Here is a 54,558-nt window from a genome sequence, read left to right on the forward strand (position 1 = left end):
TCCAGATAAACCAAGATTAAATCTAACATTTTCATTTTTGTAATTTATGCTATCCCTTATTCCAGTTTGAGAACTAATCAAATAGGGAATAAAATCATTTCTTTTTTCTTTTGAATAAATTCTTTCAGGAATTATAATCTTTGCTCCCTGCCCAAAAAAGGAAGGGATATTTTTTGAAAGCAAGGGGAAGGAGTAAAATGTAAAAGTTTCTCTTGGTCTTATTCTTAAAAGTAAAAGGTTCCATTCCTGTTTTTCTTTACTTTCAAATCTTAAAGAGGAAAAAGGAATTTTGAATTCACAAGACCAGAAAGAATCTGATATAGAGGATTTAACTTCAAAATATGTATCAAAAGACCAGTCTTCTATGTTTTGTGGAGGAGCTCCTTTTAAACCATCAAATTGAACACCTAAAGGATTTGTTCCAAAAATATAACCTTCTTTTTCTTTTCCGTAAGTATCAAGAAAAATAACAACCATATCATCCATTGCAAATTCATCCCTCTTTGTTAGAGTTTTCCTTATAGTTTTCATATCATCATAGCATTTAAAGGCAAAATATATATTCTCATTATCATAACCGATAAATACTTCAGTTTTGAAAGGAGGAATTTTACCTTCTTCTGGTTGAGTTTCAATGAATTCAGTGATTGGGGTTAAAGATGACCATTCATCCTTTGATAGAATCCCATCAATTACAATTTTCCCTTCCTCAAATTTTTGAATGGTTAAAAGATAAGAGAATAAGAAAATCAATTTAATCATTTAATTCCTCCTTTTTATTTTTATTCAATTTTTTTATTGAATGTATCTTTTTCAACATATCCTCCCCAACAGAATTTTTTACAATAAAGAAATTTAAAAGGTTTGTGTGTGGAAGGAGGACAAACATATTCATTACAATATTTTATTTTACAAGGTATCTGTTTTTTTAAATTTTGAAATTCTTCACCTTTATTTATTACCTTCATTTTGTTCCTCCTTTTTAATTTTTATAATTATATCGAAAAATTGATTAAGAGTTTCAAATTGCGAGGGCGATGTAATTATAAATGTCTTATCTTTAAACTTTCCCATGGTCTCTAAAAACTTTTCCTTTCCATTTTCGTCAACATTAGTAAAGGGTTCATCAAAAAGATATATATCACTTTTTTTAAGAAAACATCTTATTATATCAATTTTCTTTCTTTCCCCTGCTGAAAGCAAATTTACATTTTTTGTTTTTAAATGATTCAAATTAAAAATATCAAGATAATAGTCTATTTCCTCTTTTTTACATCCCGAAATAATTTCTAAATTCTCATATATATTCCCGTCTATTAAAAGTGGAGGGGCAAAGGAAATTGAAATATTTTTTGAAAATAAACTTATTTCACCATTAAAAGGATAAAGACCACAAAGGGTATAAAGTAGTGTTGTTTTTCCACTCCCATTTTCTCCTAAAATTAAAACCCTTTTACCTTCAGGAATTTCAAAATCTGGATATTTAATTTTTTTATCAAGAAGACTAACTTCAACATTTTTAAATACAATCTTTTTATTATTTGAAAAATTAAATGAAACTTTATAAGGGGATGGAGAAAGCTCTTCCATTCTTTCTATTTCTCCAGTGCATTCCCTGATGTTTATTATTGAATTATACAGGTTTTCAACAGCAGAAATCAACTGCCATAATATTGTGCTAAAACCTAAATAACCACCTATTGTTAACCTACCATTTAAAATTTCATAACCTGCAAAAATCAGTAACCCAATCTGCATAATCATCTGGAGAAATGCTTGAATATTGTTTATAGAAGCTGTAAAGAATGTTACTTTTGTTAAAAATTGAAGAAATTCTTTTAATTTCAATTTAAATTTTTTCTCTGCATGGTTAATTATTTCAAAAATTTTTATCAACTTATAATTTTCAATTAAATTATTTAAAAAACCCTGAAGTAAAGCACTTTTTTCATCCCTTTCTTTAATAAAAATTTTATATTTTCCTCCGAAAAAGTAATTTAAAAAAGTATTTATTAAAAAAAATGGGATAATGAAAATGCATAACTGGGGAGCAATTAAGAAACCAATAGAAAAACCAAGTATACTCCAGAAAAGATTTAAAACAATACCAGAGGTTGTTGTTAATAAACTTGTTATTATTGAATCGGGCTCATCATGAATTCTTGATAAAAAATACCCTGAAGGACGTTTTGAAATAAATTCATAATCGAGGGAATAGAAATTTTTAAGTAAATTTACCCTTAGTTTTATTTCGACCCTGTTTCTTAAATATCTTAAAGTTATAGTTGAAAAGAAACCCAAAAGTATTGATATCATCCAGGAAAAAAGTGTCAAAAAACCAAAACGAAAAAGAAAGTTAAAATCTTTATTTATTACACCCTTATCCACAATTTCTTTCACTAAAAACGAAGTAATTGTAGCGAAAAATACACTTAAAAGGGTAAATAAAACAAAAACTGAAAATCTAAAGCTGTTGTTTTTCCATACTAAATTTTTGAAAGTTGAGAAAAATTTTTTAATTTCTCTCATTTAAATTTAAATTCGTAGATTTTCTTTAAATAATCTTTAAGTGAATACTTCCAGAATGAGCATTTAATAATTCCCTTTAACCTTCTCAAAGGACAGGAACCATTACATAGTGGTAAAAACTTACAATAAACACAAAAATCTGGTAATTTAAATTTAAGATTACTCAATTTTTTATTAATTTTTTTATCAAAAATATTACCACAGCTTTCCTTTTCTCCAACAAGTTCAAGGCATTCTTTTAATCTTCCATCAGCATCAATTATAAAACTGTTTTCTGATACAAAACCACATCCACCTGCATGAGGTTGTGGATAAAGTTCAAAATTATTAAAACCTATCTCAAAAATTAAAGGAATTATATTTTCTGTAAGTATTTTCCCAAATTCTTTTTCATCAAAGTAAATATTTCTTTTATCAAGATTTTCTTCAAATTCACCCAGGATGGGAGAGAAATAGAAACTAATATTTTTGTCTTCATCAAATTTTTTCAAATCATTTAAAAGATTCTTAATACTAAAAATGTTTTCCTTATCAACCTGAATTCTTATTGAAATTTTTAAATCTTTAAATTCTTTGATTTTTTCTAAATTATTCATTAAAATTTCATAACTGTTATTTCTTCTTTTATTATGAAAATTTCTATCACCATCAAAGGTTATTTGGACAAATTTTAAATTGCAAATTTCGCAGAGTGCTTTTGCAGTGTCATAATTTAAATAATAACCATTTGTAATGATTGAAGAAGAGAAATTTAATTTTTTTTCTTTGGATATATTTTTTATGACTTCTCCAAACTTTAATACCATGTCAAGTTTTACCAATGGTTCCCCTCCAAAGAATAACACACTTATATTTTCTAGCTCATTTTTGCTATCTATAATTTCCTTTATAAATTCAATAGATTTTTTAAAAATTGATTCCTCCATATCATATTTTTTACTTCTTTCAAAACAGTAAGAACAATTGAAGTTACAGAGCTGGGTTGGAACAAAAGTGATGCCTAAATATTTTTTATTTACATTTTCAATTTCATCGAAATTCTTTAAAAAAATTTCCCTATCATTTCCTTTAACAATAAATCCATTTGAAGTAAACTCTTCTAACATTTTTTCGTTTTTATCCCATAAATTTTCATTTTTATAAAATTCAATATATTCCTTTTCATCAAGAAGAACAAAACCTTTTGACAGAATATTGTAAAGTAGAATTCCTTTATCAACTTCTATTTCTATATTATAATAGCTTTTTTTCCACTCAAACTCACTCTTTTTATTCATCTTTTTTATTATTTTTTTTTATTATGGATTAATATGAAAGGGGGGGAGTACCCCCCTTGTCTTATTTGGGTTTTTCACGCATCACCCCTATAACCCCAGAAACAGAACTTTCCACAATACAAAATGGGACACTCATTTTGGAGTGGGACACTTGTTTTTCCTTGGTTTACTATTTTCATGTTTCCCTCCTTTTTATTTTTAATCCCTGAGTCGGGCTTTAACCAATTTCTCAGGGTCTTATTATATATATAACAATTTAAAAAGCCTTTTCGGTTTTTTTTTTTTTTTTTGCAGTTTTGGAATTATCTTTCAATTATCAGGGCAAACTTGTTTTTATGAAGTTCTTTTATCTTTATTGATAAAGGATTTTCATATAAATAAATTCTCTTTTTCTTTAAATTTGTAATCGGATCTTTTAAAGAAGTTAACCTTGAAAAAACTATTACCTTCCCCTTTTTAATCTCTTTGTCTGTTAATACAATCTTTAAATTACACATAGAATTGCATTTCATTAAAATACCTTCTTTTTTATTCTTAAACTCAATATTTACATCTTCACAGGGACATAAAAATCTTAAAAATTTACTTAAAATCTTGCAAAAATCCTTATTTTTAATAAGCCTGTAAAACTTATAATAACCTTTATTTTTTAACCTCCAATTTTTATAATAGTCTATATTTTTCTTTCTCCAATTAATAAAATAATCAGGATTTTCCTTTCTCCATTTACTTTGAAGCTCTTTCACCCTTTCTTCATTCTCAATCAACCATTTCCTTCTTAATTCTTTCCTGCTCCTTTTATCAGGATTAATTTTACTCTTTATCTCAGAAAAAATATCCTTAACCTTTTCGTAAGAAATATTTAATTTTTTTGAAATTTCTTTTAAATTAAACCCTTGCCTTATTAAACTTATAATCCATAATTCTTCATCCTTTAATCTATATAAAATCCTTTTAAAGTATTCTAAAAATTCTTCACTTTTTACCTCATTTAGCACCTCAAATTCCTCATCCTCTCTTAAAATTAATTTTGTTTCCTTTTTTAAATAATTTAAAAAATGATTTTCTAAGGACTTAAAAAATAATTTTCAAACTCTCTTTCATCCCCTTTAAATTTTTCCTTACATTTTTTAAAACATATAAATGCTTCAGATAAAAGATCCTCCTTATGATGGAAAAAATTATATTTTTTACAAAAATTTAAAATTTTAATATTGATTTCTTTTAAATATTCTTCAAAATTCATATTACCTCCAAAAAATAAACATAGATTTTCCCCTAACTTTTTCAAGTTTTAAAAGCGCATCACACTTTTCCTTTCCTGATTTTTCATTCAAAACTTTCGGAACATTCATTATTTTCATACTGAAATTATATTAATATATATCAAATGAACCAATAATTGCATTTATTCCAAATTAGTCCCATTGTTATGATTAAAACTTTCTTAGGGTCTTTTCGTTATAATCAAAATTTCTTATTTTTTGACCCTCAATAAATCTTTATTTTAAAATTAAAATATGACAACAGAAACAGTAAATATCCTTGCGCTTATTTTAGGAGTCCTTGCTTTGATTCAACCCCTCATCCTCTCCTATTTTACAAATAAACTCATACAAAAGGAAGATGAAAGAGCAAAGAAGATGATTGAAGCAACGCAAAGAATGATTGAAGCAACACAAAAAATGATTGAAGAAAGTAAAAAAGATACAGAAAAAATACTTGAAAGAACACAAAAGATGATTGATGAAGGGAATAAGAGACTTGAAAAATTTATAATGGAAACTCAAAGAATGATTGATGAAGGAAATAAGAGACTTGAAATACTTCTATCAGAAGTTATTAAAAGAGTTTAATTAAAATACATAACACAATTTAAAATTCTTCTATCAGTCTTATCCCTTCTATAAGAGGGCAGAAAATTTTCTTCAAAGGTGCAAAGACTTGAAAGATGTATATTTTTAACTCCCATTTTTAAAAGCTCATATACAGTTTTTCCTCTTAAATCATAAAAAAATTTATTATTCCTTTTAAATAAAAATTGGTTGTCAAAATCTTTAAACTCAATTCCAACTTCATAACAGTTTGAACATATTGAAGGTCCAAGATAAGCATAAAGATTTTTAGGGTTAAATCCATATTTTAAAAATTCTCTTATTCCCTTTTTTATTATCCCCTTAAAAAGTGAGCGCCATCCTACATGAAAAATTCCGTAAAAAAAGGGATTTTCCGTTAATACAACAAGAGGAATACAATCAGCAGTCTTTACACATAAAATTTTACCAGTCCTTGTTATAAGTCCATCACCCTCTTTATCCTCTTCCTCATAATCCTCGGCAAAAATCACTTTATCACCATGAACCTGATTTAAAGAAATATACTCAAATTCAGGTTTTTCATCAATTAATAAAATAATAAGATTATCCCCTATTTTCTTTTTGATTTTCACTTAAAATTTTCCTCCTTTTCTGAAATGTAACCCATTCATCAAGAATTTTAATTGCCTCTTTTTTATCCATAAAAATTTATTTTAAGTAAAAGTTAAAAATTTTTTAAAATTTTTATTTTCTTTGAAAAAAATAAATTTTTAGGTTATAATTTAGTATTTAGTGTAGTTGGAGGTATAAGTATGAATAAAATTTTGTATAAAAAAAATGAATACATATTCAGGGAAGGAGATGAATCGGATCATATATATATCATAGATTCAGGTAAAGTTAAGATTTTTAAAGTTAAACAACACAAAGAAAAAATTTTAGCAGTATTAGGTCCCGGTGAGTTATTTGGAGAAATTGGAGTTTTATCAAAATCAAAAAGAAGTGCTAATGCTTTTACACTTGAAGACACTGTTTTAGAAATAATTAAGGAAGAGGAAATTTCTGATATTTTGGAAAAAAATCTTACTTTAAATTTAATAATTCAAACCCTAATAAAGAGAATTAAAAATTTAGATGGAAAAATAAACCTTATTTCTTTTCTTCATGAAGAATTTAGATTATGTTTTTACTTTGGTGTTAAATATATGGAAGATAAGAAAACAGTTTTTGATATTGATGAAATTGCATATTTCACAGATATTGAAGAAGAAAAAATATCTTACTTCTTAGATAATTTGGAACAAAAAGGCATTGTTAATAGAAGAGAAGATAAATATGTAATAATTAGAAAACCAGAATTAATTTTTGAACACACGAAGTATTTATTTTTAGAAGAAAAATTCAGAAGGAAAGAGAAATTAAAAGAAAAATTTTACCCTTTACTCTAAAAGGGAAGAACCATCCATATCAGAAGGGATTTCAAGATTTAAAAAATTAAGAACCGTAGGTAATATATCGGTTATTTTTGCGTAGCTTTTCTCTTTTAAACTAATCTTTCTTCCCTTTTGAGAAATTATCAGTATCCCCTTAGTGTCATGGTCACCTGTTTTTTCTGTCATAGACTCACCAAAAAATTTTAAATCAGGAAAAGGAACCCAGGAGGAAACGTATGAAAAATCATCAAGGGAATAAACAATATCGGGCATTAAATTTAAATTTTCACCTTTAAAAATTTCTTCCCTTTCAAAGATTTTTATGTTAACATTGAATTCTCTTGAAAGATCAATTAGAGATTTTTTTATATCTTCTATAATTTTTTCCCTTTCCTTTTTTTCTACAAAACCAAAAGGGAATCTATCTTTCTGATTTATGTATATAAATCCATAATAACCGAATCCAAAAGCATAGGTTTTTTCAAAATCAATATCAGAATAGGAAAAACCAAGCTTTGAGGCAGTTTTACCGAAACTTTCTTTATTTTTTCTCAAAATCCCCTCAAGACCCAATTTATAAATGATCTTTGATAGTTTTAAAGGTGAAAATCCACTTTTATAGGAAATCATTTTTAATAAGTTTTTGTAATTCTTTTTTAATTTCAAAAAACCCTCTTTTAAAAGAAAAGAATTTATATAAAAGTGTCCTTTTAGATCTTGGAATCCATGGTCTGACATTAAAATAATTAAAGTTCCCTCAGGTAAATTTGAAACAATTTTATCTATTTCTTCATCAATTTTTTCATAGACAGATTCTACTTTTTCTTTATCATACCATAACCAGTGTTGGGCATGATCACAAGTCATGAAAACTCCCATAAATAAATCAAAATATTTATTTTTAACTAAATACTCCATAACATCTCCGTGAATCTCTGTAAGTTCTATTAAATCTTTGAAGAATATTTCGGGATTTTTCCTTGAAAATTTAACTTTTTCTCCTATCCTGTAATTGGGAAATTTCTTCAAAAGTTCATTTTTAAACTCACTTGGATATGTAAAATCAGAGTTCAAGGAAGGTGTTAAAAAACCAGATACAAATATACCATTTATTTTTTCAGGCGGATATGTGAAAGGAACAAAATAAATAATGGATTTTAAATTATTAAAGGATAAAATGTTCCATAATTTTTTTTGTTTTCTCAATTTAAAAGAGGACAACCTGTATTCAAGCTTATCATCCAATTCAAAGAAATCAAGTATTCCATGCTTACCAGGATTTTTACCTGTCATAAAGGAAGACCAGGCTGAGGGTGTAAGTGGCGGAATAGTCGTTTCAAGTTCGTATTTTTTTCCTTCTTTTATGAGATTTGAAATAGCCTTTAATTTTCCTTTTTTACATAAAGGGTCAATTATTTTAAAAGTTGCACCATCTATTCCAATTACACAAACCTTATTCATAAAAGTTATTTTAAATTAATTCGTTTTTATTTTGAAAGTAGAGAATAAATTCCTATAAAATTATAAACCATGAAAGAAGAAGAAAAACTATTTAATGAGGCAAAAAAATTATATAATGAAGGAAAATTCTGGGAGGCTTTGAAAATTATGAAAGACCTTGCACAAAAAAGAGAAAATTATGCTGATTTTCAGCATTTTCTTGGTGTCATATACTATTCTCTTTCAATGCTGGATGAAGCAATTTCCCAGTTTGAAAAGGCAATTGAGATAAATCCAAATTATATTGAGGCACACCTTAATTTATCAATAGCACTTAATGATAAGGGGGATTATATAAGAGCAAAGGAACATTACGAAAAAGCTGTAAAACTGGAAAAGGAAGGAGGAAGAATACCAGTAAGTCTCAGAAACAACCTTGCAAATACCTATATGAAACTGGGAGACACCTTTTATGAAATAGGAGAATACGAAAGAGCAAAAGAGGAGTATGAAAAGGCAATTGAAATAGCACCTTATTTCCTTGATATAAGAACAAAGCATGCAAAAACTCTTATGCAATTGAATGAAATTGAAAAAGCTATCTATTCCCTTGAGGAGATCCTTTTGTTAAATCCTAAATATGAAGAAGCAAAGGTAATACTTGGGATATGTTATTATAAAAAGGGAGAAAAAAATAAAGCAAAGGAAATTTTACAGGAAGTTTTAAAAATTAACCCTGAAAATTCAAAGGCAAAAGCCTATATTAGTATGCTCAAAAATGAATAGCGAAAAACTAAAAGAAACACTTAATCTTCCAAATACAAAATTTCCAATGAAGGCCTCTCTTAAAGAGAGAGAGCCTCTCATGCTTAAATTCTGGGAGGAAAAGAGGATATATTTCCGGGTTCTTGATGAAGATAGACCCTTATTCATCCTTCATGATGGACCACCTTATTCCAACGGTCACATACATATAGGAACAGCAATGAATAAAATTCTTAAAGATTTTATAGTTAAAAGCAAAATGATAATGGGATACAAAACTCCCTATATTCCTGGATGGGATAATCACGGAATGCCGATTGAAAATGAAGTAATAAAGGAAGATAGTGAAATAAGAGAAATCCTCTCAAAAGATCCATTTGCACTTAAAAAGGAGGAAGTTAGAAAAACCTTAAGAAAAAAATGTGAGAATTTTGCAAGGAAATGGATGAATATACAGAAAGAGGAATTTAAAAGGCTTTTATGTATTGGAGACTGGGAGAATCCTTATTTTACAATGCATCCTGAATATGAGGCTGAAGAACTTAAAATACTGGCTCAACTTGCAAAGTTAGGGTATATAGAAAAAGGATTTATGCCACTCCACTTTTGTGCTCATTGTAAAACTGTCCTTGCAATGGCTGAAATTGAATATAAAAATAAAACATCTCCATCAATTTACTTTTTAATGGAACCATTAAACATTAAAGAGTTTCCAGAAAAAACTTATATTCTTGTATGGACAACAACTCCCTGGACAATAATTTCAAATGTTGCCCTTGCCTTTAACCCTTATTTCCATTATGGTGTAATTGAAACAGAAAAAGGGAGGTTCCTTTTTGCCCTTGAAACCCTTGATAGGTTAAAAGAAGAACTTCAATTCGAAAAATTTAATGTTTTAAAAGAATTTAAAGGAGAAGAACTTGAATTTAAAAAGTTTTTACATCCCTTTTATAATAGAGAATCTATTGGAATCCTTGCAGAATTTGTTGAGAAAGAAACAGGTTCAGGAATAGTCCATATTGCTCCTGGACACGGAAAAGAAGATTTTGAAGTAGGAAGCAAATATAACTTACCTATATTATCCCCAATTGATGATGCAGGAAAATTTACAAAAGAAGCAGAAGGATTTGAAGGAATGGATACAGATTCTGCATCACAAAAAGTAATAGAAATTCTTGAAAAAAATAATAAATTATTAAAGAAAGGAGAAATTATTCATTCCTATCCTCACTGCTGGAGATGTAAAAATCCTTTAATTTTCAGAGCAACAGAACAATGGTTCTTAAGGGTTGACCACAAAAATTTAAGAAAAAGAGCACTGGAAGAAATTAATAAAGTTAACTGGATACCACCAGCCAGCAAGCAGAGCATTTATAATGCTGTTCTTGAAAGACCTGATTGGTGCATATCAAGACAGAGAGCATGGGGTCTTCCAATACCTGCTTTTAAATGCAAAAAATGCTCTAAGAGTTTCATTGATCCTGATTATGTTTTAAAACTTGCAAATCTTGTAGAGAAAAAGGGATCACAGATTTTCTGGGAAGAAAATGAAATAGAGCTTCCACCCTGTCCTTTCTGTAAATCAAAGGAACTTGAGAAGGAAAAGGATGTCCTCGATGTCTGGATTGATTCAGGAGTCACAAATTTAATTGTTCTTAAACAGAGAAATCTCTCTTGGCCAAGTGATGTTTTTATTGAGGGACCTGATCAGCACCGTGGATGGTTCAATGCTTCTTTAATGATAAGTGTAGCCATAAAGGAAAAGGCACCTTATAAAACAGTTATAACCCATGGATGGACCCTTGATGAAAAAGGAAGGGCAATGCATAAATCCCTTGGAAATGTTATATCCCCCCTTGAGGTTATAGAAAAGTTCGGTTCAGAAATTCTAAGAGTATGGACAGCTTTTTCTGAATATACACAGGATGTGAGAATATCTGACAATATTTTGAACCTCATGGTTGAAAATTACAGAAAAGTAAGAAACACATTCAGATTCCTCCTCGGTAATTTATACGATTTTAATCCAAAGCAGAATTCAGTGAATTTTGAAGAAATGTTACCTGTTGATAAATATATGATGATTAAAACTGATGAATTTAAAGAAAAAATTATTGATTTTTATGAGGAGTATGCTTTTCACAGAGCCTTTCATCTTTATCATAGATTCTGTGCTCTTGATCTATCTTCCTTTTATCTTGATATATTAAAAGATAGACTTTATACCTTTTACTATGATTCAAAAGAAAGGAGAAGTGCACAAACTGTCCTTTACTATATACTTAAAACACTCCTTGTTCTTGGAGCTCCTATTTTATCTTTTACCTGTGAAGAGGCATATCAGGAAATGCCTTATAAAGAAAAAGATAGTATATTCCTCGAAACCATAACAAAGGAAAGGAAATATAAGGATGATAACCTTGTAAAGGATTTTGAAAAAATTCTCGAATTAAGAGATATTGTCTTTAAATTACTTGAGGAAATGAGAATTAACAGAAAGATTGGCTCCTCCTTAGAAGCAGATGTTTACATTCAGGGAGAAGATGAGGTTATAGAAAAATATTTTGAATATTTACCAGAAATTTTTATAGTTTCACAGGTTAAAAGGGGTAAACCACAAAGTTTTGAACTTTCATCAGAAAAAGAAAATATTAAAATCTATGTTAAAAGAAGTGAGGGAGAAAAGTGTGATAGATGCTGGCGATACCTTGAAGAAGTTAAAAGAAATGAGAAAAAATTATGTAAAAGGTGTGAAGAAGTTCTTTTAAAAAAGGAGTATTTATATGAAGGATAAGGAAATTGAGAAATTAAAGAAAAAAATAATAGAAAAAAGAGAAAAAATAATAAAATTTTTAGAAAAGGCTGAAAAGAGCGGGATGAGCTGGGCTGAAAGTGGTGAAAGGATATTTCACCATCATATTTCAGATACTGCCACTGATGAGGAATTAAAGGAACTTGCTTTTATGAATGCTACAAGGTTAAGGGAAGAACTTGCTCTTATAGAAGATGCAATTTCAAGAATAAAAGATGGAACCTATGGTATATGTTTAAAATGCTCAAAACCTATTCCTTTATACAGATTAAAAGCAATACCCTATGCAAGATACTGTATTAAATGTCAGAAGGAAATAGAGGAGAAAGCATAAAAGATATTTTAAAAAGAATACTATTCGGACTTTCTCTTGGAATTTTAGTTTTTATTTTAGACCAATTAACAAAGAACATAGCTTTAAAAAATCTTGAATACGGGGTTCCCTTTGAAATCCTTGGACCTTATTTTAGATTTACTCTTGTTTTTAACCCATACGGTGTTTGGGGTTTACCAATTACTAAGATTTTGCCTTATGAGCCTATAGCACTTTTTGCCATTTTACTTTTGTTTATTTTTATTGCCAAAGAAAAAAAATTTCTTTATAATATTTTTTACGGGTTTATATTGGGTGGAGCCTTTGGAAACCTTTTTGATAGATTAAGAATGAAAGCAGTTGTTGATTTTATAGAAATCGGTATTTCAGAGAACCTTCACTGGCCAATCTTTAACATTGCTGATACCTTTATATCCATTGGGATTGTTGGAATAATATTTTTCTCAATCATAAGAAAGGAAAAATGATAATTTTGCTATTTATTTTAACTCAATCTACATACCTTGATTCTCTTTTGCTTAAAAACCTTAATAGAAATTTTGAAACAGATAGTTTAAAAAATTTTGATAATTTTGAATTAATATTTTCCTATAGAAAAGAGCATCTCGTTAGAATAGAAAAAAAGGAAATAGAGAAAGACCTTGATAAAAAAATTGAAGAGATAACAAGGCAAGAATTAAATAAAAAAATAGAAGAAAAAGTAGCTTTAAGGGGAACAGGACTCATACCAGATATAACAATTCCAATTCCTGTTGAGCTTCCCTTCGGATTAACAGATGAAACCAAGGTAAAAATAGGTGGATTTCAGAATTTATCAATGGGATTGCAGAGGGATGAATTTTCATCACAGTCAAGAAGAACACCTCAGGGTGCATCAAGTCCTGGTATAAAACTTGAACAACAGCTAAAAGTTAATGCAGAAGGAATAATAGGGGGTAAAATACACCTTTTACTTGACCATGATTCTCAAAGGGAAACTCAAGATTTACAAACAATCAAAATAAGATATGAAGGAGATGAAGATGAAGTAATAAAATACCTTGAAGGTGGAAATCAAATAGGAGAGAGAGGTGCTACCGGTGGTCTTTTCGGGCTTGCAGGAAAATTCCAGTTTGGTTCTTTTGATTTCGAAGCAACAGCATCAAGGGAAATGGGTAACAAAAAAGAAATCGTTCTTACAAAGGGTGGAGTTGTTGAAGATACTGTAAAAATTGAAGATAAGGATTATGAAAAAAATAAATTCTTTTTAATACCTATTTCACCTGGAGACCAAATAATAATAGATTCAATTTTCGTTTTTTATAATGATAATATTGAATCAAATGATACTTTAATAAGAAACCCCTTTAAAGGTAAAACCTTTCTTTATGAAAACCCTGATTCTTTCAGTAATAAAATTTACACCTTTCAAATTCTAAAAAGAGACTCAGCATATTCAAACATATTTTTCAGTAACATAATTGAAATTAAAATCCCAACATCTACTGACTTTATACTTGCTGTTGCATACAAAACTAAAAACTCAGGATGGATAGGAAAGTTAAATAAATCCAATCCCCTTGATACTTCAAACAAATTTCTTCTTCTAAGGGAATATGGATTAAATAACTATAAAGACCCTACATGGAAATTCATGTTAAAAAATATTTATTATGTTGGTCAGATTGACTCTGCCTCATTAAAGATTGTAAGATATGATTCTCCATACAATATTGAACAAGAAAATGGTAAGACTTTTCTACACATTTTAGGTCTTGATAAAAATTCAGATGGAGTTTTAGATAGATATATAAATTATGGAGGGATAACCAATTTTATTCCTTATGTTAATGGTTATTTATTTATTCCAAAACCTGAACCCTTTGCCTATGATTCTCTGAGTGTAAAGGATACAATAATTTACAGAACCTTTTCAGAAACAGAGATTTCCCAGAGAGATCATATTTATAAAATCATCACTGTTACAAGAAGGAGACCAACAACAATAAATCTTGGAATGACAGGAATTGTAAAAAATTCTGAGGAGGTTTATTTTGGAAGTGAAAGATGGGAATCTGGGAAAGATTATATAATTGATTATGATTCAGGTATTATGCAGATTTTGAATAAGGATTACTTAAATGACCTTTCCCGTGAATTGAAGATTAAATTCAATGAAAGAGCTCTGTTTCAAACTAAAAAAAGAACCTTTATGAATTTAAAGGGTAATTATAATATATCGGAGAATTCTAATCTTACTTTTGGTGTTGATTACAGGGGCGAGTCAACTGCAGAACAGAAAATAAGATTTGGTGAGGAACCTAAAAGGGTTTTTCTTTTTAATTCAAATTTAAATCTTGAAAGAGAGTTGCCTTTTAATTTCTTTTCTTTTTTACCCTGGTTAAAGGAATTAAGGGAACCCAAATTAAAAGTTTTATCAAGATTTAACCAGTCTTTCCCTGATCCCAATACAAGAAATTATGCATATCTTGATGATATGGAATCAGCTACTCTTGAAATTTTTGCTGATTTAAACCATTTTAACTGGATTTACGGTTCATTACCTTCATATTTAAAGGATTCAACAAATGGTTACATAAGAACTTTTGAAGACTATTTTGAAAATAATTTAATATGGTTTGAAACAAATAAATTTTTATACAAGGATATTTACCCATATATTCCAGGACAGCAGGGTAACAGAACCTTAAGTGTGCTTGAAGTAATTTTAAAACCAGGGAGTAAAGGAGAGGCTGGATTTGCTTCCTTAAACCAACTTATCTCAAAAGACGGTGTTGATATATCATCTTACGATTATCTTGAAGTGATTGTAAAGGGTAAAAGTGGTATAATGGGAATAGATATAGGTTCTGAAATAAAAGAAGATGCCTGTTTCAGAGATATTAGGGGTAATTTAGTTGGAGTAGGAATAGAAAATTCAGAGGACGGAGCAAACGGGGGTTGGAAAGATTCAAAATTACAGGCAGATAGGGAAGATGTTGGGCTTGATATGGTGCCCGATGGAGCATCAGGTGATGCTGGCAATGATAATTATGAATATGGAAACATTAATAAAATAAATGGAACAGAAGGAAATGGAAAACTTGATACAGAAGATATTGATGGAGATGGTTTTAATCCTGATAGAGATGATTGCTTTACCTATATAATAGATTTAACAAGGGATTATTATCAGATATACAATGGTTTTAAGTTTTACAAAATACCCCTCGATAAATTCGCAAAGAAATATGGGAACCCTGAAATCATAAGAATAAAAAAAATAAGAATATTTTTCACAGGATTTTCAAAGACTGATACAATCTATATAGCAAAAATTGGTATAACCGGGAATAAGTATATTTCCCAAGGAGTTTTTAATAATGGAAAACCTGTAAGTGACCCTGATAAAAAACTCACAGTTTTAACCTACAGCAATCAGGAAGATGCAAATGTATATAAACCTCCTCCTGATGCAGTTATAGAAAAAACCCAGGAGGGTGAATCAGAAGAGAAAACACTTGTTTTAAGATTTGAAAATTTCGATCAGGGTGATTATGGAACAGCATCAAAAAAGTTGTTTTCACCACAGGATTACTGGCAGTATAAAAAAATAAGTTTTTATTTAAAATCTTATCCAGATACATTAAGAGATAAACCCCATTTCTTTATAAAATTTGTAACAGTTGACACAAACAATTACTATGAATATAAAGTAGAAAATGTTCCTTCTGTTTGGGAAAAATATGAAATTGATATTGAAAAATTTACAAATCTTAAACTCAAAAGAGGAAAAGAAAACATAAATAAATTATTCACAGACCCTGCTTTTCCTGGATATTATGTAAAGGGTGAGCCAAACTTTAAAAGAATAGACAGGTTCATTATAGGTGTTAAAAATGAAAGTGATAAAGTAATTTCAGGTGAAATATGGTTTAATGAACTCTTACTTAGATCCCCTGATAGAAAGGGAGCCTATTCTCTTGAAAATACAGTAGCAATGGATATGGGAGAAATTGGTAATATGAATTTAAACTATGCAAGGAGCTCTCCAGGTTTTTCCGGTATGAATTTACAGAGAGAAACTTTTTCAAATGAAGATATTGGTGGAAGTATAAAATTAAACCTTGACAAATTATTCAATATTAATTTTTTAAATTTACCATTTAATTATTCTTTAAAAAATTCAAAGAGATTACCTATTTTCAAAACTGGAAGCGATGTGAGGCTAAATGAAAATCTCGCAGAAAGAGAAAAAAATACCTCTTTCAGTAATGGGTTTAATTTTTCTCTTTCAAGAAAAATTACATCTCAGGAAACAAGTAAGAATATTTTGGAAAGAATCATGAAATATACATTCAATCCTTTGAATTACAATTTATCTTATCAGTATAACAATAATTTGTCCCCTACTAATATAAATTATAACAGAAACTTTCAACAATCCCTTAGCTATAAACTTAATTTACCTTTCACTGGTTTAAGTTTTCTTAATCAAAAAATAAAACCTTTTCCACAGAATATTAATATAGCTGTAACTCACTCTAAAGTTAAAAATAAGGGATTATCTTTTGATCCCAGGGATTCTTTATGGGTTCAAACAAATATTTATAAAAGGGAAGGAGGGAACTTGGATTATAGTTTTTCAGGAATATCGCCTCTAAACTCAATAAATATCGATTTTGGAGGAAAAATTGACTATGATATAGGTTTAAAAAAATTAACAAATAAATTTTATGGTAAAGACATAAAAAGGTCTTCTTTTTATTACTTTAAATACAATCCCACACTTCCTTTAAATTTAAAAAAATTTATAGGAAATTTAAGTTTCTCTTACAATCCAACCTTTAATGACGAACATGACCCTATAAATCAAAAGGATAGTATAAATCCTTTAAGAACTGTAAACAATACATCAAATTATACAATTCAGGGAAATGTTAATACTTTTGAAATTATATACTTCATTGTAAGTTTAGGTAATAAAGAAGCATTAAAAGATATAAATAAATTGAGAAGTATTTTCCAACCAGTTAATGTGAATTATTCAAGAAACTTAAATTCAAGATATTATGAATTAAGAAGAAGTCCGAGTTTTCTGTATGAAATAGGGAAAACAATGAATCCTCGCGTTGATTATGTTGAAAATATAAATAATAACATAAATGATTCAAGAAATTTAAATTTAAATACAGGAACAAGAATTCAGGATATAAGTGTAAATCTTTCTTATGGATTAAGAAATAATTTGAGCTACCTTCCCTACCAGAGGACAAAAACAATTACAAAAGGGCAAAATTTCCCTAATATAACAGTTCAAATTGATATGATAAACAAGAAAATAAAATTTTTAGACCCTTTGCTTTCAAGTTTATCTTTTAAAACATCATACAATCTTGATGTATCAAAGGATGAAGGAACTAATGTTACAAATGAAAGAAGGTCTAAGAATTTCACACCTTTATTTTCAATTCAAGGAAGAACAAGGAATGGTATAGGACTTACTTTGAATTATAATAAAAACGAAATAATAAATTTATCAAATTCAGCTGGTTTTATAACAGAATCTAAAACTTTTTCAAAGGGAATTAATATCAATCTTGATTTTTCAATTTCAAGGTCAATTTCTCAAAAATTATTCGGATTTTTAAAAGTAAAATCAGAAGTAAACGCAAATATTTCCTTTACAAACCAGAATAACAGAACTCAAATTAGGGGAATTGAACAGCAAAACAACACAAGCACAAATCTTAATGGAGCTTTAAATTTCAGGTTTACTGAGGATATAACAGGAAGCTTTGGTATTCTTTATAATTCAAATAAAGATAACATTCAGGGAATAACAAACAAAAGGTATGAAATAAATTTTGGAGTTAGAATTAACTTTTAAATTTAAGCTATTTCAGTAAGCCACAATCTTTCATCAAGAGATAAATTTTCTTTTAAAATAACATTTTCTCCTTTTTCTAAAAAAGGATCAACAGTTAATAAATTTTTCACAGTTTCTCTTACTCTTATTAAAAGCTCCTTATCCTCAACCAAATCACCAAATTTAAAGGAAAAGAAACCAGATTGAGCATATCCAAGTATATTTCCAGGACCCCTTAATTTTAGGTCAAGTTCTGAAAGTTTAAATCCATCCTGAACATTTCTAAAAGCTGAAATTCTCTTTAAGGTCTCAGGTGGCATATCTTTAGAACAGAAAATAAAACAATAACCCTTTTCTAATTTTCTTGCAACTCTTCCTCTTAACTGATGCAGGGTAGAAAGTCCAAGCCTTTCAGCTCCTTCAATTACCATATATTTAACATCTGGAACATCTATTCCAACTTCAAGAACTGTGGTAGAAACAAGCACTTTTATATCTCCTCTTTTAAATTTTAACATTATCTCATCCTTTTCTTCCTTTCTCATTCTTCCATGAATATAACTTATTGAAATATCTTTAGCCCATTTATTTTTTAATTCCTCATATAACTCAATACAGGATTTTGTATTAAGTTTCTCTGATTCTTCTATTAAGGGAGCAATAATATATGCTTTTGCCTTTTCATTATTTAATGCTTCAAAAAATCTCCTGTAAAATTCATCTCTATTTTCTATGTAAATAACCCTTGTTTCAACAGTTCCTCTTCCTGGTGGCATCTCTTTTAAAGTTAAAACATCAAGGTCACCGTAATAAGTTAGAGCAAGAGTACGGGGTATTGGAGTTGCTGTCATAACAAGAAAATGAGGGCTTTCTCCCTTTGAAAGTAACCTTGCTCTCTGAGAAACTCCAAACTTATGTTGCTCATCAATTATAACAAGTCCAAGATTTTTAAATTCAAGTTTTTCTTCAAGGAGGGCATGGGTGCCGATTAAAATCTGTGTTATACCATTTCTAACCCTTTCATATATTTCCTTTTTCTCTTTTAAGGTTCTACTTCCTGTTAGAATATCACAAGAAACATTCAATTCTTTTAAAAAATTTAAAATAGTTTCGTAATGTTGAAAAGCAAGAATTTCTGTTGGAGCCATAAAAGCAACCTGGTATCCATTTTCTATTGCTCTCAGGGCAGAATAAATAGCAATAACTGTTTTACCTGAACCCACATCCCCCTGAAGAAGTTTACGCATTGAGTAAGGTTTTGATAAATCAATCTCAATTTCCTTTATTGCCTTTTTCTGGGATTCCGTTAATTCAAAAGGTAAATTATCAAGAAATTTTTTTGTTAAAGTAGAAGGTAAAATAAAAGGCGGTGCCTTTGTTTTTCTTCTCTTATATATAAAAAGTTTTAAAAAGAAGTAAAAAAACTCTTCAAATTTTAAAGTATAAATGCTTTTTTCAATTAATTCATAAGATGAAGGAAAATGAAGATTTTTAATTGATTCTCTTTTACTTAAAAGCCCAAATCTTTTTCGTATATCTTCTGGAATTGTCTCAGGAATTAAATTTAAAAATTGTTTAAGAGCCTCATGAATTATTTTTCTTAAAGTTTGCGGTTTGATTTCTTTACCAATGCTACTATAAATGGGAACTATTTTACCTGCATGAATCAAATCATGATTTTCTCTATCAAGTATTTCAAATTCAGGATGAAAAATTTGATAAATGGAACCAAATCTTTTCACTTTACCAGAAACAATAATCTCCTTATCAAGAGGGAAATAATCCTTCATATAGGGTGCATTTACAAAAACAAGTTCCATAAATCCTGTTTCGTCTCTTATTATAACTATAAATAACTTTTTATCCTTTGTCTTTCTTTCACCCCTTGTAAAGATTTTTCCCATAACTACAACTTCTTCATCTTCTTTTAGATCTTTTATTTTTTTGATTACCCTTCTATCAATATATTTTCTTGGTTTAAAATATAAGAGATCTTTTACAGTTTTTATGCCTGCTTTTAAAAAAACTTTCTTTCTTTTTGTTCCTACACCTTTAATTTTATCTACTGGAATTTCAAGATTTTTAATTCCACTTTTCACTCAATAACAAAACTTATAATTTTACCCTTTACATAATGAACTTTCTTTATTTTTTTGTTATCAATATACTTTTTAACATTTGGAGAATTCTTGGCAATTTCAATAACCTCCTTTTCATCTAAATGGAGTTCTATTTCAATCTGACCCCTTACCTTTCCGTTAATTTGAACTGGTATAACAATTTTTTCTTCTTTTAAAAACTCAGTATATATTTTAGGCCAACTTTTTTTCATAAGAGTACCTTTTTCTCTATAAGACCATAATTCTTCGCAAAGATGGGGTGCAAAGGGATAAAGAAGCTTGATGAGTACGTATAAAGAATGAGCAAAAGAAGGAGAATTTTTATTTTCAAAATTATATAAAAAATTAACAAAATCCATTAAAGATGCAAGAGCTGTATTGAATTTAAAGTTTTCAATATCTTCAGTCACTTTCTTTATAACACTGTAGCATTTATAAAGTAATTTTTTTTCTTTAATATCATAATTTGAAGGCGGATTCTCTTCTGCTTTTATAAATACCTCTTTATTTTCATCTATAATCCTTTTCACTCTTAAAAGGAATCTTTCTGCTCCTTTAACTCCTTCTTCAGTCCATTCAAAATCTTGCTCTGGAGGACCGGCAAAAAGAGTATAGACTCTTGCGACATCTGCACCTTTATTTTTAACAAAATCCCTTATTAATACTGCATTACCCGCTCTTTTACTCATCATTTCAAGGTGACCATCCTTTGTTCTCTTTAAAACCATTCCTTGTGTAAATAGTCTTACAAATGGTTCCGGTGTATTAACAAGACCTTCATCATAAAGAACCTTATGAATAAATCTTGAATAAATAAGGTGTCCTGTAGCATGCTCTACTCCACCTACATAAAAATCAACAGGCATCCATTTTTTTACAAGTTCCTTATCAAAAATTTTTTCATCGTTAGAGGGGTCAATATATCTTAAAAAATACCAGGAGGAATCCACAAAGGTATCCATTGTATCAGGGTCTCTTTTTGCCTTTCCCTTACACTGCGGACAAATTGTATTTATGAATTCTTCTGAAGATTCAAGTGGACTTACTCCTTTTGGAATATAATCCACAACTTCAGGAAGCAAAACCGGCAAATCCTTTTCAGGAACAGGAATAATGCCGCATTTCTCACAATGTATAATGGGTATCGGAGCACCCCAGTATCTCTGTCTGGAAATTAGCCAATCTCTTATTTTAAAGGAAACTTCATATCCTCCCAGATTTCTCTCTTTTAAATATTCATTTAATCTTTTGATACCTTCTTCTGAAGTTAAAGAAGAGAACTCACCCGAATTAACCATAATACCGTATTCTTCCATTGCTGAATCCATATCATCTACATTGCGAGGATAACCATCTTTCTGCACAACAATTTTAATTTTAAGTCCGTAAGTTTTTGCAAACTCAAAATCCCTCTGGTCATGAGCTGGAACACCCATAACAATTCCTGTTCCGTAATGGGTCAGAACATAATCTGCTGTATAAATTGGAAGTTCTTCCTTTGTTAAGGGATGAATAGCATAAAGTCCTGTAAATATACCCTCTTTTGTTTTTTGTTCCTTTGTTCTTTCTATATCTGACTTTAAAATTGATTTTTCTCTATACTTTATAAGTTCATCTTTATTAGGTGAAATTTCTATAATCTGTTCCATTAATTCATGTTCAGGAGCAATTGCAAGAAAAGTGACACCAAATATTGTGTCAATTCTTGTTGTAAAAACAGGTAAATCAATATTTTTATCCTTTAATTTAAAGATAATTTTTGTTCCTTCACTTTTTCCGATCCAGTTCCTTTGCATTTCAATAACCTGTTTTGGCCATTTTCCTTCAAGATATTTAAGATCTTCAAGAAGTCTATCTGCGTATTCTGTTATTTTAAAAAACCATTGTAAAAGATTTCTTTTAGTAACAAAAGTTCCACATCTTTCACATTTTTTATCAACAACCTGCTCATTAGCTAAAACCGTCTGACATGATGGGCAAAAATTAACATAAGCTTTTTTTCTATAGGCTAACCCCTTTTTATAAAGTAAAAGAAAAAGCCATTGAGTCCATTTATAATAATCTGGTTTACAGGTAAAAATTTCCCTTGACCAGTCATAGGATATTCCCATTTTCTTAATGTCCTCTCTTGAATCTTCAATATTTTTAAAAGTCCATTCCCTTGGATGTATACCCCTTTTAATTGCAGCATTTTCAGCAGGTAACCCAAAAGCATCCCATCCAAAGGGATGAAGAACATCTTTCCCCTTCATTCTGAAATATCTTGCAAGAACATCTGTTATTGTATAATTTCTTGCATGACCCATATGGAGATCCCCGGAAGGATAAGGGAACATACCAAGAACATAAATTTTATCCTTTGGAGTCTTTGGAGCTGAAAATAAATTATTTTCTTCCCAGAACTTTTGCCATTTTTTTTCTATTTCATAAAAATTGAATTTCTCCATAATTATGCCGCAAGATACTGTTCTTCCTCTTCAATTTTAGGCAAAACTTTAATCTGCTGAAATTCTCTTAAACCTGTGCCACAAGGAACAAGTGAACCTACAATCACATTCTCTTTTAAACCTTTTAATTCATCTCTTTTTCCATAAAGAGCAGCTTGAGCAAGAACTCTTGTCGTTTCCTGGAAAGATGCAGCAGAAATGAAACTATCTGTGGAGAGAGCTGCTTTTGATATTCCAAGGAGAACAGGAGAATAGACAGCTGGCCTTCCCCCCCTTTCCCTTGTTCTTTTATTTTCTTCCTCTAATTGTTCTATATTAACAAATTGTCCTCTAACAAAATGTGTATCTCCGGGATCCTCTACTTTAACATTCCTCATCATCTGTCTTACAATTATACCTATGTGTTTATCATGGATTCTAACACCTGAGAGTCTATAAATCTCCTGTATCTGGTCCAAAAGGAATTCCTGAACTTCAATTCTACCTTTAATTCTCAGAATATCATGGGGGTCAATAGGTCCGAGAGTTAGTGGTTCACCTGCGTTAATTTTTTCTCCATCATCAACAAGAAGATACTTGCTATATGGAATTTTATATGACATCTCAAGTCCTGATTCAGAAATTATTTTAACTTCTCTATAACCTTTTTCTGGCTTTCCAACTCTCACAACACCACTAATTTCAGCGAGAATTGCTTTATCTTTTGGAACTTTAGCTTCAAAAAGATCATTTACTCTGGGAAGTCCACCTGTAATATCTCTTGTTTTTCCTGCTTCTCTTGGTAATTTAGCTACTATATCCCCAGCTTTTACTTCTTGACCTTCTCTAACAGTTAACCTTGCTTCTTTTGGAAGAGCAATCTCTTCAAGCACCTTTTTATCTCTTAATATTTCTATTCTGGGATGTAATTTTTTGGATCTATCTTCAATAACTGTTATTTCAACTTTACCTTCTTCAGCAGTTTCAGTGTATGTAACACCTTCCTCAAGGTCTACAAATTTAACCATCCCAGATTTTGTGGCAAGAATAGGTATTGTATAGGGTTCCCATTCACACAAAATATCACCCTTTTCAACCTCAGATTTATCTTTTACTTTTAATTCAGCTCCTTGAGGAACAGCAAAGTATCTTTTAACTTCAGGATTATCTTTGTGGGTTATAACAATCATCCCCTTTTTAGAAACAGAAACTATTTTACCTTCGCTATTTTCTGAAATATTTAAGTTAATAAAGAGAGCTTTTCCTGGGAAAGGTGCTTCATGTGTTGATTTTTCAAGAACTCTTGTTGCAGCTCCACCTATATGGAAGGTTCTCAGTGTAAGCTGAGTACCAGGTTCTCCTATACTCTGTGCAGCAAGAACACCCACAGGTTCACCTATTTCTACAACTCTTCCTGTGCCAAGATGCTTACCGTAACATTTTACACAAATTCCACCCTTTGATTCACATGTCAAAACATGACGAACTTTTACTTTTTCTATTCCAAGATCCTCTATTTCTTTAGCTTTTTCCTCTGTAATCAATTCACCTACTTTTACAATAATTTCACCTGTGAATGGGTTTCTAACATTTTCTGCTGAAAAATGTCCTTCTATTCTTTCTGAGAGAGTTTCAATAATCGTTTCACCTTCCTTTAGAGCACTTACTTCTCTTCCCTGAATAGTGCCACAATCTTCTTCAACTATAACCACTGACTGAGCTACATCAACAAGTCTTCTTGTAAGATAACCTGCATCAGCAGTTTTAAGAGCCGTATCGGCAAGACCTTTTCTTGCACCGTGTGTAGAAATGAAATATTCAAGAACAGTCATTCCCTCTTTCAAATTTGATTTAATGGGTGTTTCTATAAATTCTCCTGTTAAACCAATTATCCTTTTAGGTCTTGCCATAAGACCCCTCATTGCTGCAAGCTGTTTTACCTGGTCCAATGATCCTCTTGCACCAGAATTCATCATCATATATATGGAATTAAACCCGTCTCTATCATTTTTCATAAGTTCAACCATTTTTTCAGTTAATATTTCAGTTACCTCTGTCCATAAATCAAGAATAGCATTGTATCTTTCTCCTGCTGATATTCTACCCTTTAAAAAGTTATTTTCTATTTTTTCAAGCTGTCTTTCGGTTTCTTTAAGAATTTTCTTCTTATCAGGAGGAACAATCATTTCATCAATACCAAAAGTGATTCCTGCTTTTGTAGCCCAGTAAAATCCAAGGTCCTTCAGTTTATCCAGAACTTCCTCACAAATAAGGGAACCCTTTCCAATATAAATTTCTTTTATTAATTCCTGTAATTTCTTTTTTGTCATCTCCTCATTAATGTATTCAAAACCTTCTGGAAGAGCTCTGTTAAATATTATTCTGCCAACTGTTGTCTTTTTATTTTTTAAAGGAACTTCATCAACATCAATTTCTGCGTGAAGGTCCAATTTTCCAAGTTCATAAGCAAGAATTGCCTCATTAAAGGTGCCAAATCTCATTCCTTCTCCTTTTGCTCCTTTTCTTATTTTAGTGATATAATGCAATCCTATTACTATGTCCTGAGTTGGAGACATTAAAGGAGAACCATGAGCAGGTGAAAGAATATTATGTCTTGGTAGCATAAGAAAATGTGATTCAAGTCTTGCTTCTGGTGATATAGGAACATGAACAGCCATCTGGTCACCATCAAAGTCAGCATTAAATGGAACACACACAAGAGGATGCAATTGTATAGCCTTCCCTTCTATTAATTTAGGATAAAAAGCCTCTATTGAGACTCTATGGAGAGTGGGAGCCCTATTTAATAAAACTGGATGGTCTTTAACAATATCTTCCAGAATCTCCCATACTTCCACAGGTCTTTCTCTAACAAGTTTTCTAGCACTTCTTAATGACTCAGCAATTCCTTTCTTTTCCAATCTTCTCTCTACAAAAGGTCTGAAAAGTTCAAGAGCCATTTCTTTGGGAATTCCGACTTCATTCAATTTCAAATCAGGACCTACAACAATTACTGATCTACCTGAATAATCAACTCTCTTACCTAATAGATTCCTTCTAAATCTACCCTTTTTACCTCTTAACATATCGGAAAGAGATTTATAGGGTTTGCCCTGCTTACCCATCACCGGTCTTGACCTTCTTGAATTATCAAGTAATGCATCAACAGCTTCCTGTAACAATCTTTTCTCATTCCTTAGAATTATTTCAGGAGCACCCATTTTTGTTATATTTTTTATCCTGTTGTTTCTATTTATAACTCTTCTATAAAGGTCATTTAAATCACTTGTTGCATATCTTCCGCCTTCAAGAGGGAAAAGGGGTCTCAAATCAGGTGGTATTACAGGTAATACCTCAAGAATCATCCACTCTGGTTTATTTCCTGAATTTATAAAAGCATCTACAATCTGCAATCTTTTTAAAACTTTTCCTCTCATCTGTGTAGCTTTTTCAGTTCTCAATTTAACCCTGAGCTCTGCAGAAAGTTCTTCAAGGTCAAGTTCTTTAAGAAGTTTCTTTATTGCAGGAGCACCCATCTCGGCTATGAAACCATCCTTATACTCTGAAATTAATTCTTCATACTCTTTATCAGTTAAAATTTGTTTTTTCTGCAAAGGAGTATCACCTGGATCAATAACAATATACTTATCATAATAAAGAATACTTTCAAGATCGTTTGAAGTTATATCAAGTAAAAGAGCAATTGTAGAAGGAGGAATTTTATAAAACCATATATGAGCAACTGGAACCGCAAGTTCAATATGACCCATCCTTTCTCTTCTTACAGAGGAAGAGGTAACTTCTACCCCGCATTTATCACAAACAGTTCCTGCAAATCTTTTTCCTTTAAATGCTCCACAGGCACATTCATAGTCTTTTACAGGACCAAAAATTACTTCACAAAAGAGTCCACCTTTTTCAGGTCTTTGAGTCCTATAATTTATCGTCTCTGCTGTTTTTACTTCACCATAAGACCAGCTTCTTATTGCCTCTGGTGATGCAAGCTTAATCCTTATTGCTTTCAAAACTTCAGGTTGTAACCCTGCTACTAATTGTTTCATTCCTTTAACCTCCTTTTTTACTAAATTTTTTCTTTTTCAATTTCTACATCTAAACATAGCCCTCTTAATTCATTCAACAATACATCAAAAGAAACAGGTAAAGAGGGCTCAGGTGCTTCTTCTCCTCTTATAACTGCTTGATACAATCTATTTCTCCCTTTAACATCATCAGACTTAACTGTTAAAATTTCTTGAAGTGTATAAGCTGCTCCATATGCTTCAAGTGCCCAAACTTCCATTTCTCCAAATCTCTGACCCCCAAATCTTGCTTTTCCACCTAAGGGTTGTTGTGTTATCATTGAGTAAGGTCCTACAGCTCTTGCGTGAATCTTATCTTCAACCATATGAACAAGCTTCATCATGTAAATGTAACCAACAGTAACTTCTTGATCAAGAAATTCACCAGTTCTCCCATCTCTGATTTTTACTCTTCCATTTGCTGGCAAACCAGCTTCCTTTAATTCTTTTTCTATTTCTTCAATAGTCATACCTTCAAAAACCGGAGTGGCATAATACACTCCCTTTTTCTTCGCTGCCCAACCAAGTATTGTTTCAAGAACTTGCCCAACATTCATTCTTGAAGGAACACCAAGCGGGTTTAACACAATATCAATAGGCGACCCATCATCAAGGAATGGCATATCTTCAACAGGAGCAATCTTAGCAACAACTCCTTTATTTCCGTGTCTTCCTGCAAGTTTATCACCTACTTTCAATTCTCTTTTTTGGGCAACATAGATTTTAATCAGCATATTAACACCATGAGGAAGTTCATCACCAATTTCAACAAGTTGCTTTCTTGATTCATATGTTTTTTGTATTTCTTCAAGTTTTTCATTTGCTTTCCTTGTAAGTTCTATAACTTCTTTCTCTTCCTTTTTACTCCCTAAAAATCCTTCTTCAAAAACTACATCGAGGTATTTAGTTCCTCTGAAGAAATCTTCATTAAATGTGCTACCCTTTCTTAAAAGAATTTTACCTCTTTTATTTCTAAGTGAAATTTCTGTTCTCTTACCAAGCAAAATTTTAGAGAGCCTGTCTCTAAGTGAATATATTACCTTTTCCCTTTTTCTCAAAAATTCCTCTTCCAGCTTTTGCCTTCTTTCTCTTATTATCTTTTTAGCAAGAGGATGATCAAAATTTCTTGTTAAAATTACTACATCAACCACAACACCCTGAACTCCAGGCGGTACTCTTAAAGATGAATCTTTAACCTCTCTTGCCTTATGTTCAAAAATTGCTTGAATTAATTTATCTTCAGGGGAATATTCCTTTTCACCCTTTGGTGAAACTTTTCCTACAACAATATCATCTGGTCCGACTTCTGCTCCAATTCTAATAATTCCATATTCATCAAGATTCTTTAAAGCTTCCTCACTTATATTTGGAATATCCCTTGTTATTTCTTCTGGTCCCAATTTTGTCTCTCTAACAGCTGTTTCAAGCTCCTTTATATGTATTGAGGTGAATACATCTTCTTTAACAAGCCTTTCAGAAACCACAATGGCATCCTCAAAATTATAACCATACCAGGGAATAAAAGCGACAAGTAAGTTTCTTCCAAGAGATAACTCTCCCATATCTGTAGCTGCGTTATCTGCAAGTAAATCTCCTTTTTTAACTCTATCTCCAGGCTTAACCCTTACTCTATGATGTAAAATTGTTTCCTGATTTGTTTTTTTAAAGTTTGTCAAATAATATATGTCAAGGTCCTCTTCCTCAAAGGGATCTGTTTTTGAAGGCTTATCCGGTTTTATAACAATTTTTTTAGCATCAGCCTCAAGAACAATACCATCCCTTTTTGCAAGAAGTACCATTCCCGTATCATATGCTATCTTTCTTTCCATACCTGTTCCTACTAATGGGGCTTCGGGTTCAATAAGTGGAACAGCCTGTCTTTGCATGTTTGAACCCATAAGAGCTCTATTAGCATCGTCATGTTCCAGGAAGGGAATTAGAGAAGCCGAAGGAGAAACAAGCTGTCTTGGCGAAACATCAATAAAATCTACTTCTTCTTTTCTAACAGTAGGATAACCTCCTCCAAATCTTACAGGAACAAAATCCTGAACAATTTCACCTTTCTCGTTAATTTCTATATCCGCAGGTGCTATTTTATAATTCTTTTCTTCAACAGGTGTCATAAATACAACTTCGTCTGTTACTTTACCCTTTACAACTTTTCTTAAAGGGGTTTTTATGAAACCGTATTCATCAACTTCAGCATAGGTTGTTAAAGAAGTAATAAGACCTATATTCTGACCTTCAGGAGTTTCAATTGGACAGAGTCTTCCATAATGGCTTGGATGAACATCTCTAACCTCAAAACCTGCTGTTTCCCTTGTTAAACCTCCTGGACCTAAAGCTGAAAGTCTTCTTTTGTGAGTTAACTCAGCCAGAGGGTTTGTCTGGTCAAGAAACTGGGATAATCTATTAACTGTAAAAAAGGACTTTAAAAGATTTGCAATAATCTTGGGATTAATGAGCTGTCTTGGTGTCATAATCTGATCTCTCTCTGAAAGCATTTTTTCCTTTATGTTCCTCTGAAGTTTCATAAAGGCCATCCTTAGATGATTTGTAAGAAGCTCACCAACCCTTCTTACTCTTCTATTTTCAAGGTGATCTATATCATCAGGCTTTTCATTTCCATTATATAAATCAAGAAGTTTTTTGAAAAGAGCTATTAAATCCTCTTTGGTTAATTCGTGAACATTCTCATTAATGTTCAGTCCAAGTCTTGCATTGAGTTTATATCTTCCAACAGCTCCAAGTTCCATTCTAACTTTTGAAAAGAATGTCTCATTAAAAAATTCTTCTGCTTCTTCTAAGCTTGGTGGCGCAATATATTTTAGCAACCTGTATATAGCAACAAGAGCATCATATCTTGTTTTAGCTCTATCATGTCTTATTGTGGTCACGATAACATCAAGACCGGGTGTTCCAACATTATAAACCTTTACATTTTGAATACCCAATGCCTCAATGCCTGCTATAACTTTCTCTGTAACTAAATCCAAGGTATCATAAAGGAGTTCACCCTGTGGGCCTGCTATTTCCTCAGCAAGTATATAAAGTTCCGGTTCAATTGATTTTATAGGTTTCAATTCAGGTTCGCCAAAGAATAATTTTAAAATATCAGAACTCTTCTCATACCCCATTGCTCTTATAATCCTTGTAACTGGAAATCTTCTTCTTTTAAGAATAGTAACCCCAAATACTTTCTGAGAATCTATTGAGAATTCAATCCATGGGCCTCTATAGGGAACAAAAAGAGCAATATATTTATATTTTCCCTCTTCCTGATCTATATCAAAATAAACTCCTGGGGATCTGTGCAATTGGTTAACTATAACTCTTTCAATACCGTTTACAATAAAAGTTCCTCTTTGGGTCATTAGAGGCAAATCAAGAAAGAAAACTTCTTCTTCCCTTACTTTTTTTGTTTTAGCGGTTTCTATATCAAGTTCTCTTAAACGAAATTTAACATAAATAGGTGCACTGTATGTTAAAGTTTTTTCAATACACTCTTCAGGAGTAAACCTTGGCTTTTCTACCCTGTATCCTACATATTCAAGAACAAATTTTTTACCTGGATCTTCAACCGGGAAAAATTCCCTTAAAAGACTTTCTAAACCCACATCTTTTCTTTTTTCTGGTTCTACATCTTCCTGAAGAAACTCTTTAAAAGAACTTATTTGAATTTTTAATAGGTCCGGTATGGGTAAAATTTCTTTTTTTGTTCCAATTCTTTCTCTTAACATTTTAAAATTTATAAAAGGTTTTTTGCCGGTATTGGACCGGCTTTTTTATATTTTTTATATCAAGAAAAAATCTTTTTATTTTAACTCCACTTTAGCACCAAGGGCTTCAAGTTTTTTCTTTATTTCTTCAGCCTCTTCCTTTGATACACCTTCTTTGATAGGTTTTGGAACAGAATCAATCAATTCTTTAGCCTCTTTAAGTCCTAAGCCTGTTATTGCTCTTACTTCCCTTAAAACCTTTATTTTTTCAGCTCCAGCATCTTGGAGAATCACAGTATATTCAGTTTTTTCTTCCTTTACTTCAGCAGAAACTGCACCAGGAACAGCACCAGGAGCTGCTGCAAAAACAGGAGCCTGTGCAGACACTCCAAATTTTTCTTCAAGTTTCTTGATTAACTCCGCAAGTTCCAGTACTGTTAAGTTTTCTATTCCACCTATTATCTCTTCCAAGGTTAATTTTTGTGCCATTTTTTACCTTTAAAAATTAATCAGGGATTAGAACCCTCTTTTTTGTTTTTAATTTCAACTAAAACATATAAAAGATTTCTTAAAAGTCCATTTAAAACAAATAAAAATCCATAAAGAGGACCCCCTATTCTTGAAATTAAATTTTGTATTAATACATTCTTGGGAGGTAATTTTGCAAGTATGTTTACATCCTCCTCGGATATTATTCTACCTTCTATATAACCGCCTTTAATTTTTCCTTTTTCCTTTTCTTTTGAATATTCATAAAAAACCTTCAAAGGAGAAACGGGATCATCATAAGCTAAAAGTAGAGCAGAAACACCAGTAAGAAACTTTTCAAGACCTTCTATTTTCAAGTTATTTAGCGCTATTTTAAATAGAGTATTTTTACCAACTTTTAAAAGTCCTTTTTCCTCTCTTATTTTTTTCCTTAATTCGTTGAGTTCAGCCACATTAAAACCTGTAAAATCAACCACATACATAGCCTTAACATTTTCCAAAATTTTTGTATAATTCTCAACAGCTTTAATTTTTTGTGCCGAGGGCATTATGTTTTCCTCCTTCTTGCTTCTTCAATTGCGTAATTTAAATCTATTTTTAAACCAGGACCCATGGTTGTTGAAAGGGTAATTTTCTCAATATAATTCCCCTTTACACCAGACGGTCTTGCATTTAAAACTTCATTCAAAAAAGCATAAAAATTTTCAATTAACTCTGATTCAGAGAAAGTTACTTTACCAATTGGAGCATGAATATTACCTGTTTTATCAACTTTAAATTCTATTCTTCCCTTTTTAAGTTCTTTTACAACTCTTCCAATATCCTTTGTAACAGTCCCTGTCTTAGGTGAGGGCATTAAGCCCCTTGGACCCAAAATTTTACCCAGTTTTGAAACCTCTTTCATGGCTTCAGGTGTTGTAACAACAACATCAAAATCAAGCCACCCTTGATTTATTTTGTCAATATATTCTTTAAATCCAACATAATCAGCTCCTGCATCAAGAGCTTCTTTTTCTCCCTCACCAGGAGTTAAAACTAAAACTTTAACCTTTTTACCAGTTCCATAAGGCAAAAGACATGTTCCTCTAACCATCTGGTCAGCTTTTCTTGGATCAACATTTAATTTGATGGCACATTCAACTGTTTCAGGAAATTTAGCTGTCGCAAGTTCTTTTAAAAGAGGTATAGCCTCTTCAGGTTTATAATATTTATTTCTATCTACTTTTTCAAGTAAAGCCAAAAATCTTTTACTATGTTTTGGCATTTTTACCTCCTTTAAGATTCTATAACTTCAATTCCCATACTTTTTGCTGTTCCTTCAATAATCCTCATAGCTGCTTCCAAGGTAGTTGCATTTAAATCATTCATCTTCATTTTAGCAATTTCCTCAATATCCTTTTTTGTGACCCTACCTACTTTAACCTTATTGGGCTCACCAGAACCCTTTACTATTTGAGCTTTCTTTTTTAACAACACAGAAGCTGGAGGTGTTTTTAAAACAAAATCAAAAGATCTATCCTTATAAACAGTAATAAGAACAGGAATAATAAGACCAGCTTCCATCTTTTTTGTAGCTTCATTAAACCTTTTACAGAATTCCATTATATTAACCCCGTGCTGTCCAAGGGCAGGACCTATGGGAGGAGCAGGGTTAGCCTGCCCCGCAGGTATTTGTAATTTTATCTGGGTAATAATTTCTTTTTTTCCTTTCATTTTTTACCTCACTCTTTCAACCATATCAAAATCAAGGTCAGAGACCATTGTTGCTCTTCCAAAAATTGTTACAACTACATTTAATTTTCCTTTATCAGGGAATACTTTATCAACAATACCAGTGAAATTTTCAAAAGGTCCGGCAAGAATTCTAACTTTATCTCCTGGTAAAAAAGGACTTTCTGCCTTTCTTCTTTCCTGCTCCTCTTTTATTGTTAAAAGAAGTTTTTCAACTTCCTCTCTTTTAAGAATTGGAATATCTTTTGTAGGGTCTCTCGCCAGTAATGGCCTTAAACCCGCATAATTTTGAAGCATTGTAATAACTTCCCTTGCATCCTTTTTTATTTCAACAAGCACATATCCAGCAAAAAGGGGCTTCTGGTGCGGTACTCTTCTTCCGTCCTTTAAAATTCTAATTTTTGTCTCTGTAGGAACAAGAACCTGTTTTATTTTATCTTTCAAATTCTTTTCTTCAATAAAATTCTCAAGGATTTTTTTTACTTTGTTCTCTCTTCCTGACAGTGTCCAGAAAACTATCCACTGAGTTTCTTCTTTTAAATCTTTCATTTTAGTATTAAACCAATTAATCTTGAAAAAATAAAGTCAAGCAAAAAAATAAAGATAGATACAATAATCGAAAATATAATTACACCTATAGTAGCACTCATAACGAGCTTTCTTTCAGGCCATGCCATTCTATCCATTTCCACCTTTACCTCACGCAAAAAATTTATAAATTTTAAAACTGGATTCATATTTATTACTTAATTTTAGTTTCCTTATGCACTGTATGCTTTTTACACCATTTACAGTATTTCTTTGTTTCCATTTTTACCATCTTTTTATCCTTTGATTTTGTAATTCTATAATTCCTTCTTTTACAAACCGAACAGGCTAAAAAAAACAATTCCCTCATTAAGAGGTAATTCTCCTTTTATTAAAGACAGGCCCGGAGGGATTTGAACCCCCAACCATCGGATTTGGAATCCGACGCTCTACCTTGTTGAGCTACGGGCCTATTTTGGGGTGTTTAATTATACAATATTAAATTCAATTTGTCAAGTTAGTGTAGAATACCATAACAATATTGAATTTTTCTAGCTCAATAAGATCTTTAGGAGTGCCTCCTACAAAATGTTCTTGTATAGTCCTCTTTAGACCTTTAAACTTTAAAAAGCATCCTTTGTTACCTTCTCGACTATTTTTCAAAAAATTTGATAATCCCAAGCCTCTTTAAAGCAATTTCCCTCAATTTTTCCTCTCTATCATTATTTTTTAAACTTTTTCTCGTTCTCATATTTTAATCTTAAAGTATTTTTAATTTATTTTTCAAATTATCTAATATCTCTTTAAAATTTTTCACCCTTTTCAATGAATTTTAAATTATCATTTTCTTTTTCTAAACCTGCTTCTTCAAAAATTTTATTTAAAACTCTTTTAACAATTTTATCAGGCATAATAGTATCAACTCCTCCCATCATCCTTAAATATTCAAATGTTATAAGACCAACACCTTTTATCTTTTCTATTAGATCACTTTTTAAGTTTTCAGGTTTTGCATTTTTTGCCCATAATCTTAAAGCATCTTTATCAGAAATTCCTTTTTCTTTTTTTAATTCACATAAATATTTGGAAATTTCTTTTATAACATGCCATGCCCTTTTATTTTTCCATATATAAAATGCTTTTTTATAATCAAATTTTGATAAATCGCAAACATCCTTAATTATTCCTTTACCAACAAAATCTTCTTTAAATTTTAAAACTTTTGGAACAACTGCTGTAAAATAATTAAATCCTATTGATGTGAATGTTGCATCTATTATCATTAAAGGAACACCCCCTATTTTTCTGTTTTTAAACATTTATTACAATAGTATTTTAGACCTTCTACTCTGGAAATGTAAAAATTTAAAATCTTTTTAACTTTTGTTTTTATTTTTTCTTTTTATCAACAGGAACTTCTATTTCAATCAAATCAATTATATTCCCGTATTCTCGTTTAAATTTTTCAATGTCAAGAGCCACTTGTATTTTCTCGGCTTCTCTAAATCCTTCATGCAATTTACTTTTTGTTGCTTTATTTACTCTTCAGTTCAATATCATCCCACCTTTTATTTTCCGGAAGATAAATTCAGGAAAACCCCGTTTTTTAGATTTTATCGCCTCGTAATAATTTAATAATTGATGGAGATACTCACCTGTGATATCTTCACCTGTTTTAAGTTCAACGATAATTCCATTTTCCTCATTTTTATCAAATGCTATGAATCAATTTTTCCACCTTTTAAAATTTGATCCTCATACTTTATGTTTACCTGAAGTTGCTTAAGATATTTTAACCCCTTTTTTCTGAATTCATAGGCAAGAGCAGTTTCATATTCCGTATCTTTAATAAATCCAAATGGACCAACTTTTTTATAAACCTTTTCAGCCAATTCCCCTATTTTTCTCTTTAATTCTTCCATTTTTGCTTCCTTGTTATTTATAAAATTTTTACTCTATTTTGATAACATAAGTCTAACTTATCGGGAAGTATTCTAAATCCGGTTCCATGGTCATGAGTTCTGCCGTCACAATATTGCCCAATTCTTATGTCAATTAAAATAATCCCTTCTTTTATAAGTTTTTTAAAACTTTTGAAGCTAAATTCGCTTAATAAATATCCTTCATTAAACCCAAATTCTTCATTTTTACCTTCACCTCTTGTTTCCGCTTTAATAAGTAATAAATTTTTTATTTTTCTTTCAAAAGCATCTTTTAATCTTTCTTCTTCCCAATACGCAATTACACCGTCCTTAAAATGAACTAAATTTATTTTATCTTTTTCAACGTCAATTTTGAATCCTAAATTCCCTTTAATTGTATTAAAATTCAATCCATTGACTGTTGTATGAAGTATTTTTCTATCTCCTCTTAGTGATGTATATCCATATTTTTCAAGTAAAATTGAATTTATTTTAGGTGGAGAAGGAGCAAGAGTAAACAAAGTTATCATACTTTTTGCATCTTTTCTAAATGTTTTTAATTCTATCCACCCCAAAGCATTTGGACCTGGAACATTATTTTCATTTATTCCTAATAAATCTTCAAGAGTTTTTCCAATGCCAGTTTCTCCAACTCTATGAGTTTTTATAAATCCCATCTCTTTTATTTCAACTAATCTCTTTTTTAAATCCTCAAAAGAATTTAAACTCATTTAGGTCTCCAAAAGTCAAGTAAATATTCAAAAGTAGTACTTAAAGTTATATAATTACTTGGATAACCATAAATTCCAACCAGATTGACAAGATTTCTTTTATCCCAAATTATAATATTTCTTAATTCATAGCCAACTTTTTCCATTTCCTCAATAACATAACAATGAGTAGCATATCTTTTATTATTTTCCCAAAGATCATTTAAATTTATTATACAATGCCTTTTAGGTCTTAAAATTGGCAAAATTCCTTTAAAAATTTCTGCAAGTGCTTTTGCAAACTCTTTTGGTGGCATAGTTCCAAGATCTCTCGGATTAAAGGAATATTGCTGAATTTTTTTGTAATATTTATTTTTTCTCAAATCACATCTTAGACTTTTATTTTTTCTTTCTCTTAAAAGTAAGGTTGCATATGGAGGTGAAGTTACGATTAGAGAAACTGTATTTTCTTTTAAATATTTAGGAATGTTTAAAGCATCATCACAAATTGCAATCTGCTTTGTTTTATTTTCAAAAATTTCAGGTACTTCTTCTAATCTTTTTTTTGCAAATTCTATATACTTAGGATTTAAATCAAAACCAACTGCATTTCTTCCAGTATCTTTCGCAGCAATTAAAGTAGTCCCAATTCCAACAAATGGATCCAAAACCAATTCTCCTTTATGAGTCAAAAGCTCTATACATTTCTTAGGCAATGCTATAGGGAAAACCGCTGGATGTATATCTTTATCTCTAATATCCCTTTTCTCATAATAGAATTCCCATATGGCAACTTGTCCTTTAACCCACTCTTTTGGGGATATGCAACTTAAATAAGAATCTGGACAATCGCAAGTTTTTTTATAAGAAATTTCAATATAATTTTTAGCTTCATAGTGGAGAGCTGGTTCGTTAACTTTTTTCATTTTCATGCTTTTGTTCTATAATATTTAACTTTTATTTTAAATTATTATAAAACATTCTAAAATATTTTGTCAAACTTGTTCTTTAATTAACAAGTTAAAAGAAATGCACACAGCCATTTTATTTTTCTCAATATACTTATTGAAAATATTTACTGCCTTTTTTGTCTTTCTAATTATAACTTTTATATTTTTTAAGTTCTTCATAATCCATTTCTCTGCTATTATTATTCTATATCCTTTTTTTAATTTCATCCTTAAGTTCCTTAATTTCTTCTTCTATTTTCTTTATTTTCTCTTGAAATTTTTCATTTTCAAATTTTTCTATCATCCTTTCTTTTTCCAAATTTTCTTTAAATTTTTCTGTTGTCTCTTTTGTAAATTTTTTAATTTTTTCTATTTCGTAATGTAAATACACAGCATAAATTAAAGTAAGACCGAGACCTATTAGTGCGATCCACAGATAAGTTTTATATTCTTAAATTATAGAATCTAACCCGACAAGGTGTTTAAGAGTCTCTATACGATAATCCTCTTGTGTTATTCCCAGCAAAATAAATTTATTACACCAAAAATTTAAAAAAAGAATTACTACAGGCATAAAAACCTCCTTTTTAAAATGTATATAATAATTTTTCAATTATTTTAAAGTCAATTATATGTATAATACCATAACATTTTAGACTGATAAGGATTATTAATATATGTTTTTAAAAAATAATCAAGGGGAGAAAAATTATTTAAAGATTTATGGGGTTTAAATTGAATTTTTCTGGCTCAATAAGATCTTTAGAAGTGCCTCCTACAAAATGTTCTTGTATAGTCCTCTTTAAATCTTTCAACATAAGCATTTTCTCATAAAATCTTTTGCATTTTCACCTTATAAAGATTTGTAAGCATAAGCAAAACCAAACTTTGTCTTTAATCCTTCTTAACTCCAAAAGCATCCTTTGTTGCCTTTTTGCCTATTTTTCAAAAAATTTGATAATCCCCATCACTTTTTCCTCTCTATCATTATTTTTTAACTTTTTCTCTTTCTTATTTTAAATACCAATTTTATGTAAAATACTCTTTTTTTGTTTTTTTTTCCTTATTTTATTTTAATTTATTTTTCAGTTTACCTTGTGATTATAACTTTAAAAGGTTTATTCTCTTTATATTTTAAAAAGTAAATGCCAGGGCAAATTCCATCAACGGATAATGAAATTTTTGAATTTAACTTATTCACCATATAAGTTCTAACTTTCTCACCAAGAACATTATAGAGTTCAAATTGACTTATTTTATCTTTAATCAAAGGACTTAATTCAATCTTTATTTCATTTTTAACAATATTACTTAATAACCTAAATCCTTCTTTTGAAAAATCTTTCTCCTTTATTCCTACTCCATAAAATTCATAAATCTGTAAACCAGCACCCAAATCAGTAACATAGGCATAATTGCCTGAAACATATACACCATAAGCATATTCAGGTAGAAGATAATATCCTACTTCAGATGGTAAAGAGGGATTTGAAACATCTATTATCCTTAAACCAGCCCCGAAATCAGCAACATATGCGTAATTTCCTGAAACATATACACTATAAGAAGAGCCAGGTGTATCATAATACCCTGCTTCATATGGTGATGAAGGAATTGAAACATCTATTATCCTTAAACCAGCATTATAATCAGCAACATATGCGTAATTTCCTGAAACATATACACCGTAAGACTTGCCAGGTGTATCATAATACCCTACTTCTGATGGTGATGAAGGAACTGAAATATCTATTATCCTTAAACCAGAATCACCATCAGCCACATATGCATAATTGCCTGAAACATATACACCATAAGCCCAGCCAGGTGTATCATAATATCCTACTTCAGATGGTAAAGAGGGATTTGAAACATCTATTATTCTTAGACCAGCCCCACCATCAGCAACATATGCATAATTGCCTGAAACATATACACCCTCTGCATAGCCAGGTGTATCATAATACCCTACTTGAGATGGTGAAGAAGGAATTGAAACATCTATTATCCTTAGACCAGCAGTAAAATCAGCAACATATGCGTAATTCCCTGAAACATAAACACCCTCTGCATAGCCGGGTGTATCATAATATCCTGCTTCATATGGTAATGAAGGATTTGAAACATCTATTATCCTTAAACCAGCCATCCAATTAGCAACATATGCATAATTTCCTGAAACATATACACCATGAGAATAGCTAGGTGTATTATAATATCCTGCTTGTGATGGTGATGAAGGAATTGAAACATCTATTATCCTTAAACCAGCCCAGCCATCAGCAACATACGCATAATTCCCTGAAACATATACACCGTAAGATTCACCAGGTGTATCATAATATCCTACTTCAGATGGTGATGAAGGATCCGAAACATCTATTATCCTTAAACCAGCATAAAGATCAGCAACATATGCATAATTCCCTGAAACATATACACCATAAGAATAGCCGGGTGTATCATAATATCCTACTTCATATGGTGATGAAGGATCCGAAACATCTATTATCCTTAAACCAGCATAAAGATCAGCAACATATGCGTAATTCCCTGAAACATATACACCCTTGGCATAGCCAGGTGTATCATAATATCCTACTTGAGATGGTGACGAAGGATCCGAAACATCTATTATCCTTAAACCAGCAGTATGATCAGCAACATATGCATAATTTCCTGAAACATATACACCGTAAGAGTTACCAGGTGTATCATAATATCCTACTTCATATGGAGATAAAGGATTTGAAATATCTATTATCCTTAAACCAGCCCACCTATCAGCAACATATGCATAATTCCCTGAAACATATACACCGTAAGAATAGCCAGGTGTAAAATAATGACCCAGTTTGTTTGGATTTGATGCATCTGTTACATCCCATATCTCAAGCCCTCCTTTTTCTGCTGCAATATATAATCTTTGATTTGCTGGTTCATAAAAAAGTCCATAAACAACTCCCCTTGTGTGAAATTCTGAGACCTTTACCGGATTTGAAGGATCTGAAACATTAAGAATATAAACACCCCCACCAGAGCCTAAAAACACTAAATTTCTTGAAGGATCAAAAATAGTTGCAGAAGAAGCACCAAATGGCCAGTTTCCTATGAAGCGGACATTCATTGAATCAAAACCTGCCTTTACCTCAATTTCAGAAGGAGGAAACATTTCCAAGGGCTTGTAATTAACCCCCGCATTCATCAGATTTATAAGTATAAATACCCACATATTTATACCTCCCTACTTAACAATCCAATTTTATTTCAAAGTTTATAAAAAAGTCAAATAAGTTTAGAATAAAATTAACACTATTCCCAATTAACGAAGTTTAAATGATAACATAAACAAAAGTAAAAACTCCAATTATCACTTCTTTAATTATTTGAAAATTAAAAAATTTCTATATACTCTTCTTTTATAAATTTTTTATATCAATTTTCGTATTCTTCAGGTCTTACTAAATTTTAAAAAATAAAATCTTTAGATTTTTTCTTTTTATTTCAAATGTCTTATAATCTCCAATACTTCTTTATGCCTTTCCTCTGCATTCTTTTCCATAACCCTTAAAGTCTCATCCATCTTATAAAGCATCTCACTTATCTTTTCTAACATCTCTGATTGCCTATTTAGAATTTCTGTATGTCTATTCAGTGTTTCTGATTGCTTATTTAACATCTCTGTCATCTTATTTAGCATTTCAGTTTGCTTATTTAATATTTCAGTATGTTTATTCAAAATTTCATTCTGTTTATTTAGCATTTCATTCTGTTTGCTTATCATCTCTTTCATCCATCTGCCATTACTCCATGCAAAATAAGTTAAAACTCCTGCAAGCAATGTAAGACCTATTCCAAATATTTCCATAGCATAAAATTATAAAGCAAAAATGTATTAAATACCAACTTTATGTAGAATACCATAACATTTAGTTCAATAAAAATTTAAAATAAAATTACTCTACCAATTCTAAAATATTTATTTTTTACAAACCCAACCATTTAAAAATGAAAAATCTTTTGTCTTCTCTTTATTATTTCTTTTGATTTAGGAATAAGGACTCTATTTACCCTGCAATGCCTTGAATTTCTTTTTCCATAAATATACCGTAGCCCTTGCCACTCCAAAAGCATCCTTTGTTGCCTTTTGCCTATTTTTCAAAAAATTTGATAATCTCAAGCATCTTTAAAGCAATTCTCTTTAATTTTTCCTCTCTATCATTTTTTACTCTTTTTATCTTTTTCATATTTTAATTTCAAAGATCTTATTCCTTTCTTTAAACCCCTTTATAATTCTTATTTTTGATTCAGGAACTTTAAAGTAATCTGAAAGAATCTTAATTACTTTTTTATTTGCTTCACCCTTTATAGGTTTTTCCCTTACCTTTATCTCAAAAGAATTTTCAGAAATTTTAAAAATTTCATCCCTTTTTGATTCAGTAAAAACTTTTACTCTAATAATCATCATATAAAATTTTAAACTTATAATTTAAATTATGCAAAAATTAATTGGTGTAATAGGTGGTTCAACCTGCACAAAAGAAATTTACGAGATTGCCTATGAAGTTGGTAAAAACATTGCTAAAAGTGGTAACATCTTAATCTGTGGAGGATTAAGTGGTGTTATGGAAGCAGCCTGTAAAGGTGCCTATGAGGCTGGTGGACTCACAATAGGTATATTACCAGGTGATTCAAAAGAAGAAAGCAATAAATGGGTTAAAATACCTATAACTACTGGAATGGGAATGGCAAGAAATATAATAATAGTTAAATCCTCTGACGGAATTATTGCTATTGATGGTGAATATGGAACACTCATGGAACTTGCAATTTGCAGTAAATTGAATAAACCCTTGGTAAAAATTAAAGTTCCTTTTAAAATTGAAGCAGGTATTGAAGAAAATAATCCTGAAAAGGCTGTTGAACTTTTATTAAAACTTTTAAAATGAATAAGAAGTCCTCAATCCTTATAATTGCCTGTATGTCCTCTTTTATAACACCTTTTATGGGCTCTTCAATAAATGTTGCATTACCAATCATGGGAAAAGAACTTTCTCTTTCAGCATCTGTTTTAGCATGGATTGCAACATCCTATTTACTTTCAGTTTCAATATTTCTTCTACCTTCAGGTAAAATAGCAGATATATACGGAAGAAAAAAAATATTTCTGTCAGGTCTCATAATCTACTCATTTTCTTCTTTTCTTTTATCCCTTTTTTCAAATCCCTTCTCTATAATCTTTTTAAGGGTAATTCAGGGAATTGGTGCAGCAATGATATTTGGAATGGGAATTGTTATATTGACAGAAGTTTTTCCAAAAGAAGAAAGAGGAAAAGCACTTGGAATAAATTCTGCTTCTGTATACACAGGACTTTCTTTAGGTCCCTTTTTAGGAGGAATTTTAACTAAGGAATTCGGATGGAGAAGCATATTTATTTTTAATTCAATTTTTTCTTTTATAACAGCAATTTATCTAATTTTGAGTTTTAAGATGGAATTTAAAAATTTAAAAAAAGAAAAATTTGATATTAAAGGTGCTACAATATATGGAGTTGCCCTATTCTTTCTTATTTATGGTCTTTCACTATTGCCTTCAAAAAATGGTATAATATTTTTTTTAATTGGTGTCTCTGGAACTATTTTGTTTTTAAATTTTGAGATTAAAAACGAATACCCTATATTAAATGTAAATCTTCTTAGAAAAAATTTAGTTTTTTCCTTTTCAAATCTTGCAACTTTTATAAACTATGCATCAACCGCAGGTGTTACATTTATTTTAAGCCTTTATCTTCAATATATAAAAGGTATGAATCCAAGGGAAACAGGAATAATCCTTCTAAGTCAGCCAATTGTGATGGCAACAATTTCCCCCCTTGCAGGAAGATTGTCTGATAAAATAGAACCCAGCAAAGTCGCCTCCTTTGGTATGTTTTTAACATTTCTCTCTCTTTTAATATTTACATTTTTAGAAGAAAATACAAAAATCCTATTCATAATTTTTAATCTAATTCTTCTCGGTTTGGGACTGGGAACGTTTTCCTCTCCCAATACAAATGCTATTATGAGCTCAGTTGATAAAAAATTTTATGGTGTTTCTGCTGGAATGCTTGCCACAATGAGAGTTTTGGGCCAATTGTTCAGTATGGCACTTGTTACCCTCTTATTGACATTCTATATAGGAGGTAAAAAAATTGTTCCTGAAAATTTTCATCTGTTTTTAATAAGTTCAAAAATAACCTTTCTAACTTTTAGTATTTTATCTTTTATTGGAATATTTATATCAATAAAAAGAAATAGATGATTAAAAAAGAAATTCTTTCAAATATAGAAAAAATAAACAATAAAAAGGAATTTGAAAAGTTTTTTTATAATCTTTTAAATTCCTATAAAAAACATAAATCTCTTATAAAAATATTAGAAAAAAAATTTGATATTATTTTTGAACGAATTGACCCTAAATTTCTTAAAGAAATATATTACTCAATTCCTTTATCCGAGGAAATTAAGCTTCTTTTTGCCAAAATTTTTTTTAAATATGGAGATTTAAATGAAACAAAAAATATATTAAAAAATTTAGAAAGTTCTTTTAATTCATTATCAAATTATAGCAAATATACCTTTATTTCCATATATTCTGCTATTCTTATTGAAGAAGGAAATATTAGAAAAGCTTTAGTCTATATAAATAAAGGACTTTTACATCTTTCTAAAAAATTTAAAATAAACTTGAAAATTTTAAAAAACGAAATAATCCGTTCATATTTCTCTCCTGAACTTCATTATTCAGAACTATTAAGCATCACAAAAAAACTAAAAGATAAAAGAAAATATCTATCTCTTTTAATCCAAGAAGCCCTTTTAAATTTTTATAAAGGAAAATTTGAAAAATCTTACGATTTAATTGAAGAAGGCATTGAGATTGCAAGAAATAAAAAACTTTACGATATTACTGTTATCTTTTCCTGTATAATGGCAAGAATTGAAAGATTAAAAGGTAATTTTGAAAAATCCCTTTCAATATTAAATTCCATCGAAGAATATTTAGAAAAAAGTGCCTTTCTTGGAAAATACTATTTTTTAATTGAAAAAACTTCTCTCTGTATAGATTGGAATAAATTTGAGGAAGCAAGGAATATAATATCAAAAATAAATGAAAAAAATTTACCCCCTCTTTTAAAAAGCTACTATTACTTATTACTTATGAGACTTGCAAGAAAGGAAACAAAATTTTATCTTTTCAATACATATTCTGATAAATTTTTTTCTTTTAAATTTTTAGAAATTGTGAAAAAATGGGAAGGTTTAATAGAAAAATTTCTTTTAAGTATAGAAAAATTTTCAGAAAGAGAAATTTTAAAATATATAGAAACTGTAAGAAAGAAAAAACTTATCTATTTTGAATTCCTTTTTGAAACTTGTCTTTTTATCTATTATCTTAAAAGAAAAGAAATAGAAAAAGCAAAGAGAATTTTAACTAACTTTAAAAGATACCCCGAGGCTTTTTTTGGTTATTTTAGAAGAGATGCTTTATTCTTTTATAGAACTATAAAGGAAAATAAAATAGATGAATTTATTTATTCAAATCATTATCTAAAAAAAATACTCATTAATATACTTTCTGACAAGGATGTTCTTTTAAAGGCAATCAAAGATAATGAAATTCCTATTGAATTTTTACCTGAAATAATAGTTGATAAGAAAATTTATTCAAAATCAATTTTCAAAGAAATCAGTAAGAAGGGTAAGGAAGCAAAAAAATAATAAAAGATATTTTGTATTATTTTCAAATTGAACCCCCTCCACTTACTATAAAACTCTTTGGAAATTTTGAAATAATTTTAGGTGAGGAAAAAATAATTCTTCAAAGAAAAAAATTAAGACAGTTTTTTAAAATCCTGGTTTTTATGAAAAACAGATGGGTAAGTAAAAGGAGAATTATTGAAATTCTTTATGGAAAATACTCTGAAAAATATGTCAAATCTATCTCAATTCTTTTTTCCTTTCTTAATAATGAACTTAATATTTTTCTTGAGAGAAATATAGAAGGTTACAGATTCTTAGAAAGAAAAAATGTTTTTATAGATTATTTTGATCTAAAAGAAAAAAGGAATATGGGTGAAAGCTTTTTTGAAAAAGGTGATTATGGAAATGCTCTTAATTATTTTGAAAAATTTATAAGTGAAACTGAAAATGAATTTTTAGAAGAAGATAAAGGAAATGAATTTTTTGATAATATTATTTCAGAACTTAAAAAAGAAAGAATAAAAGTTTTAGAAAAATTGGCTATAATTTATGAGAGTTTAAAAATTAGAGAAAAAGAAATAGAATGTTTAGAAAAAATTATAAAACTTGACCCCTATCTTGAATTTCCCTATAAAAAATTAATCCTAATATATGAGGAAATTAACGAAAAATTAAAGGCTAATTTAATTAAAGAAAAATATGAATCAATTGTAAAAAATTTGTAAATTTCAAAGCTTATAATCTACTATAAAAAGGAGGTTTAAGATGAAAAACATTATACTGAGTATAATGGCTGGTGGTATTACAAATTTAATCCTTTCAGGATTAATCATATCATCTTCTGGTTCCAGAAAAGAAGAAAACAAAATTTTTTGGATACAGCCTAAAATGGGCTGGGAAGTAAATTATGGAACAAACCAGATTTACGCTCTTGATAATTCTGGCGGAGTAAATCCTAATGTGGGTATCGGAACAGATAATCCATTGTCAAGATTCCACTTACTTGGTGATTTTTATAATCAGGGATTTGTGGGATCAAAAAGTTATTATGAACCCTCTGGAATAAGCTGGACTAATGTTGCAACGCTTAATTATACATCACATGGAACAGGAGAAGATGGTTCTGTTGTTTTAATATATGCTCACTTACAGACTAATGCTTCTGGAGGTGCTGTTGATGGATTTATAAGAGTTTTAAGAGATGGAACACCTATAGCAAGTGCTTGCGGAGGAGGATATTATGATATTTTGTATGGTCAATATGGTTACTTTGGTGTAACTCTTGTAAGTTATGATGAACCTGGTGCAGGTTCTCATACATATACATTACAAAGGGAAAGTGTTTTACCACAAAATGGTTATACTTTTTTCGTTATAGAACTTAAAAGGTAATAATTTTTTTAAATTTTTTTCTTTCTTTTATAAAATAAATTTTTCTTTTTCTTAAATTTTCATTTATTTTTCTTCCGGTTATATCATAAAAAATTATTATTTTATTTTCTTCTTTTTTAACATTTTCCTCAATATTCGATACATTAACAAAAAAACCGTATGTAATTGTTGGTGCATTTTCAGGGTCAAAAGATATATTATCTGAAAGGTCTTTTGCTTTCAAATAGTATCTTATAAAGGTAGGACCATTAACATTAGGAATCAAAAATAAGAATTTAGATAAAAAAGAATCACATGGAAAAAGTGAATCCCATGGTTCACTGTTAAATTTATAAAATAATTTTTTATTTTTCAAGCCAAACAGATCTTTAATCTCGGACCATATAAGAAAAGGACCAGAAAAATTTGTATCTGTCCATATTGTTGTGTTTAAAATAGAAGGTCCTACTGTATCACCTCCTCCAAGGGCATAAAAAGCATCTATTCTACCAAATCCATATAAAGTATCATAACCTCTCGTTCCTAAATCTTTTGAATAAATTCTCAGTATTTTCCTTATATTTTTAGTGGGTATCTTATGAGAAAGCATTAACGCAATAACACCTGACACATGTGGAGTGGCCATTGAAGTTCCAGCCATTCCTACATAAAAAAAGGTATCAGGTTTTGGTTTTGGAAAACCTATTTCCCTCATTCCAATTGTCTGTTGAACAACAAGGTCAGGAAAACCATTTCCATCTCTATCTATTAAATCTCCACCTGGCGCAACAACATCTATTGTATCACCATAATTGGAATAAAAAGTTAAGGAATCAGCTGAATTTGTTGCTCCGACCCCTATTACTTCTTTATATGCTGCAGGGAAATAGGGTTCGCGATAGGCGCTATTTCCTGCACCAGCAACCATTATTACCCCTTTTGAATATGCATATTGAATTGCCTCATAGAATATAGGACCTGGATCAACTGCGGATGCAATGCTCATATTTATAATATTACAACCGTGCTCTACTGCATAGTAAAGTCCATCTGTTACCCAATCAGTTGAACCCCATCCATAAGAATTTATAACCTTTATTGGCATAAGGGTTATGTTGAATGCTATTCCTGCAACACCTTTTCCATTATTCGTGCTTTCAATTATTGTTGCTGAAACAAATGTTCCGTGACCGTGATCATCATTAGGATGAAAATCATTATGGACAAAATCAAAACCGTTTATAAAATTAGCCCTATCAAAATCAGGTGCTTTTTTATACCAATCAGAATTTACTTCATCTCTCTCGTAAATTGGGACAGGAAAATCTTCAAAAGCACAACCTGTATCAAGAACACCCACTTTAACTTCGCTTTTTCCTCCCTGTTCAATATCCCAGGCTTGAAAAAGTCTTATTTTAGAAAAATGCCATTGATAAGAAAGATAGGGATCATTCGGTATCCATTTTATATCATGAAGAGTTATATACCACTTAACATTTGGCTGAACATACATAACTTCACTTTCAGTTTTTAACTTATCGATCATCTTTTCTATATTTTCTTCTGTGAAAACTGTATAAAAATTCCCATATTGGCTTTTTCTTAATATCTTTAAACCATTTTTAGAAAAAAATTCATCTTCCTTCACACCTTTTTTTAATTTAATCAGAATCTGATTTTCCACATATGAAGAGGAATTTTTCTTAACATCTTCTATTTTTATAATTCCTAAAAGTGTAAATAAAAAAAGTGTTACCTTACACATAGCATTTTTCTTATTTTTTTATTTTTTTCTGAATTCAGCACAATAAAGTATATTCCCCTTTTTAATTCTTTAAAGGAAAATTCATAAACACCTCTATTTACTTTACCCTCTAAAATTTTCTTCATTAACCCCCCATTAGCCTTATAGATTTTTAAAGATATAAAATCCTCTTCAGGAACAAATAAGTATAACTTTTTATTTTTTATATCTTCATTAAATACAAGTTCACCTCTATTAACTAAATTTTCATCCACATTAACATAGTTTGCAATAAATTGATAATACTGGGTCGGATTAGAGGGATCTCTTCCAACATTCTGGTTATTATCCTTTGCTTTTAAATAATATCTTATTATAGATGTTTGAGTAATAGGTGGGATATGAAAATGAAAAGTATCACCTTTAACAGAATCATAGGGAAGTGAATCCCATGGATTAGTAAAAATTTTAAAGTATATTCTTGCCCATTGTATACCAGCAGGATCTTTTATAACTGATTTTACAGGGAAAGGTCCATTAAAAGTAGTATCACGCCATACTGTTGTACCTGTAAAAGAAGGGGGCATATTATCAATAACATTAAATATATAAACTGAATTAGGAGCATTCTGTGGATCGTATCCAACATTTCCATTATAAGAATAATCTTGAGCCATTAAATAATATTCTATCACTGTTGGAGGAATAACCTGAGGTATTTTAAAATAATAAGTGTTCTCTTTTACTGAGTCAGGAAATTTGGCATTATAAGGACCACTTCCCCCGATTCTATAATATAATAAAGCAAAATCTATACATCCTCCAGAATCTATAATCGTAGATTTTACTGGATAGGGACCCGCGTAAGATGTATCATGCCATACTGTTGTGTTGTAAAATTTAGGTGGAAAATTATCCTGCTGGGGATCAATAAAAAAGAAAGAATAAGTATTTAAAGGAGCTCCCTGTGGATCTGTTCCCCTATTATGATTAGTTGAATTGTCATATGCTACAATATAATAATTACAAGTCACTGGTGGATTGACCTGTGGTATCGTAAAATAATAAACATTGTTTTTAACACTATCATGATAAACTCTAACCCATCCTGTATTAGAAAATTTATAATAAAGTGAATCAGTATAAATTCCTGAAGGATCTGTAATTTTACTTTTTACTATGAAAGGACCATAACAGGAAGAAGAAAAAAGTTCTGTTTGGGAAAAAGTGGGTGGACTTACTTCATTTAATGTTGCACTTTTAAGTCTTATATATCTTTCAGCTGTTGTAAAATAAGGATTCATTTCAGGCGATTGACTCATAATGGTAGCCGCTGAACCAAGATTCGGGACAACCCATTCATAGATATACCTATACTCATTTATTATTCCGTAATCATCATAGGCATGATATCTCTGCCTAATTACAAGACATGGATAAGGACCTCCTAAGGGATCAGGTAAATAAAGAATCCCCTCCCTGACAACTGTATCATTATATTCCTCATGAACAACATCCCCATAAAATTCCCAATTGTATTGAGTTATCCAGTTAGAACCAAGTTGCATTGGAAATTTATAAGGTATCCAGTATGGAGAATAATTTATCTGACCATAAGATTGATTGTAAAACCCATAAACATACATACCATTTGAATTTTCTGATTCATACATATAAGTTAAAGGCTGACCTGTTATTTGTTGTCTTTCAGCAAACTGAGAACCAGGAGGTGGATTTCCTGGAACATTTGTCAAATCAAGTAAAGTACTTGTCCAAACTTGAGCAGTTGGTCCTGTCTCAAAATGCCATACATTAGTCTGGTTAATTAAAGAATCCATATTAACAGCAATAGGTGAAGAATTAGCATACCATTGCCACTGATTTCCTATCTGATTCAATCCATATGGCCAGTTTGACTCATTTATTATTGTCTGAGATTTTAGAGATAAGATACATACAATTATAATTATTAATTTTTTCATTTTTTAACCTCCTTTTTTTAATTATAATCTATTAAATTTACAAATTTTTTACAAAAAAGAAACTATTTAGCTTCAATAAAACCCTTTAAAGATTAAGGACTATCTGAGATTAACCCTGAATCTTTATATTTCTTTAAATACTTCTTAAAAAGCAAAGTTTGTTTACTTTCAAGATCAACTTTTTTACCCTGAATAAATGCCATTAAAACATTCGTCTTTATATCAAGAGGATTACCATCTGTAACTATTAAAGTTGCATCCTTACCCTTTTCAATTGAACCAACTCTATCCGATATACCGAGAATTTCAGCAGCATAAATTGTTATTGACTTTATACCCTCTTCTAAAGGCAAACCAAAAGCACAGGCAGTACTCACCTTATAGGGAAGATTCCTCGCATTACTCGCTGAAAAAGCACTCGCTGAATTTGCTATACAGAACTTAACACCTTCTTTATAAAGTTTATAAGGCAAAGTAAAAGGCTCGTCATATGGGTCATCTTCTCTAATAGGATTTGTGTGTATCCCTGTTATTATTACAGGAATATTCTTACTCTTCAATTCGTAAGCCAACCTCCATGAATCGTAACCCCCAACCAAAATTAACCTAATATTTTTAAAATTACCAAAAAAATCAAGAGCATCTCTTATCTCGTAATACCCATCAGCATGAATAAATAGGGGCACCTCACCTTTTAAAAGTGGGATCATTGCTTCAAACCTCTCATCTGTATCATAAAATTCACCTAATTTTTTATCAGAATACTTAGCTTTTAAATAGGAATAAGCATCCTCAAAAAATTCCTTGATCTTTTTAACCTTTTCTTCATATTCTTTTAAAAGTTCTTCCTCTGATTTTGGTCTCATGTAAAATCTGTATGAAAACTCCCTTTTTGAAGGCCATTTGAGATGAATTCCTGATATGCTTTTTAAAACCATATCCTCATTTGTCCAACCATCAAGCATTATAACTGATGAACTACCTGTTATTATACCCCCTTGAGGAACAACATTACTTATTAAAATTCCATTTGCCCTTGTAACAGGTAAAAGTTCACTATCAGGATTTATCGCGACCTCTGCCCTTGCATTTGGGTTAAAATCAAGAACCTCAGCATAATCAAGAGTTGCCTCAATAGAAGAAATCTCGATAAGTCCTATAATTGAATTTGCATCTATAAAACCTGGATAAACATGATTCCCTTTAAAATCTATAATAACAGAATTTTCTGGAATTTTTATTTCTTTACCGAGATCAACAATCTTACCATCCTTAATTAAAATCTGACCATTTTCAATATCTCCATTTGTAACTGTATGAATAAATCCGTTAATAAGTGCAAGATATCCTTTTTGAGGTTCGCCGGGAATCTGAATATTTGAATAAAGTAAGGAAACTAAAAATGAAACTATAAATGTTTTTTTCATTTTTAACCCCCCATTTTAAATTTTTCAAAAGATGGTTTAGATTTTGTTTTATATTTATTATTGAGGTAGTAATTAACAAGTTCCATCTTTAATTTTTTATCCCTTTCCCTTAATTTTAAATCCATTTCTCTATCAAAAAATTTTCTACCCTCAATATAAACTTCAAGAACCTTACTGAAAGGTGAAAGAGGGTCATTATCCCATATAACAAAATCTGCTTCCTTCCCTTCTTCAAGAGAACCCACATATTTATCTACACCTAACTGTTTAGCCGGATTAATTGTAATAAGTTTTATAGCTTCCTCTTTTTTTAAACCCCCATATTTAACTATTTTTGCTGCTTCAGAATTCAACCTCCTTGCAACTTCTGAAAAATCAGAATGAAGGGAGGTCAAAACACCTGTTTTATACATAAGATAAGCGCCATAAGGAATAGCATCGTAAACTTCAAATTTATATGCCCACCAATCTGAAAAGGTTGTAACAGAAAAACCTGCTTCTTTTATTTTCTCTGCAACTTTATAAGCCTCAAGAGCATGTTGAAAACTAACATTTTTTATCCCAAATTCTTTTGCGAGATTTATAAACATTAAAATCTCATCTTGCCTATAAGAATGAACCCATGCAAATCTTTTATTCCTTAAAACTTCAAGTATTGCCTCCTTTTCAAGATCTCTCCTTATAATTTCTCCCTTATCCTTTAATTTTTTCTCGTAATCAAGGGCAGCTAAAAAATTATCCCTTATTATTTCTCTCACTCCCATTCTTGTTTTCGGATATCTTTTAGTTGGGATTTCCCAGTTTGATTGTTTTGGATTTTCTCCAAGAGCAAATTTAAGTAGAGGAGGAGCCTTTTTATATAAAAGTTCCTCAGGATTTTTAGAACCCCACTTTAATTTAATAACAGCACACTGACCGCCTATTGGGTTTGCTGAACCATGAAGAACTGCCGTCATTGTAACCCCACCTGATAAAACCCTATAAATTTCAATATCATAAGGATTCAAAACATCTTCAATTCTCACCTCAGAAGTAATTGCATCACCTGACTCATTTACATCACCTGTTACTGCTATGTGAGAATGAGGATCAATAATTCCGGGTGTTACATGCTTTCCTTTTCCATTTATTATAATAGCATTTTTTGGAGGCTCAATATCTTTTGAAATCTTTTTAATTTTCCCATTTTCAACTAACATATCATAACCTTCAAGAATACCCTTATCACTTGCAGTCCATAAGGTAGCATCCTTTACAAGTATATATTGAGGGGTTTCAGGTAATTTTTCGTAACCATAGGCAGTCATGGGAAAGAAAAATTCAACATCCTCAAATTTTGTAAGAGTTTCTTTTTTCTCCTCTTCCTTTTTTATCTTTTCCTTAAAATTCATCTGAAAATCAAAAATTCTTCCATCAGGTAAAATCCCTTTTCCGATAATTATTCCATCTTCAAACTTTCCACTTAAATTTAAAAGTCCTTCAAATCCAATCTCTTTACCATTAAGAACAAGGTTAATGTGGGCAAAATCAAGTTTAATCTTATCAATATTTATTTTTTTATCACCATAAATGAATGTTCCAGAGTATTTATCCTCTGTTCCCTTTAATTCAATTTCTCCTTTGATTTCCTTTTTTTCTATATTCAAAACAATTTCCCATTTACCTTCTAAATCAGGAAATTCTTTTCTAATTATAATTCTTTTTCCATCAATAAAAACTTCGTAAATTTTTCCTTCTTTAAAAATATCACCATCAGTTATTAAAAGATGGGCAAGTTTACCTTTTTCTATTGATCCCATTTTATCATCTATTCCAAGTAGTTTCGCTGGTATTTCAGTTAATGCTTTTAAAGCGTATTCTTCAGGAAAACCCCTTTCTATTATCTTTTTTAAATTATCCCAGAATTCAGAAGGACTTTTTAATCCATAAGTTGTTAAAGCAAATTCGATTTTATTTTTATAGAGTAAATAGGGGTTATAAGAAGAATATTTATAATGTAAAAGTTTACTTAAAGGAATATTTAATGCCTCTTCAGGTGTTTCAAATTTTAAATCCTCTTCAAAATTTAAGGGTATTATTATAGGATTTTTAAATTCCTTTAAAAGTTCAATTTGCCTGTATTCATAACCTGATCCAAGGACAGTATAATCAAGATTAAATTCTCTTGCTATTTTTTTTGCCCTGTAAATATAAAGATCATCCTTTGTTTCAAAAATTACCTTCTTTTTACCATAAAGGAAATCCTCAAGGTCTTTTAAATTCTTTATAAATTCAGGTTTTTTCTCACTTTTATTTTTCTCGTAATTTTCCCATACCTTTTTATGCCATATAACATCATAAAAAACTTGTCTTATTAAAGCAATAGCACCCATAAGAGAATTCGGATAATCTTCATCTTCTTTAACATCAAAACTTATATGTTCAAAAACATCCTTCTTTAAAAGGGTTAAACTTGGTTTCTCATTTAAAAGGGAAAAAAGACTACTTTTACCTTTAAAAATACCCTTTTCAGGAACAAAAAGTGCTGCTGTAAAACCATTTGAAACATAATCCTTTATCATCTTTTCATCAGGAAAATATATATCCGCTATATCTACCTGAGGATTCACATTATCATTCCAGTAATAAACACCCTTTTTAATTTCCTTTTTTTCCTTTGAGCCTGGAAAAAATGAGTAAGTAGAACCTGAAGTAGTTTCAATCTTCTTTTCACCCTTATAAATAAAATAGGGTTCTATAAATCCTGGATAAACCCATTTTCCTTTAAGGTCAATAGCATATGCATCAGATGGTATCTCAATATCCTTCCCCACCTTCTCAATAATCCCCTTCCTTATCACTATTTTTCCATTTTCAATTACTAAACCTGACTTTACTATTATTTTAGCATTTATAAGTGCATATACCATAGGTGGATTTTCTCTTATACCAAAAGTTGGGCCTATTTGAGAAAAAAGAAAATTAAAAGTGATTAAGAAAAATAGGAGTTTTTTATATAAACTTTTAAACATATTACCTCCTTTTTAGTTATTTTTGATAAAGTTTTCAATTTCACTTATAAGTTCCTCTTCAGCTTTTTCAATTTCAATACTTTTTTTAAACTTACCTTTAACATAAATTGCAGCTTTTTTTTCACCAATACCTGGAAGGGAAAGACCAATATCAGCAAATTTTGATTCACCTGGACCATTTACAACACAACCCATTACAGCAACTTTTAAATTTTTATACCTATCATCTACCTTTGATTTTTCCTCGAGATAGAGACTTACTTTTTCAGCAATTTCCCTAAAATAAGAGGATTTTGTTCTTCCACAACCTGGACAGGAGGTAATTTCTGCCTTAAATCTTCTTAAACCAAG

45 protein-coding genes and 1 tRNA gene are annotated in these 54,558 nt (G+C 30.2%); 12 read left to right on the plus strand and 34 right to left on the minus strand.

The window, feature by feature from the left end; genetic code table 11:
- The 6 genes from ABIN73_07050 to ABIN73_07075 all read right to left on the minus strand — a co-directional run.
- Positions 1–762 (minus strand): carbohydrate binding family 9 domain-containing protein (locus tag ABIN73_07050; GenBank protein MEO0269480.1); only part of this gene is annotated, 762 nt, incomplete at its 3' end.
- Positions 763–782: 20 nt separating this feature from the next.
- On the minus strand, positions 783–968 hold the full coding sequence (locus ABIN73_07055) for a hypothetical protein (protein ID MEO0269481.1): 186 nt from the start codon (positions 966–968) through the stop codon (positions 783–785).
- On the minus strand, positions 952–2,529 hold the full coding sequence (locus ABIN73_07060; GenBank protein ID MEO0269482.1) for an ABC transporter ATP-binding protein: 1,578 nt from the start codon (positions 2,527–2,529) through the stop codon (positions 952–954). Before ABIN73_07060 ends, ABIN73_07055 begins: the two co-directional genes overlap by 17 nt.
- Positions 2,526–3,806: a radical SAM protein gene (locus ABIN73_07065; GenBank protein MEO0269483.1), complete on the minus strand. Its 1,281-nt coding sequence runs from the start codon at positions 3,804–3,806 to the stop codon at positions 2,526–2,528. The genes ABIN73_07060 and ABIN73_07065 overlap by 4 nt, the downstream gene beginning before the upstream one ends.
- Positions 3,807–4,108: 302 nt before the next feature.
- Entirely contained in the window at positions 4,109–4,804 is a 696-nt protein-coding gene (locus ABIN73_07070; protein ID MEO0269484.1) for a hypothetical protein, read from the minus strand.
- Between the two features lie 68 nt (positions 4,805–4,872).
- On the minus strand, positions 4,873–5,052 hold the full coding sequence (locus ABIN73_07075) for a hypothetical protein (GenBank protein MEO0269485.1): 180 nt from the start codon (positions 5,050–5,052) through the stop codon (positions 4,873–4,875).
- Between the two features lie 274 nt (positions 5,053–5,326).
- On the opposite strand from ABIN73_07075, the gene ABIN73_07080 reads away from it, so the two are divergent.
- On the plus strand, positions 5,327–5,662 hold the full coding sequence (locus tag ABIN73_07080; protein MEO0269486.1) for a hypothetical protein: 336 nt from the start codon (positions 5,327–5,329) through the stop codon (positions 5,660–5,662).
- Here the strand turns inward: ABIN73_07080 and ABIN73_07085 are convergent.
- A complete protein-coding gene (locus tag ABIN73_07085; GenBank protein ID MEO0269487.1) occupies positions 5,659–6,255 on the minus strand; it encodes a polyphenol oxidase family protein in 597 nt (198 codons plus the stop codon). The two genes, ABIN73_07080 and ABIN73_07085, sit on opposite strands and share 4 nt — an antisense overlap.
- Positions 6,256–6,435: 180 nt before the next feature.
- Between ABIN73_07085 and ABIN73_07090 the strand changes: the two genes are divergently transcribed.
- Positions 6,436–7,071: a cyclic nucleotide-binding domain-containing protein gene (locus tag ABIN73_07090; protein ID MEO0269488.1), complete on the plus strand. Its 636-nt coding sequence runs from the start codon at positions 6,436–6,438 to the stop codon at positions 7,069–7,071.
- Here the strand turns inward: ABIN73_07090 and ABIN73_07095 are convergent.
- On the minus strand, positions 7,063–8,517 hold the full coding sequence (locus tag ABIN73_07095) for an alkaline phosphatase family protein (protein ID MEO0269489.1): 1,455 nt from the start codon (positions 8,515–8,517) through the stop codon (positions 7,063–7,065). The genes ABIN73_07090 and ABIN73_07095 overlap by 9 nt on opposite strands.
- A 69-nt stretch (positions 8,518–8,586) precedes the next feature.
- Between ABIN73_07095 and ABIN73_07100 the strand changes: the two genes are divergently transcribed.
- The 5 genes from ABIN73_07100 to ABIN73_07120 are packed head-to-tail and all read left to right on the plus strand — an operon-like array spanning position 8,587 to position 18,276.
- Positions 8,587–9,282, plus strand: coding sequence for a tetratricopeptide repeat protein (locus ABIN73_07100; protein MEO0269490.1), 696 nt, complete (start codon positions 8,587–8,589; stop codon positions 9,280–9,282).
- A 46-nt stretch (positions 9,283–9,328) separates the two neighbouring features.
- Entirely contained in the window at positions 9,329–12,055 is a 2,727-nt protein-coding gene (gene ileS / locus ABIN73_07105; GenBank protein MEO0269491.1) for an isoleucine--tRNA ligase, read from the plus strand.
- The gene (locus tag ABIN73_07110; GenBank protein ID MEO0269492.1) at positions 12,045–12,407 is read left to right on the plus strand and encodes a TraR/DksA family transcriptional regulator; all 363 of its coding nucleotides are present in this window, start codon (positions 12,045–12,047) and stop codon (positions 12,405–12,407) included. Before ileS ends, ABIN73_07110 begins: the two co-directional genes overlap by 11 nt.
- The gene (gene lspA, locus ABIN73_07115; protein MEO0269493.1) at positions 12,377–12,874 is read left to right on the plus strand and encodes a signal peptidase II; all 498 of its coding nucleotides are present in this window, start codon (positions 12,377–12,379) and stop codon (positions 12,872–12,874) included. Before ABIN73_07110 ends, lspA begins: the two co-directional genes overlap by 31 nt.
- A complete protein-coding gene (locus ABIN73_07120) occupies positions 12,871–18,276 on the plus strand; it encodes a hypothetical protein (protein ID MEO0269494.1) in 5,406 nt (1,801 codons plus the stop codon). Before lspA ends, ABIN73_07120 begins: the two co-directional genes overlap by 4 nt.
- 2 nt (positions 18,277–18,278) lie before the next feature.
- Here ABIN73_07120 and recG read toward each other — a convergent pair whose 3' ends face one another.
- The 21 genes from recG to ABIN73_07225 all read right to left on the minus strand — a co-directional run bounded on the left by recG (position 18,279) and on the right by ABIN73_07225 (position 41,397).
- Positions 18,279–20,354 (minus strand): ATP-dependent DNA helicase RecG, encoded by a 2,076-nt coding sequence (gene recG / locus ABIN73_07125; GenBank protein ID MEO0269495.1) that lies wholly within the window; start codon positions 20,352–20,354, stop codon positions 18,279–18,281.
- Positions 20,351–22,822, minus strand: a complete 2,472-nt coding sequence (leuS, locus tag ABIN73_07130; protein ID MEO0269496.1) for a leucine--tRNA ligase — start codon at positions 22,820–22,822, stop codon at positions 20,351–20,353. Before leuS ends, recG begins: the two co-directional genes overlap by 4 nt.
- Before the next feature lie 2 nt (positions 22,823–22,824).
- Positions 22,825–26,862, minus strand: coding sequence for a DNA-directed RNA polymerase subunit beta' (gene rpoC, locus ABIN73_07135; GenBank protein ID MEO0269497.1), 4,038 nt, complete (start codon positions 26,860–26,862; stop codon positions 22,825–22,827).
- A gap of 20 nt (positions 26,863–26,882) precedes the next feature.
- Positions 26,883–30,620 (minus strand): DNA-directed RNA polymerase subunit beta, encoded by a 3,738-nt coding sequence (gene rpoB / locus ABIN73_07140; GenBank protein MEO0269498.1) that lies wholly within the window; start codon positions 30,618–30,620, stop codon positions 26,883–26,885.
- A 75-nt stretch (positions 30,621–30,695) separates the two neighbouring features.
- On the minus strand, positions 30,696–31,088 hold the full coding sequence (gene rplL / locus ABIN73_07145; GenBank protein MEO0269499.1) for a 50S ribosomal protein L7/L12: 393 nt from the start codon (positions 31,086–31,088) through the stop codon (positions 30,696–30,698).
- Positions 31,089–31,108: 20 nt separating this feature from the next.
- Positions 31,109–31,636: a 50S ribosomal protein L10 gene (gene rplJ / locus ABIN73_07150; protein MEO0269500.1), complete on the minus strand. Its 528-nt coding sequence runs from the start codon at positions 31,634–31,636 to the stop codon at positions 31,109–31,111.
- Positions 31,636–32,352 carry a 50S ribosomal protein L1 gene (rplA, locus tag ABIN73_07155; protein MEO0269501.1) on the minus strand — a complete coding sequence of 239 codons (717 nt, stop codon included), beginning with the start codon at positions 32,350–32,352 and terminating at the stop codon, positions 31,636–31,638. The genes rplJ and rplA overlap by 1 nt, the downstream gene beginning before the upstream one ends.
- A gap of 11 nt (positions 32,353–32,363) precedes the next feature.
- The gene (gene rplK / locus ABIN73_07160; protein MEO0269502.1) at positions 32,364–32,801 is read right to left on the minus strand and encodes a 50S ribosomal protein L11; all 438 of its coding nucleotides are present in this window, start codon (positions 32,799–32,801) and stop codon (positions 32,364–32,366) included.
- 3 nt (positions 32,802–32,804) lie between these two features.
- The gene (locus tag ABIN73_07165; GenBank protein ID MEO0269503.1) at positions 32,805–33,368 is read right to left on the minus strand and encodes a transcription termination/antitermination NusG family protein; all 564 of its coding nucleotides are present in this window, start codon (positions 33,366–33,368) and stop codon (positions 32,805–32,807) included.
- Complete coding sequence (gene secE / locus ABIN73_07170; protein MEO0269504.1) at positions 33,365–33,556, minus strand: preprotein translocase subunit SecE; 192 nt, start codon at positions 33,554–33,556, stop codon at positions 33,365–33,367. The genes ABIN73_07165 and secE overlap by 4 nt, the downstream gene beginning before the upstream one ends.
- Positions 33,557–33,561: 5 nt before the next feature.
- Positions 33,562–33,717: a 50S ribosomal protein L33 gene (gene rpmG, locus ABIN73_07175; GenBank protein ID MEO0269505.1), complete on the minus strand. Its 156-nt coding sequence runs from the start codon at positions 33,715–33,717 to the stop codon at positions 33,562–33,564.
- Positions 33,718–33,745: 28 nt separating this feature from the next.
- Positions 33,746–33,819 (minus strand) — tRNA-Trp (locus ABIN73_07180).
- A gap of 331 nt (positions 33,820–34,150) precedes the next feature.
- Positions 34,151–34,666 carry a hypothetical protein gene (locus tag ABIN73_07185; GenBank protein MEO0269506.1) on the minus strand — a complete coding sequence of 172 codons (516 nt, stop codon included), beginning with the start codon at positions 34,664–34,666 and terminating at the stop codon, positions 34,151–34,153.
- Positions 34,667–34,736: 70 nt separating this feature from the next.
- Positions 34,737–34,865, minus strand: coding sequence for a hypothetical protein (locus tag ABIN73_07190; protein MEO0269507.1), 129 nt, complete (start codon positions 34,863–34,865; stop codon positions 34,737–34,739).
- Between the two features lie 200 nt (positions 34,866–35,065).
- A complete protein-coding gene (locus ABIN73_07195; GenBank protein MEO0269508.1) occupies positions 35,066–35,269 on the minus strand; it encodes a GxxExxY protein in 204 nt (67 codons plus the stop codon).
- A gap of 17 nt (positions 35,270–35,286) precedes the next feature.
- Positions 35,287–36,000, minus strand: a complete 714-nt coding sequence (locus ABIN73_07200; GenBank protein ID MEO0269509.1) for an MvaI/BcnI family restriction endonuclease — start codon at positions 35,998–36,000, stop codon at positions 35,287–35,289.
- A complete protein-coding gene (locus ABIN73_07205; GenBank protein MEO0269510.1) occupies positions 35,997–36,905 on the minus strand; it encodes a DNA methyltransferase in 909 nt (302 codons plus the stop codon). The genes ABIN73_07200 and ABIN73_07205 overlap by 4 nt, the downstream gene beginning before the upstream one ends.
- A 229-nt stretch (positions 36,906–37,134) precedes the next feature.
- Positions 37,135–37,320, minus strand: a complete 186-nt coding sequence (locus ABIN73_07210; protein MEO0269511.1) for a hypothetical protein — start codon at positions 37,318–37,320, stop codon at positions 37,135–37,137.
- A 699-nt stretch (positions 37,321–38,019) separates the two neighbouring features.
- The gene (locus ABIN73_07215; GenBank protein MEO0269512.1) at positions 38,020–40,161 is read right to left on the minus strand and encodes a hypothetical protein; all 2,142 of its coding nucleotides are present in this window, start codon (positions 40,159–40,161) and stop codon (positions 38,020–38,022) included.
- 267 nt (positions 40,162–40,428) lie between these two features.
- Complete coding sequence (locus tag ABIN73_07220) at positions 40,429–40,797, minus strand: hypothetical protein (GenBank protein ID MEO0269513.1); 369 nt, start codon at positions 40,795–40,797, stop codon at positions 40,429–40,431.
- A gap of 375 nt (positions 40,798–41,172) precedes the next feature.
- A complete protein-coding gene (locus ABIN73_07225) occupies positions 41,173–41,397 on the minus strand; it encodes a DUF167 domain-containing protein (GenBank protein MEO0269514.1) in 225 nt (74 codons plus the stop codon).
- Between the two features lie 28 nt (positions 41,398–41,425).
- Here ABIN73_07225 and ABIN73_07230 point away from each other — a divergent pair, with 28 nt between their 5' ends.
- The 5 genes from ABIN73_07230 to ABIN73_07250 all read left to right on the plus strand — a co-directional run bounded on the left by ABIN73_07230 (position 41,426) and on the right by ABIN73_07250 (position 46,064).
- Positions 41,426–41,878 carry a TIGR00725 family protein gene (locus ABIN73_07230; protein MEO0269515.1) on the plus strand — a complete coding sequence of 151 codons (453 nt, stop codon included), beginning with the start codon at positions 41,426–41,428 and terminating at the stop codon, positions 41,876–41,878.
- On the plus strand, positions 41,875–43,230 hold the full coding sequence (locus ABIN73_07235) for an MFS transporter (GenBank protein MEO0269516.1): 1,356 nt from the start codon (positions 41,875–41,877) through the stop codon (positions 43,228–43,230). The genes ABIN73_07230 and ABIN73_07235 overlap by 4 nt, the downstream gene beginning before the upstream one ends.
- Positions 43,227–44,690: a hypothetical protein gene (locus ABIN73_07240; protein MEO0269517.1), complete on the plus strand. Its 1,464-nt coding sequence runs from the start codon at positions 43,227–43,229 to the stop codon at positions 44,688–44,690. Before ABIN73_07235 ends, ABIN73_07240 begins: the two co-directional genes overlap by 4 nt.
- 143 nt (positions 44,691–44,833) lie before the next feature.
- Positions 44,834–45,397 carry a hypothetical protein gene (locus ABIN73_07245; GenBank protein MEO0269518.1) on the plus strand — a complete coding sequence of 188 codons (564 nt, stop codon included), beginning with the start codon at positions 44,834–44,836 and terminating at the stop codon, positions 45,395–45,397.
- 40 nt (positions 45,398–45,437) lie between these two features.
- Positions 45,438–46,064, plus strand: a complete 627-nt coding sequence (locus tag ABIN73_07250; protein ID MEO0269519.1) for a hypothetical protein — start codon at positions 45,438–45,440, stop codon at positions 46,062–46,064.
- On the opposite strand, the gene ABIN73_07255 is transcribed toward ABIN73_07250, so the two are convergent.
- The 5 genes from ABIN73_07255 to ABIN73_07275 all read right to left on the minus strand — a co-directional run.
- Positions 46,054–47,808 carry a S8 family peptidase gene (locus ABIN73_07255; protein MEO0269520.1) on the minus strand — a complete coding sequence of 585 codons (1,755 nt, stop codon included), beginning with the start codon at positions 47,806–47,808 and terminating at the stop codon, positions 46,054–46,056. The genes ABIN73_07250 and ABIN73_07255 overlap by 11 nt on opposite strands.
- A complete protein-coding gene (locus ABIN73_07260; protein MEO0269521.1) occupies positions 47,796–49,769 on the minus strand; it encodes a hypothetical protein in 1,974 nt (657 codons plus the stop codon). The genes ABIN73_07255 and ABIN73_07260 overlap by 13 nt, the downstream gene beginning before the upstream one ends.
- A gap of 92 nt (positions 49,770–49,861) precedes the next feature.
- Complete coding sequence (locus ABIN73_07265; GenBank protein ID MEO0269522.1) at positions 49,862–51,196, minus strand: amidohydrolase family protein; 1,335 nt, start codon at positions 51,194–51,196, stop codon at positions 49,862–49,864.
- 2 nt (positions 51,197–51,198) lie between these two features.
- The gene (locus ABIN73_07270) at positions 51,199–54,207 is read right to left on the minus strand and encodes an amidohydrolase family protein (protein MEO0269523.1); all 3,009 of its coding nucleotides are present in this window, start codon (positions 54,205–54,207) and stop codon (positions 51,199–51,201) included.
- A gap of 12 nt (positions 54,208–54,219) precedes the next feature.
- Positions 54,220–54,558, minus strand: a 339-nt coding sequence (locus ABIN73_07275; protein MEO0269524.1) for a flavodoxin-dependent (E)-4-hydroxy-3-methylbut-2-enyl-diphosphate synthase, incomplete at its 5' end; no start/stop codon positions are given.

The organism is candidate division WOR-3 bacterium, assembly GCA_039804025.1.
Taxonomy (GTDB): domain Bacteria; phylum Hydrothermota; class Hydrothermia; order Hydrothermales; family JAJRUZ01; genus JBCNVI01.

Coding starts and splice junctions, on each gene's coding strand:
- ABIN73_07100 (MEO0269490.1), top strand. CDS start 8,587: ATGAAAGAAGAAGAAAAACTATTTAATGAGGCAAAAAAATTATATAAT.
- rpmG (MEO0269505.1), bottom strand. CDS start 33,717: ATGAGGGAATTGTTTTTTTTAGCCTGTTCGGTTTGTAAAAGAAGGAAT.
- ABIN73_07065 (MEO0269483.1), bottom strand. CDS start 3,806: ATGAATAAAAAGAGTGAGTTTGAGTGGAAAAAAAGCTATTATAATATA.
- ABIN73_07185 (MEO0269506.1), bottom strand. CDS start 34,666: ATGTTTAAAAACAGAAAAATAGGGGGTGTTCCTTTAATGATAATAGAT.
- ABIN73_07165 (MEO0269503.1), bottom strand. CDS start 33,368: ATGAAAGATTTAAAAGAAGAAACTCAGTGGATAGTTTTCTGGACACTG.
- ABIN73_07260 (MEO0269521.1), bottom strand. CDS start 49,769: ATGAAAAAATTAATAATTATAATTGTATGTATCTTATCTCTAAAATCT.
- ABIN73_07095 (MEO0269489.1), bottom strand. CDS start 8,517: ATGAATAAGGTTTGTGTAATTGGAATAGATGGTGCAACTTTTAAAATA.
- ABIN73_07265 (MEO0269522.1), bottom strand. CDS start 51,196: ATGAAAAAAACATTTATAGTTTCATTTTTAGTTTCCTTACTTTATTCA.
- rplA (MEO0269501.1), bottom strand. CDS start 32,352: ATGCCAAAACATAGTAAAAGATTTTTGGCTTTACTTGAAAAAGTAGAT.
- ABIN73_07255 (MEO0269520.1), bottom strand. CDS start 47,808: ATGTGTAAGGTAACACTTTTTTTATTTACACTTTTAGGAATTATAAAA.
- rplK (MEO0269502.1), bottom strand. CDS start 32,801: ATGAAAGGAAAAAAAGAAATTATTACCCAGATAAAATTACAAATACCT.
- ABIN73_07240 (MEO0269517.1), top strand. CDS start 43,227: ATGATTAAAAAAGAAATTCTTTCAAATATAGAAAAAATAAACAATAAA.
- rplJ (MEO0269500.1), bottom strand. CDS start 31,636: ATGCCCTCGGCACAAAAAATTAAAGCTGTTGAGAATTATACAAAAATT.
- ABIN73_07055 (MEO0269481.1), bottom strand. CDS start 968: ATGAAGGTAATAAATAAAGGTGAAGAATTTCAAAATTTAAAAAAACAG.
- ABIN73_07200 (MEO0269509.1), bottom strand. CDS start 36,000: ATGAGTTTAAATTCTTTTGAGGATTTAAAAAAGAGATTAGTTGAAATA.
- ABIN73_07220 (MEO0269513.1), bottom strand. CDS start 40,797: ATGGAAATATTTGGAATAGGTCTTACATTGCTTGCAGGAGTTTTAACT.
- ABIN73_07230 (MEO0269515.1), top strand. CDS start 41,426: ATGCAAAAATTAATTGGTGTAATAGGTGGTTCAACCTGCACAAAAGAA.
- ABIN73_07215 (MEO0269512.1), bottom strand. CDS start 40,161: ATGTGGGTATTTATACTTATAAATCTGATGAATGCGGGGGTTAATTAC.
- rpoC (MEO0269497.1), bottom strand. CDS start 26,862: ATGAAACAATTAGTAGCAGGGTTACAACCTGAAGTTTTGAAAGCAATA.
- ABIN73_07075 (MEO0269485.1), bottom strand. CDS start 5,052: ATGAATTTTGAAGAATATTTAAAAGAAATCAATATTAAAATTTTAAAT.
- leuS (MEO0269496.1), bottom strand. CDS start 22,822: ATGGAGAAATTCAATTTTTATGAAATAGAAAAAAAATGGCAAAAGTTC.
- rplL (MEO0269499.1), bottom strand. CDS start 31,088: ATGGCACAAAAATTAACCTTGGAAGAGATAATAGGTGGAATAGAAAAC.
- ABIN73_07195 (MEO0269508.1), bottom strand. CDS start 35,269: ATGGAAGAATTAAAGAGAAAAATAGGGGAATTGGCTGAAAAGGTTTAT.
- ABIN73_07270 (MEO0269523.1), bottom strand. CDS start 54,207: ATGTTTAAAAGTTTATATAAAAAACTCCTATTTTTCTTAATCACTTTT.
- ABIN73_07110 (MEO0269492.1), top strand. CDS start 12,045: ATGAAGGATAAGGAAATTGAGAAATTAAAGAAAAAAATAATAGAAAAA.
- ileS (MEO0269491.1), top strand. CDS start 9,329: ATGAAGGCCTCTCTTAAAGAGAGAGAGCCTCTCATGCTTAAATTCTGG.
- ABIN73_07090 (MEO0269488.1), top strand. CDS start 6,436: ATGAATAAAATTTTGTATAAAAAAAATGAATACATATTCAGGGAAGGA.
- rpoB (MEO0269498.1), bottom strand. CDS start 30,620: ATGTTAAGAGAAAGAATTGGAACAAAAAAAGAAATTTTACCCATACCG.
- ABIN73_07250 (MEO0269519.1), top strand. CDS start 45,438: ATGAAAAACATTATACTGAGTATAATGGCTGGTGGTATTACAAATTTA.
- ABIN73_07245 (MEO0269518.1), top strand. CDS start 44,834: ATGAAAAACAGATGGGTAAGTAAAAGGAGAATTATTGAAATTCTTTAT.
- ABIN73_07225 (MEO0269514.1), bottom strand. CDS start 41,397: ATGATGATTATTAGAGTAAAAGTTTTTACTGAATCAAAAAGGGATGAA.
- ABIN73_07120 (MEO0269494.1), top strand. CDS start 12,871: ATGATAATTTTGCTATTTATTTTAACTCAATCTACATACCTTGATTCT.
- ABIN73_07080 (MEO0269486.1), top strand. CDS start 5,327: ATGACAACAGAAACAGTAAATATCCTTGCGCTTATTTTAGGAGTCCTT.
- ABIN73_07235 (MEO0269516.1), top strand. CDS start 41,875: ATGAATAAGAAGTCCTCAATCCTTATAATTGCCTGTATGTCCTCTTTT.
- secE (MEO0269504.1), bottom strand. CDS start 33,556: ATGAATCCAGTTTTAAAATTTATAAATTTTTTGCGTGAGGTAAAGGTG.
- lspA (MEO0269493.1), top strand. CDS start 12,377: ATGTCAGAAGGAAATAGAGGAGAAAGCATAAAAGATATTTTAAAAAGA.
- ABIN73_07205 (MEO0269510.1), bottom strand. CDS start 36,905: ATGAAAAAAGTTAACGAACCAGCTCTCCACTATGAAGCTAAAAATTAT.
- ABIN73_07060 (MEO0269482.1), bottom strand. CDS start 2,529: ATGAGAGAAATTAAAAAATTTTTCTCAACTTTCAAAAATTTAGTATGG.